Annotated in this window: 59 protein-coding genes and 5 tRNA genes (1 of these 64 running past the window's edge); 10 read left to right on the plus strand and 54 right to left on the minus strand. The window is 41.1% G+C overall.

Annotation, left to right across the window (positions count from 1 at the left end; genetic code table 11):
• Nucleotides 1–83: 83 nt before the first annotated feature.
• From ACFQ0V_RS09330 to acpS, 19 genes are all read right to left on the minus strand, one after another.
• Nucleotides 84–157: transfer RNA gene (locus tag ACFQ0V_RS09330), tRNA-Gly, on the minus strand.
• 6 nt (nucleotides 158–163) lie between these two features.
• A tRNA-Leu gene (locus ACFQ0V_RS09335) sits at nucleotides 164–250 on the minus strand.
• A gap of 76 nt (nucleotides 251–326) precedes the next feature.
• A tRNA-Lys gene (locus ACFQ0V_RS09340) sits at nucleotides 327–402 on the minus strand.
• Between the two features lies 1 nt (nucleotide 403).
• Nucleotides 404–478, minus strand: a tRNA-Gln gene (locus tag ACFQ0V_RS09345).
• Between the two features lie 18 nt (nucleotides 479–496).
• A tRNA-Glu gene (locus ACFQ0V_RS09350) sits at nucleotides 497–571 on the minus strand.
• Nucleotides 572–871: 300 nt separating this feature from the next.
• Nucleotides 872–1,327, minus strand: a complete 456-nt coding sequence (locus ACFQ0V_RS09355; RefSeq protein WP_381012627.1) for a SprT family protein — start codon at nucleotides 1,325–1,327, stop codon at nucleotides 872–874.
• On the minus strand, nucleotides 1,327–3,486 hold the full coding sequence (locus ACFQ0V_RS09360; protein WP_381012630.1) for a Tex family protein: 2,160 nt from the start codon (nucleotides 3,484–3,486) through the stop codon (nucleotides 1,327–1,329). The genes ACFQ0V_RS09355 and ACFQ0V_RS09360 overlap by 1 nt, the downstream gene beginning before the upstream one ends.
• Before the next feature lie 72 nt (nucleotides 3,487–3,558).
• On the minus strand, nucleotides 3,559–4,152 hold the full coding sequence (locus ACFQ0V_RS09365; protein WP_381012633.1) for a SpoIIE family protein phosphatase: 594 nt from the start codon (nucleotides 4,150–4,152) through the stop codon (nucleotides 3,559–3,561).
• Nucleotides 4,137–4,943, minus strand: a complete 807-nt coding sequence (gene sigB / locus ACFQ0V_RS09370) for an RNA polymerase sigma factor SigB (protein WP_381012635.1) — start codon at nucleotides 4,941–4,943, stop codon at nucleotides 4,137–4,139. Before sigB ends, ACFQ0V_RS09365 begins: the two co-directional genes overlap by 16 nt.
• The gene (rsbW, locus tag ACFQ0V_RS09375; RefSeq protein WP_381013214.1) at nucleotides 4,918–5,391 is read right to left on the minus strand and encodes an anti-sigma B factor RsbW; all 474 of its coding nucleotides are present in this window, start codon (nucleotides 5,389–5,391) and stop codon (nucleotides 4,918–4,920) included. Before rsbW ends, sigB begins: the two co-directional genes overlap by 26 nt.
• Complete coding sequence (locus tag ACFQ0V_RS09380; protein ID WP_381012638.1) at nucleotides 5,391–5,720, minus strand: STAS domain-containing protein; 330 nt, start codon at nucleotides 5,718–5,720, stop codon at nucleotides 5,391–5,393. The genes rsbW and ACFQ0V_RS09380 overlap by 1 nt, the downstream gene beginning before the upstream one ends.
• Before the next feature lie 83 nt (nucleotides 5,721–5,803).
• A complete protein-coding gene (locus ACFQ0V_RS09385) occupies nucleotides 5,804–6,802 on the minus strand; it encodes a PP2C family protein-serine/threonine phosphatase (RefSeq protein WP_381012640.1) in 999 nt (332 codons plus the stop codon).
• A 12-nt stretch (nucleotides 6,803–6,814) separates the two neighbouring features.
• On the minus strand, nucleotides 6,815–7,216 hold the full coding sequence (locus ACFQ0V_RS09390; protein WP_381012643.1) for an anti-sigma regulatory factor: 402 nt from the start codon (nucleotides 7,214–7,216) through the stop codon (nucleotides 6,815–6,817).
• Nucleotides 7,217–7,218: 2 nt separating this feature from the next.
• Nucleotides 7,219–7,581: an STAS domain-containing protein gene (locus ACFQ0V_RS09395; RefSeq protein ID WP_381012645.1), complete on the minus strand. Its 363-nt coding sequence runs from the start codon at nucleotides 7,579–7,581 to the stop codon at nucleotides 7,219–7,221.
• Between the two features lie 2 nt (nucleotides 7,582–7,583).
• Nucleotides 7,584–8,408, minus strand: coding sequence for an STAS domain-containing protein (locus tag ACFQ0V_RS09400; protein WP_381012646.1), 825 nt, complete (start codon nucleotides 8,406–8,408; stop codon nucleotides 7,584–7,586).
• A gap of 196 nt (nucleotides 8,409–8,604) precedes the next feature.
• Nucleotides 8,605–8,955: a type II toxin-antitoxin system PemK/MazF family toxin gene (locus ACFQ0V_RS09405; RefSeq protein ID WP_381012649.1), complete on the minus strand. Its 351-nt coding sequence runs from the start codon at nucleotides 8,953–8,955 to the stop codon at nucleotides 8,605–8,607.
• Nucleotides 8,956–8,959: 4 nt separating this feature from the next.
• Nucleotides 8,960–9,250: a transcriptional regulator gene (locus ACFQ0V_RS09410; protein ID WP_381012650.1), complete on the minus strand. Its 291-nt coding sequence runs from the start codon at nucleotides 9,248–9,250 to the stop codon at nucleotides 8,960–8,962.
• Between the two features lie 102 nt (nucleotides 9,251–9,352).
• Entirely contained in the window at nucleotides 9,353–10,465 is a 1,113-nt protein-coding gene (gene alr / locus ACFQ0V_RS09415) for an alanine racemase (protein WP_381012652.1), read from the minus strand.
• Nucleotides 10,462–10,824: a holo-ACP synthase gene (gene acpS / locus ACFQ0V_RS09420; protein WP_381012655.1), complete on the minus strand. Its 363-nt coding sequence runs from the start codon at nucleotides 10,822–10,824 to the stop codon at nucleotides 10,462–10,464. Before acpS ends, alr begins: the two co-directional genes overlap by 4 nt.
• Before the next feature lie 72 nt (nucleotides 10,825–10,896).
• Here acpS and ACFQ0V_RS09425 point away from each other — a divergent pair, with 72 nt between their 5' ends.
• Nucleotides 10,897–11,499, plus strand: coding sequence for a rhomboid family intramembrane serine protease (locus tag ACFQ0V_RS09425; RefSeq protein ID WP_381012657.1), 603 nt, complete (start codon nucleotides 10,897–10,899; stop codon nucleotides 11,497–11,499).
• Nucleotides 11,500–11,575: 76 nt separating this feature from the next.
• On the opposite strand, the gene ACFQ0V_RS09430 is transcribed toward ACFQ0V_RS09425, so the two are convergent.
• The 6 genes from ACFQ0V_RS09430 to ACFQ0V_RS09455 form a co-directional block, all read right to left on the minus strand.
• Entirely contained in the window at nucleotides 11,576–13,093 is a 1,518-nt protein-coding gene (locus ACFQ0V_RS09430; protein ID WP_381012660.1) for a PH domain-containing protein, read from the minus strand.
• A complete protein-coding gene (locus ACFQ0V_RS09435) occupies nucleotides 13,086–13,565 on the minus strand; it encodes a PH domain-containing protein (RefSeq protein ID WP_381012663.1) in 480 nt (159 codons plus the stop codon). Before ACFQ0V_RS09435 ends, ACFQ0V_RS09430 begins: the two co-directional genes overlap by 8 nt.
• 204 nt (nucleotides 13,566–13,769) lie before the next feature.
• Nucleotides 13,770–15,257, minus strand: coding sequence for a DEAD/DEAH box helicase (locus ACFQ0V_RS09440; protein WP_381012665.1), 1,488 nt, complete (start codon nucleotides 15,255–15,257; stop codon nucleotides 13,770–13,772).
• 401 nt (nucleotides 15,258–15,658) lie between these two features.
• Nucleotides 15,659–16,399 (minus strand): alpha/beta hydrolase, encoded by a 741-nt coding sequence (locus ACFQ0V_RS09445; protein ID WP_381012668.1) that lies wholly within the window; start codon nucleotides 16,397–16,399, stop codon nucleotides 15,659–15,661.
• Entirely contained in the window at nucleotides 16,396–17,742 is a 1,347-nt protein-coding gene (locus ACFQ0V_RS09450; protein WP_381012671.1) for a UDP-N-acetylmuramoyl-tripeptide--D-alanyl-D-alanine ligase, read from the minus strand. Before ACFQ0V_RS09450 ends, ACFQ0V_RS09445 begins: the two co-directional genes overlap by 4 nt.
• Nucleotides 17,743–17,752: 10 nt before the next feature.
• Nucleotides 17,753–18,814 (minus strand): D-alanine--D-alanine ligase, encoded by a 1,062-nt coding sequence (locus ACFQ0V_RS09455; protein WP_381012674.1) that lies wholly within the window; start codon nucleotides 18,812–18,814, stop codon nucleotides 17,753–17,755.
• A gap of 189 nt (nucleotides 18,815–19,003) precedes the next feature.
• Between ACFQ0V_RS09455 and ACFQ0V_RS09460 the strand changes: the two genes are divergently transcribed.
• Nucleotides 19,004–20,197 (plus strand): FtsW/RodA/SpoVE family cell cycle protein, encoded by a 1,194-nt coding sequence (locus ACFQ0V_RS09460; RefSeq protein ID WP_381012676.1) that lies wholly within the window; start codon nucleotides 19,004–19,006, stop codon nucleotides 20,195–20,197.
• 409 nt (nucleotides 20,198–20,606) lie between these two features.
• Here ACFQ0V_RS09460 and ACFQ0V_RS09465 read toward each other — a convergent pair whose 3' ends face one another.
• On the minus strand, nucleotides 20,607–20,825 hold the full coding sequence (locus ACFQ0V_RS09465) for an Lmo0850 family protein (protein ID WP_381012679.1): 219 nt from the start codon (nucleotides 20,823–20,825) through the stop codon (nucleotides 20,607–20,609).
• 151 nt (nucleotides 20,826–20,976) lie between these two features.
• Between ACFQ0V_RS09465 and ACFQ0V_RS09470 the strand changes: the two genes are divergently transcribed.
• From ACFQ0V_RS09470 to cls, 6 genes are all read left to right on the plus strand, one after another.
• Nucleotides 20,977–21,276 (plus strand): metal-sensitive transcriptional regulator, encoded by a 300-nt coding sequence (locus ACFQ0V_RS09470; RefSeq protein ID WP_381012681.1) that lies wholly within the window; start codon nucleotides 20,977–20,979, stop codon nucleotides 21,274–21,276.
• Between the two features lie 8 nt (nucleotides 21,277–21,284).
• Nucleotides 21,285–21,494, plus strand: a complete 210-nt coding sequence (locus tag ACFQ0V_RS09475; RefSeq protein WP_381012684.1) for a copper ion binding protein — start codon at nucleotides 21,285–21,287, stop codon at nucleotides 21,492–21,494.
• A gap of 73 nt (nucleotides 21,495–21,567) precedes the next feature.
• Entirely contained in the window at nucleotides 21,568–23,937 is a 2,370-nt protein-coding gene (locus ACFQ0V_RS09480) for a heavy metal translocating P-type ATPase (protein WP_381012686.1), read from the plus strand.
• Between the two features lie 167 nt (nucleotides 23,938–24,104).
• Nucleotides 24,105–25,433, plus strand: coding sequence for a sodium-dependent transporter (locus ACFQ0V_RS09485; protein ID WP_381012689.1), 1,329 nt, complete (start codon nucleotides 24,105–24,107; stop codon nucleotides 25,431–25,433).
• A 155-nt stretch (nucleotides 25,434–25,588) separates the two neighbouring features.
• Nucleotides 25,589–26,755, plus strand: a complete 1,167-nt coding sequence (locus ACFQ0V_RS09490) for an MFS transporter (RefSeq protein ID WP_381012692.1) — start codon at nucleotides 25,589–25,591, stop codon at nucleotides 26,753–26,755.
• Between the two features lie 133 nt (nucleotides 26,756–26,888).
• On the plus strand, nucleotides 26,889–28,340 hold the full coding sequence (gene cls, locus ACFQ0V_RS09495; RefSeq protein ID WP_381012695.1) for a cardiolipin synthase: 1,452 nt from the start codon (nucleotides 26,889–26,891) through the stop codon (nucleotides 28,338–28,340).
• 55 nt (nucleotides 28,341–28,395) lie between these two features.
• Here the strand turns inward: cls and ACFQ0V_RS09500 are convergent, their stop codons facing one another.
• Nucleotides 28,396–29,229 (minus strand): M15 family metallopeptidase, encoded by an 834-nt coding sequence (locus ACFQ0V_RS09500; protein ID WP_381012698.1) that lies wholly within the window; start codon nucleotides 29,227–29,229, stop codon nucleotides 28,396–28,398.
• A 183-nt stretch (nucleotides 29,230–29,412) separates the two neighbouring features.
• On the opposite strand from ACFQ0V_RS09500, the gene ACFQ0V_RS09505 reads away from it, so the two are divergent.
• Nucleotides 29,413–30,570 carry an MFS transporter gene (locus ACFQ0V_RS09505; protein ID WP_381012700.1) on the plus strand — a complete coding sequence of 386 codons (1,158 nt, stop codon included), beginning with the start codon at nucleotides 29,413–29,415 and terminating at the stop codon, nucleotides 30,568–30,570.
• Nucleotides 30,571–30,610: 40 nt separating this feature from the next.
• Here the strand turns inward: ACFQ0V_RS09505 and ACFQ0V_RS09510 are convergent, their stop codons facing one another.
• From ACFQ0V_RS09510 to murB, 21 genes are all read right to left on the minus strand, one after another.
• Nucleotides 30,611–31,198 (minus strand): TetR/AcrR family transcriptional regulator, encoded by a 588-nt coding sequence (locus ACFQ0V_RS09510; RefSeq protein ID WP_381012703.1) that lies wholly within the window; start codon nucleotides 31,196–31,198, stop codon nucleotides 30,611–30,613.
• 180 nt (nucleotides 31,199–31,378) lie between these two features.
• Nucleotides 31,379–32,215 (minus strand): 3-hydroxyacyl-CoA dehydrogenase family protein, encoded by an 837-nt coding sequence (locus tag ACFQ0V_RS09515; protein WP_381012706.1) that lies wholly within the window; start codon nucleotides 32,213–32,215, stop codon nucleotides 31,379–31,381.
• A 12-nt stretch (nucleotides 32,216–32,227) separates the two neighbouring features.
• Complete coding sequence (locus ACFQ0V_RS09520) at nucleotides 32,228–33,409, minus strand: acetyl-CoA C-acetyltransferase (RefSeq protein WP_381012709.1); 1,182 nt, start codon at nucleotides 33,407–33,409, stop codon at nucleotides 32,228–32,230.
• Nucleotides 33,406–33,912 (minus strand): TRAP transporter small permease, encoded by a 507-nt coding sequence (locus tag ACFQ0V_RS09525; protein WP_381012711.1) that lies wholly within the window; start codon nucleotides 33,910–33,912, stop codon nucleotides 33,406–33,408. The genes ACFQ0V_RS09520 and ACFQ0V_RS09525 overlap by 4 nt, the downstream gene beginning before the upstream one ends.
• Nucleotides 33,913–33,920: 8 nt before the next feature.
• On the minus strand, nucleotides 33,921–35,228 hold the full coding sequence (locus tag ACFQ0V_RS09530; RefSeq protein ID WP_381012713.1) for a TRAP transporter large permease: 1,308 nt from the start codon (nucleotides 35,226–35,228) through the stop codon (nucleotides 33,921–33,923).
• Between the two features lie 60 nt (nucleotides 35,229–35,288).
• Nucleotides 35,289–36,416: a TRAP transporter substrate-binding protein DctP gene (gene dctP, locus ACFQ0V_RS09535; RefSeq protein ID WP_381012716.1), complete on the minus strand. Its 1,128-nt coding sequence runs from the start codon at nucleotides 36,414–36,416 to the stop codon at nucleotides 35,289–35,291.
• A gap of 48 nt (nucleotides 36,417–36,464) precedes the next feature.
• On the minus strand, nucleotides 36,465–37,949 hold the full coding sequence (locus tag ACFQ0V_RS09540; protein ID WP_381012719.1) for a class I adenylate-forming enzyme family protein: 1,485 nt from the start codon (nucleotides 37,947–37,949) through the stop codon (nucleotides 36,465–36,467).
• Between the two features lie 35 nt (nucleotides 37,950–37,984).
• Nucleotides 37,985–39,133 carry an acyl-CoA dehydrogenase family protein gene (locus tag ACFQ0V_RS09545; protein WP_381012722.1) on the minus strand — a complete coding sequence of 383 codons (1,149 nt, stop codon included), beginning with the start codon at nucleotides 39,131–39,133 and terminating at the stop codon, nucleotides 37,985–37,987.
• Between the two features lie 274 nt (nucleotides 39,134–39,407).
• Nucleotides 39,408–40,196 carry a membrane protein insertase YidC gene (gene yidC, locus ACFQ0V_RS09550; RefSeq protein ID WP_381012724.1) on the minus strand — a complete coding sequence of 263 codons (789 nt, stop codon included), beginning with the start codon at nucleotides 40,194–40,196 and terminating at the stop codon, nucleotides 39,408–39,410.
• Between the two features lie 601 nt (nucleotides 40,197–40,797).
• Complete coding sequence (locus tag ACFQ0V_RS09555) at nucleotides 40,798–41,580, minus strand: helix-turn-helix domain-containing protein (protein ID WP_381012727.1); 783 nt, start codon at nucleotides 41,578–41,580, stop codon at nucleotides 40,798–40,800.
• 31 nt (nucleotides 41,581–41,611) lie between these two features.
• Nucleotides 41,612–41,977, minus strand: coding sequence for a hypothetical protein (locus ACFQ0V_RS09560; RefSeq protein ID WP_381012730.1), 366 nt, complete (start codon nucleotides 41,975–41,977; stop codon nucleotides 41,612–41,614).
• A 223-nt stretch (nucleotides 41,978–42,200) separates the two neighbouring features.
• Entirely contained in the window at nucleotides 42,201–42,692 is a 492-nt protein-coding gene (locus ACFQ0V_RS09565) for a DUF4064 domain-containing protein (RefSeq protein WP_381012733.1), read from the minus strand.
• A gap of 58 nt (nucleotides 42,693–42,750) precedes the next feature.
• On the minus strand, nucleotides 42,751–43,035 hold the full coding sequence (locus tag ACFQ0V_RS09570) for a GNAT family N-acetyltransferase (RefSeq protein WP_381012735.1): 285 nt from the start codon (nucleotides 43,033–43,035) through the stop codon (nucleotides 42,751–42,753).
• A gap of 18 nt (nucleotides 43,036–43,053) precedes the next feature.
• Complete coding sequence (locus ACFQ0V_RS09575) at nucleotides 43,054–43,947, minus strand: DUF1002 domain-containing protein (RefSeq protein ID WP_381012738.1); 894 nt, start codon at nucleotides 43,945–43,947, stop codon at nucleotides 43,054–43,056.
• Between the two features lie 60 nt (nucleotides 43,948–44,007).
• On the minus strand, nucleotides 44,008–44,865 hold the full coding sequence (locus ACFQ0V_RS09580) for a CvfB family protein (protein WP_381012741.1): 858 nt from the start codon (nucleotides 44,863–44,865) through the stop codon (nucleotides 44,008–44,010).
• Nucleotides 44,866–44,870: 5 nt separating this feature from the next.
• Nucleotides 44,871–45,287 (minus strand): transcriptional regulator MntR, encoded by a 417-nt coding sequence (gene mntR / locus ACFQ0V_RS09585; protein ID WP_381012744.1) that lies wholly within the window; start codon nucleotides 45,285–45,287, stop codon nucleotides 44,871–44,873.
• A 133-nt stretch (nucleotides 45,288–45,420) separates the two neighbouring features.
• On the minus strand, nucleotides 45,421–46,527 hold the full coding sequence (locus ACFQ0V_RS09590) for a GNAT family N-acetyltransferase (RefSeq protein ID WP_381012747.1): 1,107 nt from the start codon (nucleotides 46,525–46,527) through the stop codon (nucleotides 45,421–45,423).
• A 24-nt stretch (nucleotides 46,528–46,551) separates the two neighbouring features.
• On the minus strand, nucleotides 46,552–48,675 hold the full coding sequence (locus ACFQ0V_RS09595) for a heavy metal translocating P-type ATPase (protein ID WP_381012750.1): 2,124 nt from the start codon (nucleotides 48,673–48,675) through the stop codon (nucleotides 46,552–46,554).
• A 1-nt stretch (nucleotide 48,676) separates the two neighbouring features.
• Entirely contained in the window at nucleotides 48,677–49,027 is a 351-nt protein-coding gene (locus ACFQ0V_RS09600) for an ArsR/SmtB family transcription factor (RefSeq protein ID WP_381012753.1), read from the minus strand.
• A 166-nt stretch (nucleotides 49,028–49,193) separates the two neighbouring features.
• A complete protein-coding gene (locus tag ACFQ0V_RS09605) occupies nucleotides 49,194–50,666 on the minus strand; it encodes a potassium/proton antiporter (RefSeq protein WP_381012755.1) in 1,473 nt (490 codons plus the stop codon).
• Nucleotides 50,667–50,872: 206 nt separating this feature from the next.
• Nucleotides 50,873–51,781 (minus strand): UDP-N-acetylmuramate dehydrogenase, encoded by a 909-nt coding sequence (gene murB, locus ACFQ0V_RS09610; RefSeq protein WP_381012758.1) that lies wholly within the window; start codon nucleotides 51,779–51,781, stop codon nucleotides 50,873–50,875.
• Between the two features lie 257 nt (nucleotides 51,782–52,038).
• On the opposite strand from murB, the gene ACFQ0V_RS09615 reads away from it, so the two are divergent.
• Nucleotides 52,039–52,560, plus strand: coding sequence for a YceI family protein (locus ACFQ0V_RS09615; RefSeq protein ID WP_381012761.1), 522 nt, complete (start codon nucleotides 52,039–52,041; stop codon nucleotides 52,558–52,560).
• Nucleotides 52,561–52,850: 290 nt separating this feature from the next.
• Here ACFQ0V_RS09615 and ACFQ0V_RS09620 read toward each other — a convergent pair whose 3' ends face one another.
• The 6 genes from ACFQ0V_RS09620 to ACFQ0V_RS09645 form a co-directional block, all read right to left on the minus strand.
• Nucleotides 52,851–53,561 carry a DsbA family oxidoreductase gene (locus tag ACFQ0V_RS09620; RefSeq protein ID WP_381012762.1) on the minus strand — a complete coding sequence of 237 codons (711 nt, stop codon included), beginning with the start codon at nucleotides 53,559–53,561 and terminating at the stop codon, nucleotides 52,851–52,853.
• Between the two features lie 66 nt (nucleotides 53,562–53,627).
• Nucleotides 53,628–54,764, minus strand: coding sequence for a bifunctional cystathionine gamma-lyase/homocysteine desulfhydrase (locus ACFQ0V_RS09625; RefSeq protein WP_381012764.1), 1,137 nt, complete (start codon nucleotides 54,762–54,764; stop codon nucleotides 53,628–53,630).
• Between the two features lie 5 nt (nucleotides 54,765–54,769).
• On the minus strand, nucleotides 54,770–55,666 hold the full coding sequence (locus ACFQ0V_RS09630) for a PLP-dependent cysteine synthase family protein (protein ID WP_381012767.1): 897 nt from the start codon (nucleotides 55,664–55,666) through the stop codon (nucleotides 54,770–54,772).
• 16 nt (nucleotides 55,667–55,682) lie between these two features.
• Nucleotides 55,683–56,150 carry an S-ribosylhomocysteine lyase gene (locus tag ACFQ0V_RS09635; RefSeq protein WP_381012769.1) on the minus strand — a complete coding sequence of 156 codons (468 nt, stop codon included), beginning with the start codon at nucleotides 56,148–56,150 and terminating at the stop codon, nucleotides 55,683–55,685.
• Nucleotides 56,147–56,785, minus strand: coding sequence for a class I SAM-dependent methyltransferase (locus tag ACFQ0V_RS09640; protein WP_381012772.1), 639 nt, complete (start codon nucleotides 56,783–56,785; stop codon nucleotides 56,147–56,149). Before ACFQ0V_RS09640 ends, ACFQ0V_RS09635 begins: the two co-directional genes overlap by 4 nt.
• 121 nt (nucleotides 56,786–56,906) lie before the next feature.
• Nucleotides 56,907–57,671: the 3' portion of a manganese-dependent inorganic pyrophosphatase gene (locus ACFQ0V_RS09645; protein ID WP_381012774.1), read on the minus strand. Its footprint extends 165 nt past the window's final position; only the last 765 of its 930 coding nucleotides appear in the window; its start codon lies off the right edge, out of view; the stop codon is at nucleotides 56,907–56,909.

The raw sequence follows: 57,671 nt of genomic DNA on the forward strand, positions 1-57,671 counted from the left end.
TCCAACGGGGTTGAATAAAGAAACGGTTTATTTCATCAACAAGTTACTGTTCAGTTTTCAATGTTCATTCGTTTTAAAAATAATGGAGCGGGCGAAGGGAATCGAACCCTCATCATCAGCTTGGAAGGCTGAGGTTTTGCCACTAAACTACGCCCGCAGTGTTTGGTGCGGTAAAGAGGACTTGAACCTCCACGGGGTTAACCCCCACTAGGCCCTCAACCTAGCGCGTCTGCCATTCCGCCACTACCGCAAATATTCATTTCTTAAGGACAAGTTATATCTTATAATACTTTTTTGATATTGTCAACACTTTCTTCAAAAGAAAATGGTGAGCCATACAGGATTCGAACCTGTGACCCTCTGATTAAAAGTCAGATGCTCTACCGACTGAGCTAATGGCTCGTGGCTGGGGTAGCTGGATTCGAACCAACGAATGACGGAGTCAAAGTCCGTTGCCTTACCGCTTGGCTATACCCCAACGGAAATTGAATGAAAATGGTGACCCCTACGGGACTCGAACCCGTGTTACCGCCGTGAAAGGGCGGTGTCTTAACCGCTTGACCAAGGGGCCATTTCTTATTTCGTCATTCGACACGATTAATATCTTAACACTCAACGTTTTCGTTGTCAACAACTTTTTATCATTGTTTTTTAAGTGTTACGCATGTCTTTTTGACACGTTTATTATCTTAACGAATAACAAACAGTTTGGCAAGTCTTTTTTGAAAATAAATTTCAAGTTTATTTCTCTTCCTATATAATATCATTTTAAAAAACAATGATTCTTATGTTGCTTCATCACACATATTGAAAATAGGCATCGCAAAGAGTCTATATGTCATACTCTATTTTGCGATGCCTAACTGTTACTTTATTTGATTTCCAATAAAATAATTTCATTTCTACATAATCCACAACGATACTTTTTTGTGTCCATTCGCCGTTTTCTTTCGTACTGCTGGTGACATGCTGTACATTCATACACAAATCGTTTTCCACTTTTTCGTCTTTCTTGCAAAGGTCTACAATATCTTGGAGAATTCGTTGCTGCTAACAATTGTTTAAAATCTTGATCCCCGTGTCGATATCCTTTTCCTTCTTGATGTAAATGGTAATGACAAAGCTCATGTTGAATAACACCGACTGTTTCCTCTATTCCATATTTCTTATAAACGAGAGGATTCATCTCGATATGTCCTGTTTGCAACATGTACCGCCCCCCTGTCGTTCGCAATCGTTTATTAAAATAAGCGTGGTGTCGGAACGGCTTACAAAATACTTCTTCTGATATTTTTTCTACGAGCTTTTGTAACTCAAAATCTGTCATTATTCCTTACGCTTCGGCTGAATCATCGTCAAACCGATGCGTCCCTTCTTCTTATCGACAGAGTCTACCCATACTGTCACAATATCTCCGGATGCAACGACATCTAAAGGGTGCTTGACGAAACGATTCGTTAATTTTGAAATGTGCACGAGTCCATCTTCCGTCACTCCGATATCGACAAACGCTCCAAAATCTACAACGTTGCGTACTGTTCCTTGAAGTTCCATTCCTTCATGTAAGTCATCGATAGCGAGAACGTCTGACTTTAAAACAGGTTGCGGGAAGTCTTCACGTGGATCTCGATTCGGTCGTTTTAAAATTTGAATGATATCTTTTAACGTCTCTTCTCCGATACTTAACTTCTCTGTCATTTGCTCTAAATCTACTTCATCTAATAATGATACTGTTGCCGCTTGTCCTAATTGCTCTTTCGTAATGTTTAAAGTTTTCAATAAAAGCTCTGTTTCTTTATAGCTTTCTGGGTGAATGCCTGTCGCATCGAAAGGTTCTTTACCGTCCATAATGCGCAAAAATCCGATTGCCTGTTCATATGTTTTAGCACCGAGACGCGGAACTTTCTTTAACTCTGTTCGCTTTTCGTAAGGTCCGTTTTCTTCTCGATATTTCACGATATTATCGGCAACTGTTTTAGACAGCCCCGCTACGTGACGTAATAGAGATGAAGATGCTGTATTGACGTTGACACCGACTGTATTCACTGCTGTTTCTACGACGAATGCGAGAGAGGCTTCCAATTCTTTCTTCGACACGTCATGTTGATATTGGCCAACACCGATCGATGAAGGTTCGATTTTGACGAGTTCAGATAATGGGTCTTGTAAGCGACGTGCGATAGAAATCGCGCTACGCTGTTCAACTTGAAGCTCTGGGAATTCATGTCGTGCTTCTTCAGATGCCGAGTACACACTCGCTCCTGCTTCATTCACAATGACATAAGAAGCTTCAAAGACACCATCTCGTAAAGCGTTCGCGACGAACTGTTCCGTTTCTCGAGAGGCCGTCCCGTTGCCTATTGCGATCGTGCGCGCATCGTATTTTTCTACAAATTGCTTTAACGTTTTTAAAGAAGCTTCTACTTTTGGCTTCGGTGGGTGAGGGTAAATCGTATCGATCGCCAATACTTTCCCGTACTCATCAATGACCGCTAATTTACAACCTGTTCGGAAAGCAGGGTCGATACTTAATACTGTTCTTCCTTTCAATGGAGGCTGTAAAAGTAAGCTTTTTAAATTTTCACCGAAAACGCGAATCGCTTGTTGTTCAGCCACTTCTGTCAACTCCGCTCTTACTTCACGTTCAACAGATGGGAGGAGCAATCTTTTTAATCCGTCTTGAATGGCTTCTTCTACTTGCAAACGATGTTCATTCGGTAATTGCTTCGTATATAAGCGAACTAATTCCGCTTCAATTGCCGGTTCTGGAAACTGGATCGCAATTTTTAAAACATCTTCTTTCTCTCCTCGGTTTAATGCGAGTGTACGGTGAGGAACGATCGAACGAATCGGCTCGGCATATTCATAGTAATTCGCAAAGACGGAACGTTTATCTTCCGCGCCTTTTTTCAGTTGTGAAATAATTTGACCTTCTTTTTTCACATGTTTCCGTGCAGCATTGCGAGAACGGACATCATCCATCAACTGCTCGGCAATGATGTCACGCGCCCCTTGAAGTGCCTCTTCTTCATGTAAAGCATCTTCTTCTCTTTCGGCAAATTGTTGCAATAGCGCTCCATACTCTTCACCTTTTAATAAAGCGTCAGCAAGCGGTTGGAGTCCCCGTTCAATCGCAGTCGTCGCTCTCGTTCTTCGCTTCTGCTTATACGGACGATATAAATCTTCTACTTGCTGAAGTGTCGTTGCGCGTTCAATCGCTTGTTGTAATTCAGATGTTAATTTTTCTTGTTCTCCAATTAAACGAATGACTTCTTCTTGTCGCGTCATTAAAGACTTCACATAGTGATAGCTATCCTCGATTGTTTTGATTTGCACTTCATCTAAAGATCCTGTCGCTTCTTTTCGGTAGCGTGCGATGAACGGGACCGTATTCCCTTCATCTAGCAACTGTATTACCGCTTTTGTTTGCTTCGTTGGCAATTGCGCCCGTTGAGCTGTTCTCGTAATCGTTAATTCCATGTTCATTTCCTCCTCATATGAAAAAAGACAAGTACATCATCTGTACCTGTCTTTTAGCAGTCGATCATGCTTCATCAATTATAGCAACTGCACCGCTATAAAAGTAGCATCATCCGCTGAATCTATTTTACTTTCAATCTTTTTAGCTAAGTCATAAGCTGTCGGACTCTGTTGCAAACAAGCTTTCGGACTTTTCGCCAAAATGCCATCTGAATGCATATAAAATGTATCGCCACTTTCATAGGTATACGTTTGACAATTCATTTTTATTTTTCGCCCTGATAAGTATCCCATCACTGGTAAGGGATAAATCATTTGATCATGATTATGTAGCATGTACATTCGAATATTTCCGACTCCACAATATGTTAACTGTTTCGCTTGAAAATCAATTCGAACAATTCCTACCGCTGCTCCTCGTTTCGCAATCATTTGACGATTGCTTTCTGTAAACCAAAACTCGAGCGATTCGTCAGGATATTTCGCTACTGTTTCTTTCACTACTCTGGCAGATTCATTCGCTTCAGGGCCATTTCCTAGTCCGTCGGCGATGACGAGTATAGCAAACTCGTCTGTAAAGTGAGTATGCGCAACATCCCCACTAATATCATTTCCTACTTTGATTCGATTCATCGTATAACATTCTAAATGTTCGTCTATGTGTCGTTCCAATCACTAGCACCGCCTGATGATAATATCGCTTCTTGTAATTTTTTAATCGCTTTTCTTTGCAGGCGTGACACATGCATTTGTGAAATGCCGAGACGCTCTCCCGCTTCTTTTTGGCTCATTTGTTCAATGTACGTATATTGAATGATACTTCTTTCTCTTTCTGTCAATACAGAAAGTGCTTCAGCGACGAGTAGACGCTGATCTGTCTTTTCATAACCGTCGTCTTGTTTTCCAACTAAGTCGAACAACGTCATCGTGCCACCTTCAGCATCTGCGTCCGATTGATAGTCCATCGATAATGCATGGTAACTGCGACCCATCTCCATCGCTTCTAAAACCGCTTCTTCATCCACTTCTAAATGAGCAGCGATTTCGTCGACACGAGGCGAGCGCTGCAGTTCTGTCGTCAACGTCTCGACTGTTTTTTTAATTTTAGGACCGAGCTCTTTAATGCGTCTAGGTACGTGAACATCCCAAGTTTTATCTCGTAAGAAACGTTTAATTTCCCCTACAATTGTCGGAACAGCGAACGCTTCGAAACTACGTCCGACTTCTGGGTCATATCGGCGAATCGCACCTAATAAACCGAGCATTCCGACTTGGACTAAATCTTCATGATACGATTTACCATACGAATACTTTCGAGCGATCGCATGAACGAGTCGTTCATAATTTAAAACGAGGGCTGTTTGAGCTTCTTCATCCCCATCTTCTTGAAACTTTCGTATCCATTGGAGCACTTCATCCTTTGACGGCTTTGGCTCTTTACGAGAAGGCTGTTTGTTTGGCATCCTCTTCGCCTCGCTCTCTTTGAAGATACTTCGTCATGAAGACAGTGACACCCTCCTCTTGGTGGATACGTACTTCATCCATTAATGTTTCAATTAAATAAAGACCGAGGCCGCCTTCACGTAAAAATTGGGCTTCAATCTCTTCATCGTAAGGACCTGTACGTTGTTTCGCTTCTTCAAAATCAAAACTGACTCCGTGATCCGTAACCATAATTTCTAATCGATCATTATAAAGCGCACAACCGATAATCACTTCACCAGCTTCATTCGCTTCGTAAGCATGTTGGACAGCATTCGTCACCGCTTCACTCGCCGCAATCTTCAAATCTTCGATGTCATCATATGTAAAGCCGAGCCTGCTCGCAATGCCTGAAATAGCGAGACGCGCTACTCCAACATATTGAGCTTTAGCTGGAACTTTCATTTCAATGTAATCATATTGCCCCATCATTGTTCATCACCTTCTGCTTCTTCGACATCGATAATCGCATCTAAACCTGTAATTTCGAACAGACGGTACAAACGACGATTTAAACCTGTCACTTTTACATGGCCACCTTGCTCTTGTAATGTTTTATAAAAACCGACGAATACACCTAAACCTGTACTATCCATATATGCTACTTCTGATACATCTATCTCAGCTTGCACACCTTTTAAATGTGTAATGGTATTTAATTGTTCTTTCAATTTCGGTGCCGTAAAAGCGTCGACTTCTCCGATGACTTTAAATTGATACACATCTTTTAGCTCTTGTTGTTGTACATGTAAATCCATTTTACATCCACCCCTAACGTTGTAGTTATCGAAATTCTATCTATTTTTCTTCATATACCCTAATTTTCAAAGGTAAAACCTAATTAATTCTTTTTCATAATCGCTACGGTAAAATCATCATGTAAACGGAAATTTTGAAGTTGAGATAGCTCTTTGAAAAGATGGTCTGCCATTTGTTGAGCAGATTGATCACTCACTTCATAGAGAAGTTGCTCGATGATTGAACTGTCTAAAAAGCCATCCTCCGTCCGAATCTCTGTGACACCATCCGTCATGATTGCGACGAAGTCACCTGAATGTAATTGAACACGTTGCTCTTCATACTCCACTTCTCTTTTAACACCGAGCAATAAACCCCTCGCGTCCAATTGTTCGAATTTTTTCGTTTTTGCACAATATAAAAGCGCAGGTTCATGTCCTGCTGAAGCATAGGTGAAGTGTTGGTCTTCGACATTATACATTCCGTAATACATAGAAATAAACATAGAATTGTCCACACTTTTTTCCACGATTCGGTTAATGATTTTTAACACTTCGCTCGGAACGGACTCATTCTCGTCAATACTATCCATTCCAAATTTAATCATCGACATGCAGAGCGCCGCAGGAATACCTTTTCCTATAACATCTGCGACCGCGACGCTCAGTTTCTTTTGTCCATGTTCCGCAAAGTAAATGTAGTCACCACTCATCGTCTTTGCAGCTTCACTCACATAACCGATATCTAAACCATCCATGTTCGGTCTCGTTGCGTTCATTAACTTTTCTTGAACGTTCGCTGCCACTTCCATCTCCATGTGCAGCTCCTCACGCTTCTTAATTAAGCTTTGATGTTCACGAAGAGCTAAACCGTAATGAATCATCATTTCGATTAAGAAATCATGTGTCGTTGCTACTTCTTCACGCAACTCTGGAAATATGTGCATTACCGCGTCTTTATGAAGGCTAACTACATCTTCCGGCGCAATTTCTTGTTCGATAAATTTACGACTAAATTGTTGAGCGAAGTATAAGTTTTTCTCATCGAGGTTTTCTAAATATTTCTCTAACAATTCTTGATACTGCTTTTGTAAATCCATCATCATTTCACTTCCTTAACGCAGCCATTTAATAGCTGTTATCGTCGTGCCTACCCCTACTTCTGTTTCAATCTTAAATTCATCGACAAGTCGTTGAACTCCCGGCATCCCTGCCCCAAGTCCCCCGGACGTCGTAAAGCCGTCTTCCATCACTTTACGAACATCTGGAATTCCCGGTCCATTGTCGGATGAAATGATCATCATTCCTTTTTTAGTTCCATCATGCAAGCGTCTAATCTCTATTTTTCCCGTGCCCGCATATAAATAAATATTTCGTGCTAATTCACTAATTGCAGTCGTAATACGCGCTTGGTCGACCGTTCCGAAGCCGATTGACTTCGCTTCGTCCCTTCCTAATTGACGCGCTGCCACGACGTCCCACTCTGTATATATTTCTACAGAAGACCGTTCATTCATAACTAGTCCTCCAATTCTTTGTGAAGTTTATCCAATCCGTTTTCTAAATCTAATGCTGTTAACACTCCTTCGAGTCTAATTCCGAGTTCGATTAACGTAATTGCGACAGCTGGTTGGATTCCAGTGATGACAACTTTCGCTCCCATTAGACCCGACATTTGAATGACATCGCCCAATACTTTAGCGATGAAAGAATCGATAAAATCAATTGCCGTTAAATCAATAAGTACGCCAACCGCTGCCGTTTCATGCAATTTCTCCATCAAATCTTCTTGAAACTGCAAAGCTGTGCGATCGTCAAGCTCCCATTGAATCGATACGATTAACGTATCGTACAGTTTTAAAATTGGGATGCGCATATTCATCTTTATTCAACCTCCTTAATTTCACGATTCGTTAAACGAAGCGCCTTTTCCATTCCTTTTTGTAATGTACTTGTTGTTAAAAACTCAGTCAAATCGATGCCTAATGTCACAATCGTTTGTGCAATTTCAGGACGGATTCCAACGAGTAAACATTTCGAGCCAACAAGACGTACCGCATCGGCTGCTTGAATTAAATGATGTGCTACCATCGTATCGACAACTGGCACACCTGTAATATCGAGCAAGACAACTTCTGCACGTTGCTCAACGACACCTTCTAATAAATTCTCCATAATTAATTTCGCTCGTTCCGTATCGATCGTTCCAACGAGAGGCATGACGGATATTTTTTCGAAAATCGGAATAAGTGATGCTGATAGTTCTTGGAGTGCGATTTTTTGTAAATTAAATGTACGCTCCCATTCTAATGAATAAGATTGAATGATACTGCGTCTTAAAGGTTCAATCCACTTTAAATGTAAATTGAAAAATTGACTATAATTTTCTCCGTTAATAATTTTTTCTTTTTCTAAATGTTTAAACACTACTTTAGAAAAGCGATCAATCGCTGTGTTAATAAATGAAATAGACCAACCGAATCGAACGATTTTTGTCGCAAATTCCATCGACTCTTCATCCGATACATCTTCACCCTCTTCTATGTTCGACAACATTAACGTCGTAAACTCTCGACTCGTCTTTTCTACGAGATGTTCAGGCATATATTGAAAAAACTTTTCACCTTTCTCATTTTTCATCTCATCGATCCAAGCGTGCATTACTTCCTCTTTGTATTTTTGTAAATTTTTAATCATTTGTTCATTCATCCTAATAGACTCCTTCCAAACAGTTATTCATCTATACTTCTCTTTATTGTAACGAAAATAGTGCAGAAAGACACTTAACTTTTAAAAAATCCTTCTTTTACCACTTTCGCTCTAAAAAATTACATACTAAAAACGAGCAACGGACCTTTCGTTCAATCCATTACTCGCTCTTAATCTCTCATATTCTTTATATGTACTATATTTTAATTAAACCGAAACTAATTTCCAGTGCTTTATCAACTTGTGCCATAACATCAGCATCAAGATGTGTAATTTTATCTGTGAGCCTCGACTTGTCGATCGTGCGAATCTGTTCGAGCAAGATGACTGAATCTCGCTCGAATTTATATGTTTTCGCATCGATTTCAACATGTGTTGGCAATTTTGCTTTTTGAATTTGCGCTGTAATAGCTGCGATGATGACTGTGGGACTGAATCGGTTCCCGATATCGTTTTGAATGATCAAGACAGGACGCATGCCCCCTTGTTCCGAACCGACTACTGGTGACAAATCTGCAAAAAATACGTCTCCACGTTTGATTGCCAACTTTTTAACCTCCGCTTACGAGCCGTTCCATCGTATGCTGAGCTTCATACTCTACATGTAAACATTCCGTCGCGATTTTTAAATTAATTTGCGACATTTCAACATAACCTTTCATCATCATTTCTCTTAGTTCTTTCATTTCGTCATGTTCAGAACGATTTGCTGAAATGTAAACAAAGTTTTTATGTGAAGCTTCTCGATGGTTGACTACTTGTTCTTTTTCATTCAACATGTTCGTCGGAATTTCAACAATGACTTTTCGCAAATTTCGTTCGCGGTTGTCTCTTTCACGCAAGTTAAGCACCTCCAGAAAACCGTTTCAATGAGTATTCTATACCTCTCCATCGTATCATCGTTAAGATGGAAAGAAAAGGTCTTTCGTCGGGTGAAAAAAACATTATTGTGACAATTCTCGACTTATTCTCGCACTGAATGATGTGCATACTTCATAATTAATCGTGTTTAAACTGTTAGACCAATCATTTACACTAATTTCTTCTCCTTTGTCAATTCCGATTAATGTAACAATTTCTCCTACTGAAATATTTTCATTTACAAGAATCATACACTGGTCCATACAAATCGTACCTATAATTGGATATTTACTTCCTTTAATTATTACTTGCTGTCCTGTTAACTGTCTTCTTAAACCGTCCGCATAACCGATCGGTAATGTTGCAACATACTCTAACTTTTTCGTTTCATATGTGCCACCGTAACTAATTTGAGATTGTGACGGGACTTTTGTTATCTTCGCCACTTCCGTTGTAAGTGTCATCGCTTTTATTAAACGTATCGGTAAAATCGTTTCTACGTAAGGCGATGGGGGCAACCCATACAAACTAATGCCGTAACGCACCCCGTCATATACATATTCCGGGAACCTTAACGTTGCCGCGCTATTGGATACGTGAACAATTGATGGACGTTCTGGAAAATATTGAAGTAATTCTTCAAATATTCGAACTTGTTCATCAGTCCAAGAGCGTTCCTCTTCATCCGCTCGCGCAAAATGTGTAAAAACTCCTTCTATTTCATACGCTGTATTTCTTAACAATTGAAAAGCTCGTTCAATTTCTTCTCCAGTTTGTAAACCGATTCGGTTCATCCCTGTATTTAATTTCATATGTAGAATTAAAGGCTCCCGCGGATACTGATTCTCCGCTTCAACAAGCCACTCTACCGAAGGGACAGTGAGTGTAATTTGATGAGTGACAGCTTCTGGAATAGACTCAACAGGAGAAGGTCCTAAAACGAGGATCGGCAACTTCGTCATTTTGCGCAATCGCAATGCCTCATCAACCGTCGCGACCGCAAAATAATTCACTTCACTTTCTGACGCTCGCACCACTTCTTCCATTCCATGACCATAACCGTTCGCCTTCACTACCGCAAAGAAATGACGTATCGGGCGATTTTGTTCCTCATAATAACGTTTAATGTTTTGGATATTTTGGACGATAGCTGAGCGACTAATTGACATACGAGTCGGGCGATAAGATGTCATCATGCTTCACCTTCTTGTAAAATCACTTGCGCAGCCGCTACATGCTTCGTATGCGTAATAGAGACAAACCCATTCACAAGCGTATTTTGAAAATATAAAATAGGTTTTCCTAACGAATCATTTAACACTTCAATTTGTTGAAATGTGCAATTTTCTCCGATTCCTGTACCTAAAGCTTTCGCAAAAGCCTCTTTCGCCGCAAAACGTCCCGCTAAATATTCTAATTTTCGCCCGTCGCTCAACATTTGAAACTTCTGTCGTTCTCGCACAGATAAAATACGTTCTGCAAATCGAGCGTTTCGCTCATAAATCGTTTGAATTCGGTCTAATTCAACGAGATCTAAACCTATTCCAGAAATCATTTGACCACTTCTTCCTTTTCATTCATGTGTAGACAAAGTATACTTATAGACAATGTTAATCGAGGTGAAATTATGTTTATTCGAAATGAAAAATTAAATGAGTATATGCGCTTGTACCCTGTAGTGACAACATTAATCATTCTCAATATCGTCCTACATCTCATTAAAATTATCCCTGGGATTGGACCGATTATGTACTTGATGGGGATTGGCTCTAATGAAATGGTCGCTTACGGACAGTGGTGGCGCTTAATTACCCCTATATTTCTCCATGCGGACTTCATGCATTTATTGATGAATATGTTCTCTCTCTATATCTTCGGTCCCGATTTAGAAAAATTAATCGGTAAGATGAGATTCATTACTCTTTTCCTATTGAGTGGTGTTTTCGCAAACGTCGCAACTTACTTTTTACAACCACTCTCTTACATCCACGTCGGAGCGAGCGGTGCGATTTTCGGTATTTTCGGTGCATTTTTAGCACTCGTCTACTATACAAGAGATAATATTCCACAACTGAAACAAATCATTTTACCAATCGTTGGTATTAGTGTTGTTCTCACTTTCTTAGGGTCTAACATTAACCAAACTGCTCATATCGGTGGACTCATCGTCGGGTTCATTATCGGACTAAGCTACTTCCATCCGAAACGCATTATGAGTTGGAAAAAATAATGATTTAGACTTCATCATTATATCATAATTCTATAAAAACTCCTGTCTTCGCCTTTTGACGAATGACAGGAGTTTTTCATTTATGTTCATACCATTTCATCACTTGTCTCGCTTCTTTTTCATCCATAAATGGAATTTTAGCCACCGTATGCGTCATTCCCGATTTAATATAACAAAGAATCGTACCTACTTGACGTCTCTGATGAAAATAACTTTGTCTCAAAGTGAGGGATTGAATGCGCGGGCGCAAAACGTAAACCGTTCGCTTCGTAATTTGGCGATACATCGTTGTCAATTGTTGTTTTTCATACGCATAACGCGCTGTTTTAAACTTCCAACGGCCGTGCAAAACGATGACAGGTAATAGCAATAAAACGAATAACCCATAAGGGAAAAAGCTGTAGCTAATGCCCGCTATGAACGGAATCGCCCAGAAATATTGAATGCGATGAAAAAAGTGCTTCCCCCGTTCTGGCACTTTTTTCAAAGGTGTCGAAAAATGAAGCTCTGGAAAAATTTCAGTGAGCGGTTCATAAGCAGCGTTCTTTTTCACAAGTGGAAAAATCGCAATGCGTGAACTTTCTCCCGCTCCACCTGCACTATGCAAAACGATCGTACAGTAGCCGAATAGTTGACGAAATGGGTTTTCTAATATTTCAACACTTTGCACACGGCTTAACGGAACGGTCACTTTTTTCTTCTCGATTAATCCGCGCGTCATAAATAAGTTGTTACGATCTCGGGTTACTCTAAATTGATGGTACGAAATAAAGGTGAGCGCAATCGACAGCAACCACGTGACGAATAGTGCCCCGAAAATGACGAGTAAAACCATCGTTAAACCTGAACGGATAAACGTAAAGACTTGTGTATATAAAAACTCAAATGGAATTAAATCGATAAACTGTGTCATAAAAATTAAAATACCCGACAAAATAACACCGACACCGCTTGAAGTCACCGCTAAAATGACGAGATCTTTCCGCGTCATCGTATACACTTCACGCAAACCATCTTGCGGCAATGCTTCCGTTTCGACTTCTACTTCCAAAACGAATGGGTGGAGCGGTTCTCCTTGCTCATTGAAGCGTAACGGTAACGGTCCAATAATTCTTCGCTTCTTCGTCTCTTGAATAAAATATTCGATCGCTTCAGCGGCACCTTTTGATACTGCTGGCAATGCCGCTTCTGCTTCTCCTGAGCCACTCGCTGTCTCAATTTCCACTTTCACGAGTCCAAATATCCGGTGCGCTAGTGGCTCTGTATAATTCAAACTTTGAATTCTTTCAAATGGAATGTAACGTTTGTTTCGAACGAACACACCGCTCTCAATTCTAAGTTCATCCTCTTCAAACCAATACGTAAAACGACTCCAACGAATAAAATTAACGAGCACAGATGCGATGAATAAAACGGAAAAGCTCGCGAACCCAATCCCTGCCATTATTAAAAAGCCACGCCCATCAAGACCATCTTTAAAAGCATTTAAAGCGATCAACACGACAATCGGTAAAATCATTTCACGCAATAAGCGGAGACTCGAAACGAAAATCGTCGCCCAATGTAATTGATAACGTTCGTTCGAATTATACATCGTCTTTCGCCATCCTCGCTAATGTGGAAATACGTCTTCTTAACTCATCTGCCTCGTTCAATGCAATCGCAGGAATAATATGAACCGTCGCTGCTGTTGAAATCGTCAAATCTGCTACACCATACATGCGTAGTAAAGGACCTTGTGTCGTATCAACATGCTGCACACGCGCCATCGGAATGAGTGTACGTTTCACAATGAATAACCCTCTTTGAATTTCTATTTCTGCTTCTCTCACTTCATATCCCCAACGTTTCCATCGAATATAAGGGAAAACGACCACAAAAAACAGAAGATGGAGGACGATTATTCCAACTCCAATCCATACATAGTTCATATTGAAATCATTCGTCTTTAATATTACAAATAATACAATGGTCGCGATGATTAAAAACAATGTAGACAAACCGTTATGAATGCGCCAAACAGTCAATCCTTTGCGATTAATCTTTTGCGATAATTGATCTGACATTTTCACACCTACTTTGAAATTGTGAACTAAACATAGAGGAGTATTATTTCAAAACATCTATCGTTCCTCCAAATATGCTTGACTTATCTATCATAACCTATCAGACAGATATTTTTTAGTATTTCCTTCATTCGAGCAATAACAAATGCTAAATAAAAAATACACCGCCATTCACTTTCATGAATGACGGTGTATCCATTTTATTTATTGTTGTTTTGTTGAACGGTTACCGCGACTACCTTCGCGACGACGTGATCCGCCACCACCGCCACCTGAACGACGGTTACGTTCTCCGCCACGGAAGTTGTTGTTGCGACGGCGTCCGCCACCTCCGCGATTACGATCATTGCCACGTCCTCCTGTGCGACGTGATGGTAATGGGCGCTCTTCTGTAATTTTAACCGGTGTATCGTTCGGTTCGCGCGTTAAGTTTTTCAATGCAGCTGCGATTAAATCTACCGCATCATGTTGTTGCATTAATTTCTCAGCCATTTCACGGTAGTCGTTTAATTCGTTCTTCTCAACGATTTCAACGAGTTGTTCTACCGCTAATTTTTGTTGACCGACTAACGCTTCGTCTTCTGTCGGTGGACGAAGTGGTGTCATACGTTTTTTCGTCGTTTCCTCTACGACACGTAAGTATCCCATTTCACGTGGTGTTACGAACGTTACCGCCACTCCACTTTTACCAGCACGACCTGTACGTCCGATACGGTGTACGTAGCTTTCTGGATCTTGCGGAATATCGAAGTTGTATACGTGTGTAACGCCTGAAATATCAAGTCCACGCGCTGCAACGTCTGTTGCGACGAGAACGTCGATTTTATTTTCTTTAAATTGACGTAATACTGACATACGTTTTGATTGCGTTAAGTCACCGTGAATACCTTCCGCAAGGTAACCACGTAAGCTTAATGCTTCTGCTAATTCGTCAACACGGCGTTTCGTGCGTCCGAAAACGATTGCGAGCTCTGGTTGGTGAACGTTTAATAAACGTGATAACACTTCGAACTTCTCGCGCTCTTGTGCTTTTACGAAATATTGGTCGATGTTTTCGACTGTCATTTCTTTCGATTTAATTTTCACCATTTGTGGGTTTTTCATAAATGTTTCCGCAATTTTGCGAATCGGTCCTGGCATTGTCGCCGAGAACAATAATGTTTGGCGCGTATCTGGAACGTTAGATAAAATCGCATTAATATCTTCGATGAAGCCCATGTTTAACATTTCATCCGCTTCGTCGAGAACTAACGTCTCAACTCCGTCTAATTTCAATGTTTTACGTTTAATATGGTCTAAAATTCGTCCTGGTGTTCCGACAACAATTTGTGGGTTGTTGCGGAGTGCGCGAATTTGGCGTCCGATATCTTGTCCACCGTATACTGAAAGTACACGAGCACGTTTTCCGTGACCGATACGATAAATTTCTTCTGAAACTTGAATCGCAAGTTCACGAGTCGGCGCAATGATTAACGCTTGTACTGCTTTGTTCGAAGTATCCACTTTCTCGATAATTGGAATACCGAACGCTGCTGTTTTCCCTGTACCTGTTTGTGCTTGTCCAATGACATCTTCTCCTGCGAGACCGTATTTAATCGTTCCTTCTTGGATCGGTGTCGCTTCTTCAAAACCCATTCTTTTTAATGAGTCTTGTGTTGATTCGCTAATATTCAGTTCTGAAAATTTCGTCAAACTTCTCAATCTCCTTTTGTTTCTTTCATTTGATCATTGGTTACATTTCAAATGAAAACGCGGCAAAATTCGAGCCTTTTACTCATTTTAGTTTTCTAAAATGCTTCGAATCGGGATGGTGAATGAGTGAGTGAACGAAATGATCAGTTGTGTGCTTCGTTCACATTTTAATTCCGATTTGTAGTTTCTCTGACGTGGGGAGTTATGTTGCTTCCAAGCATTACAGAGGCTGTTAGAAAAGCTCGGGTCTTACCGAGCGAGACGTTAGACATCTCGTTTTATTCAAAAAAAAGTACTCTTCATCAAATAGGCTGAAGAGTCTCTCGTGTAAATGTATCCAATCCTAGTTGTCAGTGTACCATGCGAGAATGGACTATGCAATCATTGTGAATTAATCATAATTATCTGTTAATAATGACACTATTCGACAAATGGAGGTGACGTTCAATAAAACGAAGAAGCTCGTGAAACCAACCTTCCGCATCCGCACTGTAACAAATATGATGCTTCCCTTGTTCTGAAATGATGACCTGCTTATGCTCGCTTTTCACCCGTCGATATAAATATAAACTCGATGAAAACGGGACGATGCCATCACGCTTTCCATGTACGAAACAGACAGGGGTATGAACGAATTTTGCACAATACTTTCCGTAGCGTAACACGTCTAAAAAGTGAAATGCCGCTCGAATCGGGGTGTTGCGTAATTTGTAGTCGTACAGATGATAAAACGTTTGTCTCGGCAATGGGCGCTTCAACAAGTCCGCTCCGAGCTTCGTCCAAATATCCCCTACTAAATGACGCCATTCGCCATACTTCGCTGCGGGACTTAATAAAATGAGCGCGTCGACTCTTCTTTGCGCCGCTAACTGCAGGGCTAATAAGCCACCCATTGAAAAACCGACGACGACAATTTTGTTCACTCGCTCCGCTAACTGATCATATGCGCGGTTCACTTCAAAAATCCATGTCGAAGCATTCGCATACGGGTGAGACAATTGAAGAGGGATGCCATGCCCTGTTAATGTCGGAGAATGGAGAACCCAATTCGTTCGCGCATTCAAATAGTTGTAAAGGGGACGCGTTTCGATCGGTCCCCCTGTAAAGCCGTGTAAAAATAATACCCCTACTTCTTTTTTCATGGAAGTAATTTCTCCAATGCCATACCGCGCGATCCTTTTAATAAAATGACATGTTCACGCGTACTGTCTGCAAATATATTTTTGAAAGAATCGCGTTCCAATGTGTGCACAATTTCAGCGTCGCAATGAGTATGTAGTGCATCTGCTAAAGCTTTCATGCGCTCGCCTACTAAATAAATACGCTCCGGTTTCACCATCTTCACCGCTTCTTGCAAGTCAGCGTGATACGTAAGTTCATCTTCTCCAAGCTCTAACATATCTCCAAGAACGAGCCATTTCTTTTCGCGATGTTCATAGTTCGCCAAGAAATTTAATGCTGCTTTCATCGATGTCGGTGCTGCATTGTACGCATCGTTAAGCACGAGCGCTCCCGTTTCTAAATAAACTGGTTCCATGCGCATCGCCGTTAATTTCGCCGTTTTTAATGCCTCTTGCATCTGTTCAACCGATAAGCCTAACGCATGTCCAATCGCTAAAGCAGGAAGGGCATTTTTCGCTTGATATTCACCGTAAATACTCATCTCAAAGTCACCATAAACCGTACCTTCCACTCGGAAAGCGGTCCCTCCTTCAAGCTGCTCAACCGCTACGAGGTGGTGACGGTTACGTTCTCTATAGCCGAAAGACTCTGTACGAGTGCTCGTCTGTTCAACGAGCGGCTGTAAAAGTGGCTCATCTCCATCATAAAAGAGCACGCCGTCTTGTAAGCCATCGATAATTTCAAATTTCGCACAGGCAATTCCTTCACGCGACCCGAGCGCTTCCATATGTGCTTCTCCGATATTCGTAATGACCGCAAAACGCGGTTTTGCCATTTTCGATAAAAATGAAATTTCACCGAAATCGCTCATCCCCATTTCGAGTACTGCCACTTCGACATCTTCATCTAAATTTAAAATCGTTAAAGGTAACCCTAACTCGTTATTGAAGTTCCCTTCTGTTTTTTGCACTTTGAAATACGGTTCGAGTGTCGCGGTAATGAGGTCTTTCGTCGACGTCTTACCATTCGAACCCGTCACCCCGATGACGACAGGGTGAATTTCTTCTCGGTAAGCGCGCGCTAACTGCTGTAGCGCGAGTTCGCTATCTTCCACAAAAATTAAAGGTAAGTCCGTTGGCGGATTCGGTTCGTCTGTCAACCATAAAGAAGCGACCGCTCCATCTTCAATCGCTTGGCGAACGTATTGATGCCCATTCGAGTGCTCTCCGCGAAACGGAATGAACAAATCTCCTGTTTGCACGATGCGCGAATCGATGACGACTCGTTGTACGAATTGATCATCTTGTAAGTTTTGAGCCTCTGCTTGTAACCATTGTTGTAATTGTGTCGTTGTACGTTTCATCTATTATCACTCAATCCATCGTATATTGAATTTTTTGTTTTGCTGTATGACGTTCCATCGCTAATTCGATTAGTCGTTCGATAATTTCAGGGTATGTCATTCCAGTATTTTGCCATAGTAATGGGAACATCGATGTTTTCGTAAAGCCTGGCATCGTGTTCACTTCATTAATGTAAACCTCATCGTTTGCTGTGACAAAAAAGTCAGCGCGCACGAGTCCTGCACAGTCGAGAACACGGTAAGCACCGCGAGCCATTTCTGTCATTTTCGATTTCACTTCTTCCGAAACTTCGGCTGGAATGACGAGCTCTGTCGAATCGTCTTGATATTTCGCTTCATAATCATAAAAAGCAGCGATCGGTTTAATTTCTCCTGGAACCGAAAATTCAGGGTAGTCATTTCCGAGTACGCCCATCTCGATTTCACGAGCTGTTACTCCTTCTTCGATGACAATTTTGCGGTCGAAGCGAAGGGCGAGTTCAATAGCCTCTTCTAATTGCGCACGGTCATCTGCTTTACTAATTCCTACACTAGACCCTAAGTTCGCTGGTTTGACAAACATCGGATACGGCAATTCTTTTTCTGCTTTTTCTATCACTTCAGCACGATTTTGTTCCCAATCCGGTCGGACGAAATGGACGTACGGAACTTGAGCTAATCCCGCAATTTCAAATAGTTGCTTCATCGATACTTTATCCATTCCAGCAGATGAAGCGAGAACGCCATTTCCGACGTACGGAATGTTTAACACTTCAAACAACCCTTGTACAGTCCCATCTTCACCATTCGTTCCATGAAGAACAGGGAACGCAAGATCGAACGCTAATCCGTTGGCGATAATTTGTTGAATCGAATCTGCTTTTCCTTTGCTGTCGAAGCGTAAAGACTCTTTATGTTCAAAAGGAGTTGTACGCTTTTCACCTTGGCACCATTCGCCTTGAATCGTAATATAGATCGGTAACACGTCAAATTTTGCATAATCAATCGCTTGCATCACTTCATAAGCAGTCGACAACGACACCTCGTGCTCTGCTGACTTTCCACCATATATTAAACCGATGATTGTTTTCATCTCGTTCCCTCACATTCTATTAAAATCATTCTTTTTAGTTTACCATGAATAGAGACGTAACGAAAAGTGAATTGCGAGAAGCAACTTTAATTGTCCGAACAACGTCATTGAAAAGTATGCACATTTAAAACATATCCGTTATAATTTAGAAATGGATATCGAATTTATGAAAAAGAAAAGGTGGATGTTGTGAGCCTACAAGATAAAAAAGATTCATTTTTCAAACGGTTTGATTGGAAATTAGCCCTCATCATTATCGCTCTCGCTATCGTCAGTGTCATCGCGATTTCGTCCGCTCAAACGTCCGGTCAATATTTAAGAAACTTTGCTTTAAACCAAGTTGTATGGTTCGTCGTCGGTTTCATTTTAATCGGAATGACACTCGTTTTAGAACCGGAACAATATAAAAAAATTGCATGGTTCTCTTTACTTTTCGGACTTGTTTTATTAGCGCTCGTCAAATGGGGCCCTGGTGGACCAGGTACGGGACTCGCTCCAATTTACAATGGTGCGAAACGGTGGTTAAACTTACCTGTGATCGGACGAATTCAACCATCTGAATTCGTGAAGATTTTTTATATTTTAGTCATCGCTCGTGTCGTCAGTAAACACCATGAAAATACGAGCATTAAAACGATTCAAACAGACTTTATTTTACTCTTAAAAATTTTAGGAACACTCACTTTGCCATTGTTTTTCATCATTAGTCAAGACTTAGGAACATCGCTCGTCTTCTTAGCGATTACTCTCGGCGTCATCGTCGTTTCAGGAATTTCTTGGAAATTACTTACGCCTCTCTTCGTCGGCGGGGCTGCGCTTGGTGCGACCGTCCTATGGATGAGTGTGTACGCTCAAGATTTTTTACGCGAAAAAGTCGGACTCGATGAATTCCGAATGAAACGTGTGTATTCATGGTTAGATCCTTACTCGTACCCGAGTAACGAAGGGTTCAACTTAATTCAGACGATGACCGGAATCGGCTCTGGTGAATTGTTCGGTAAAGGATATAAAGGACGGGAAGTATACGTACCTGAAAACCATACCGACTTTATCTTCAGCATTATCGGAGAAGAGTATGGTTTCATCGGTTCAAGCTTCGTCATCATTTTATTCTTTATTTTAATTTATCATTTGACCCGAATCTCACTCAGTCTAACGGATCCTTTCAGCATCTACATTACAACGGGTGTCATTTCGATGATCGCCTTCCACGTCATTGAAAATATCGGGATGAACATTCAATTATTACCGATTACCGGTATCCCGCTTCCTTTCATCAGTTTCGGAGGAAGTTCTATCTTTAGTATGTCAATCGCAGTCGGTCTTGTATTTAGCATACGTTATCACCAACGCTCGTATATGTTTTCAGACGAAGAACATTAAAAAAGCACATCGCACTTGCGTACCTTCTGTTTAAGGTAGAGCAAATGCGACGTGCTTTTCATTTTAACGACTTTCCGAAAGAAGTCTCCCATCCTCAAGGAGTGTGAAGGTGCGAATAGCACCAATGAGTAGGTGGGAGATGAATTTCGGTTGGCTTTAGCCAAAGAATTTGGTAAAATATAGACATAATGTTCTTTGACAACTGGATATATGGAGTTGCATACGGAAATAAGAGCGAAAACCAAGCCCCTCGTATGCGTAAAATATCCAAGGTACTAAAAACATTGCGTATCAGTAGGGTTGGAATGCCCCGAATTCACGCTCGTGGAGAACACATAAGACTTGCTTGCAAGCTATGTTCGTGGAAGCGAGAAGCCCCCACTTCAAACGAAGTTAAGTGGTGGGTAGTTCACTTACAGCTATTCGGTTCAGGTGTTGTCGATAGTTCTTGTGCAGGAGGGGCAATTGCTTTCAACATTTCTAATCGAGATTTCGTCAAAGATGCAGACACACCTAAATTAGCTAATTGTAACAAAATCGTTTTTAAATTATTTTTCTCTTTCATCTCTTTGCCACGACCTTCCTTCTGTTTGTAAATGAGAGAAATTTCTCTATTCACTCCGTACATTTTAGTAGCACTCTTATCATACCACGATTTCAGTCGTTCAAACGTTTCATTTCTGTTACAATATTGTTTTTCTGTAAATAAACTTTCTCTTTGACATACCCTAACAGGGTACATTATACTGAACGTAAATCATGAAAGGGGCGTTTACGATATGGCTGAAGCTGAAACTTGTCGAAAAAGTCACCACCCTGAACATGTAAAGACGAACTTAACACATCGACTGAACCGCATCGAAGGACAAATTCGAGGCATTAAGCGCATGGTCGATGAAGACGTCTATTGCGATGATATTATTACGCAATTATCGGCGACGCAATCTGCTTTAAATAGTGTCGCTGCTATTTTACTCGACGGCCATTTAAAAGGCTGTGTCAAAAATCGACTCGCTGAAGGCGATGAAACGATTTTAGACGAACTCGTTACGACGATGACAAAATTAATGAGAAAGTAGGGATACAAATGGAACATATTCAATTTCAAGTAGAAGGTATGTCTTGTGGACATTGCGTCAATGCTATTGAAACAGCTCTTTCAAAAGAAGTCGGTGTACAGTCTGTACAAGTGAATTTAGATGAAGGTACGGTTATGATTGATTACAACGCTGATCAAGTTTCTGAATCAACACTCTCACTAACGATTGAAAATCAAGGATTCGACGTCGTTGAATAACGTTACTGCGGTATTACCCGCAGTTTCTTTCTCATAAAAATATACCCCCTGAGGGTACATAGGAAGTGATACAATGATTCAACAATTTCAAGTGAAAGGGATGACGTGCGCTGCCTGTTCGAACCGTGTCGAAAAAGGATTAAATGACTTAGCCGATGTGAAGGCGACCGTCAACTTTGCGACAGAAAAAGCACATGTAGAGTATGACCCGAAAAAAGTGTCATTCGAAGAAATTGAACAAAAAATTCAATCACTCGGCTATGACATCATTTTAGAAGAAGCACAATTAGATATTATCGGCATGACGTGTGCAGCTTGTTCGGGACGAATCGAGCGCGTATTAAATCGAGACCCACGCATCGAATCTGCCACAGTCAACTTAGCGCTCGAAACAGGAACGATCCGCTACAATCCGGAAGAGATTTCAATCGAGGATATTACAGAAAAAATTCGCAATATCGGGTTTGATGCTGTATCGAAAGAAACGAATGCTCCTCGTGAAAAAGATGATGAAACAGAGAAGAAGAAACGACAACTGCTATTGTCCATCATTTTAACATTCCCTTTATTGTGGACGATGTTTAGCCACTTCTCTTTCACTTCATTCATCTACGTACCGCCCATTTTATTAAATCCATATGTCCAATGGGCGCTTGCGACACCCGTTCAATTTATAATCGGAGCGAATTTTTATAAAGGTGCGTACTATTCACTAAAAAATAAAAGTGCCAATATGGATGTGCTCGTCGCACTCGGTACGTCCGCTGCTTATTTTTATTCCGTATATCTCGTATTTCAAGATCCACATCACGGACTATACTTCGAAACGAGCGCGATGTTAATTACGCTCATCTTACTAGGGAAATATTTTGAAGCGAAAGCGAAAGGTCGTTCATCAGATGCCATTCGTTCGCTCATTCAAATGCAACCGACAACTGCGACACTCATTCGGGACGGTGAACATATCGAAGTGCCAATTCAAGAAGTCGTACTCGATGATATTTTACTCATTCGTGCAGGAGAAGCGATTCCTGTCGACGGAGTCATCGTCGAAGGAGAAACGACGATCGATGAATCGATGTTGACGGGAGAAAGTATGCCTGTGCATAAGTCTAGTGGTGCAGAAACATTCACTGCGACGATTAATACAGGAAATCCGATTCGCATACGCGCGAACAAAGTCGGCAAAGATACGATGCTTTCTCAAATTATTAAAATCGTCGAAGAAGCACAAGGCTCGAAAGCGCCTATTCAACGTTTAGCGGACCAAATTTCAAATTTTTTTGTCCCGATTGTCGTCGGAATTGCATTGCTTACATTCGTCATTTGGTATATCATAGTCAGTCCTGGCGATTTTGCCACAGCGTTAAAAAGTACGATTGCCGTTCTCGTCATCGCTTGCCCTTGTGCACTCGGACTCGCGACCCCGACTTCCATTATGGCAGGCTCTGGACGCGCCGCGGAATACGGCATTTTGTTTAAAACAGCTGAAGCGATGGAACGTGCAAAAGACGTCGATACGATCGTCTTTGATAAAACAGGAACGATTACAGAAGGTCGTCCAACAGTCACTCATTTCGAGACGACCCGCGATCAAGCGAAACTTCTTTCCGCTATCGTCTCCATTGAACGAGAATCTGAACACCCTTTAGCGACCGCTATCGTGCGTTACGGAGAAGAACAAAACATTCCGTTCGTTCCAATCGAGCAATTTCAAACGATTATGGGGAAAGGTGTTTCTGCCATTATCGATGAAGAAACTATCCACATCGGAAATAAAACATTAATGGATGAACATCATGTCGCATTGCCTAACGACTTATCCACTGTGGATAAGTATCGAACAGAAGGCGAAACCGTCATGTATATCGCCGTAGACGGGAAATATTGTGGTTTCCTCACGGTTGCAGACCCGATTAAAGAAGGAGCAATCGAAGCGATTCAACAATTGCATGAAGCGGGTTATTCAACGATGATGCTCACTGGAGATAATGAAATGACCGCTCAAGCAATCGCCCAAAAAGTCGGCATTAAAGAAGTGATTGCCGACGTTCTTCCGACAAATAAAGCCGAAACGATCGACTTATTAGAATCGAGTGGACTGCGCGTCGCAATGGTCGGAGATGGGATTAATGACGCCCCCGCGCTCGCTCGTGCTTCCATCGGGATCGCGATGGGAACAGGAACAGACATCGCCATTGAAGCGGCGGATATTACGTTAATGCAAGGAAACATTTCACTCGTTCCGAAAACATTCCGTATGAGCGCAGCAAGTGTGCGCAACATTAAACAAAACTTATTTTGGGCACTCGCTTACAACTCGCTCGGCATTCCGATTGCCGCAATGGGCTTACTCGCTCCTTGGGTCGCTGGTGCTGCGATGGCATTCAGTTCGGTATCCGTCGTATTGAACGCTTTACGGCTCCAAAAAATTAAGTTGTAAACATGTGCATAACTTTATATTAAAAAACAGCATGCGTGAAACGATCGCATGCTGTTTTGCATCTTTATACATTTTTACACTTTCCGAAATTTTCGTACTTTTCCGTTTCAATTTTGTTATAATATTCAACGCGTCAAAATTTATTCAAAAATGAAAGGAGAATTCTTTTGGCACAACGTGAACACTTTTCCAATAAGCTCGGATTTATGCTCGCTGCAGCAGGTAGCGCAGTCGGACTCGGTGCCATTTGGAAGTTTCCTTACATGGCAGGCAGTAATGGAGGCAGTGCTTTTATTATTTTATTCATTCTTTGTATGCTCCTCATTAGCTTACCTGTCTTAATCGCAGAATTTATGATCGGCCGTCGTGGACAAGCCGATGCGATTACATCATTTAAACGACAGGCACCTGGTACCCCTTGGTACCTCGTCGGTTATTTAGGAACGATTACATCCGCTCTCATCTTATCTTTCTACAGTGTCGTCGGCGGATGGATTTTAAGCTATTTAGTTCGAGCTTTACTGTTTCAACTAAATTCAACAGAAGGCACTTCATACGATACATTGTTTCAATCGGTCATTCAAAACCCTTGGGAAATGATCATCGCACAAGGTGCATTTTTCCTCATTACGATTTTTATCGTGCAAGCAGGAATTAAAAGTGGTATTGAAAAAGCGAGTAAAATTATTATGCCCGCTCTTTTCATTTTCTTCGTCATTTTAGCGATTCGTTCTTTAACATTGCCTGGAGCAATGGAAGGTGTCCGCTTCATGTTCGTCCCTGATTTTTCAAAAATTACTGGTGAAACCGTCTTACTTGCATTAGGACAAGCCTTTTTCACTTTAAGTGTCGGGATTTCGATCATGATTACATACGCTTCTTATTTAGGGAAAAATGAAAATATTGCAGGAACTGGAGTGAACGTCGCTTTAATGAACGTCTTCATTTCCATATTGGCAGGACTCGTCATCTTTCCTGCAGTATTTGCTTTAGGATTTAAAACAGATGAAGGGCCTGGGCTCGTCTTCGTCATTTTGCCAGCGGTATTCGAACAAATCCCATTCGGCAATTTCTTTTTAATCATTTTCTTTATTTTATTATTGTTCGCGACATTAACGTCCGCGATGTCATTACTCGAAATGGTCGTCTCTGTCGTCGTGAAAGACCGCCCAAAACGTCGTGTGCGTGTCACATGGTTGCTCGGATTGTTCATCTTTATGATCGGAATTCCGAGCGCCTTGTCGGAAGGGGTGCTTTCTCATATTCGAATCGGCTCCCAATCAATTTTCGGATTTATGGAATTTTTAACGAACAATATCGGAATGCCAATCGGCGCTTTACTCATTTCTTTATTCGTCGGCTATTACTACACGACGAACGAATCGAAAACAGAACTACAGACGAAACCATTCTTCTATACGATGTGGATTGTTTCTGTCCGCTTTTTAGCCCCGATTGCGATACTCATTATTTTTATCGCCGGAATTTTCTTTTAATTCAAGGAATATTTGATAGAATGACATACAGTATGGAATTATTTCCGTCTGTATGTCATTTTTTGTTATTTTCACTTCATGTAATGAGCGTATGTTTATAAGAAATAGGGTATTCCACTTATAATGATTTATTTTGAAAGAAAGTAGGAGATTATATGAAAAAATCAATTTTACTTCTTATGTCTGTTCAATTTTTCGTGTATCTCGGCTTCGGCATCATCATTCCAATATTACCTGAAGTCGTCGTCGCAGAAAATTATTCTGAAGTACATGTCGGAGGCTTGTTGACGATTTACGCAATCGCTTCCTTCTTCACTGCCCCATTATGGGGGAAATTGTCCGATAATACGGGACGTAAAAAGCTTATTTTAACCGGACTCGTCGGATTTAGTGCGAGCTTCTTTTTATTCGCACTCTTCATGGACAATTTAACATTGCTTTACGTCTCGCGCATCGTCGGCGGCGTATTCTCTGGAGCACTCTACACAGCTGTTACAGGGTTCGTGGCGGATTTAACGGATGAGGAGAACCGAAATAAATATATGGGCTTGCTCGGAATGTCGATCGGACTCGGGTTCATCTTCGGGCCTGCAATCGGTGGCGTGCTCGGCGATTACAGCTTCCAACTTCCGTTTATCGCATCAGGTATTTTGACACTCGTTTTATTCGTGTACGCTTCAATCGTCTTAAAAGAACCAGTACGACGTGGAGACGCAACGAAACGTGCCATCGTTCCAGAAGGCGCAAGCAAGCTTTGGAAATACCGCATTCGCTATTTATTTGTACTTTCTTTCTTCATCACATTTTTACTCGCTGGCATCGAAGCGACATTCCAATTATTCCAAATGTCTAAAATCGACATTACACCGAAACAAGTCGGTTACTTATTTATGGCGAGTGGATTCGTCGATGCGTTCATTCAAGGTGGCGTCGTACGTCGCGTGAAAAACGGAACCGAAACGAAATGGATTTTTGGCGCTCAAATTATTACAGGGATCGGGCTATTGCTCATTCCATTTACGAACAGCCTATTCTTCGCAGGTTTTGCGTTAAGTGTGTTCACTGCAGGTAACGCGCTCGGACGTACTGTGCTCGTCTCTCTCACTTCTAAAGAGTCTGGTGGACGCTATGGTACAGCAGCAGGTATGGCATATTCGATGGATAATATGGGACGTATTTTCGGACCGTTACTATTCGTCTTCTTATTCACAAAATTAGAGGGACAAATTTATTACATTTCCGCAACGATTGCTATATTATCGCTCCTCTTGCTCATCTTGTTCAATCGCTCTTCTCATTCATTAAAAGAAATAGCAAAATAATAATGACACAAGCAAAGAAACCGTCCTTTTCGGATGGTTTCTTTCGGTTCATTCAGTAAAAACTACTTTTTCCCATGAATTTCGCTATACTAAGAAGAAGGGATTGAAGTTTTGAAGGAGGAATAGCATTCAAATGACTAGCTTAATTAGTTTGACCGTCGCAAGTGTTTTAATTATTAACATCTTTTTAGCGATTGCTCTCATTTTTTTAGAACGACGAGACCCTGCTGCGACATGGGCTTGGTTACTCGTGTTATTTTTCATCCCTATTTTAGGGTTCGTCATTTATTTATTGCTCGGGCGTCGATTACGCAAAAAGCATTTATTCCGTTGGGAAGGACAAAGTAAAATCGGTATTGAAAAACTGATTGACTATCAAATGGATGCGATTGAGAAAGGTTCTTTTGAATTTCGTAATCCTGAGACCAAATATTATGATGATATGATTTTCATGCATTTGCGTAATAATCACGCTGTCTTGACGCAAGATAATGCGATCGACATTTTTGACGATGGGAAAGAAAAGTTCGAAAAACTTTTAGAAGATATGGAACAAGCGAAAGACCATATCCACGTTCAATATTATATTTTCCGTTTGGATGATCTCGGCAAGCGCATTGTGGATGTTTTAATTCGCAAAGCGAAACAAGGCGTGAAAGTGCGCGTTTTATATGACGATATCGGTTCACGTGGCGTGCGCAAAAAAGATTTTCAAGAGTTGCTCGATTTAGGTGGAGATGTCGGGGTCTTTTTCCCTTCGATTTTGCCTTTAATCAACCCTCGACTCAACTATCGAAACCACCGCAAGATTGTCATTATCGACGGTCGCATCGGATATATCGGAGGATTTAACGTTGGGGATGAGTACTTAGGATTAGCGAAAAAGTTTGGCTATTGGCGCGATACTCATCTTCGCATCGAAGGAAGTGCCGTTCACCCGCTCCAAACTCGTTTTATTTTAGACTGGACGCAAGCTTCTGAAGCACATGAAATTCAATATGCGGATCGTTATTTCCCTGTCATTCCACAAAAAGGCGATGTCGCTGTTCAAATCGTCTCCAGTGGTCCAGACTCTGAATGGGAACAAATTAAAGACGGCTATTTAAAAATGATTTATCAAGCACGAGATTATATTTACATTCAAACACCGTACTTCATTCCAGATGCGAGCTTTATCGATGCTGTACGAATCGCTTGTCTTTCAGGTGTAGACGTACGTATTATGATTCCGAACAAGCCTGACCATATGTTCGTTTACTGGGCGACGTATTCTAACATTGGGAAATTATTAAAAGCAGGGGCTCGCGTATATATTTATGAAAAAGGATTTATCCACGCGAAACAAATCGTCGTCGATGATCGAGTTTCAACAGTCGGTACTGCGAATATTGACATGCGCAGCTTTAAATTAAATTTTGAAGTGAACGCCTTTATTTACGATAAAACTGACTCACATCGACTCGCTGAATTATTTGAAAAAGATATACTCGACAGTTCAGAATTGACCTACGAAATGTACTTACAACGCTCAAATACGATTAAAATTAAAGAATCGATTTCTCGTCTCATTTCACCGATTTTATAAAAAAGCTGTGTCTACTTGAATGTTTTTACAACATTGTGTAGACACAGCTTTTTTTCTACTCGATTAATCCTAAATATTGTTCTAATGTAATTCCTCGTTTATAAATGTCCGATGCGATCGTTTCGCCTACGTAACGGAAATGCCACGATTCATACATATACCCTGTAATATGTTCTTTCCCCTCAGGATAACGCATAATGAAGCCGTAACGATGTGCATTGTCTCGCACCCAAATGCCCGCTTTCGTCGTAGCGAAACTGTTGCGTGCATAATGTCCTTCTTCTCCTACCGCACCGATATCAAAAGCGAGGCCCGTCTGGTGTTCTGAGTATCCTGGACGCGCACTATATGTGTCGGCTGCCGCTTGCCCATCACGCTTCACGTAACGATCATATAAGCCGACTTGATAGTCATATGAGCGGAAAGTGCTGAACGCATGAAGTGGAATTCCTTCTTTTTTTGCGTCGGCTGCCATTCGTTCAAATGCAGCACGTGCTTCTTTGCTTTCTCCTGGGTTATACGTTTTAGGTAAAGGAAATACTTTACTTGCGATGAGCACGCCGTCAATGACTGTCGGTTCTTCTGGAAGCCCGTTATCCACAAGTGGATAACCGTTCGAGTCAACTTCTACCGTTTCTAAAAAATAAGGCTCTTCTTCGATTTCCTCTTCTTCTGTCTCAACAACTTCTTCTTCCTCTTCTACAACTTCTGGTTCAGGTGTTTCTTGTTGTTGTTCGTCTTCATTTACGACTTCTACATCCTCTTGTACTTCTTCTTGGTCATCTTCTTTTAAAGAACAAGCATAAAATGTTAATGTGATCGTAAGGAGGGCTAAAATAAGCAATACTAGCTTTTTCGTAAAATTCGATTTCACTCGTCTTCTCGCCATATCATTGTCTCACTTTCTCTTATTCATTTTTATTCCGCCAGTCAATATAATAAACAGTCAAACCTAAACAATTGAAGATTTCTTTCATTTTAACATGCTTTTTTCCTATTTGTGCTATTTACACGAACTATTGTATCTAAATAAACGTTTTTCCGTTATACTAAAATTAATTTTTATGAAAGGGTGACGCTTTTGAATAGCCAGCGTTGGTTATCATTTGGATTCTTTTTCTTCTTTATTACGTGGGGGATTTTTCTCCCTTTTTGGACAGGCTGGTTAACGACTGACAAAGGCTTAACCGTTACCGCAGCAAGTGTCGTCATGGGAGTAGGGATGATTCTTCGGTCCTTCTCTACCTTTTTATTTTTCCCGATGATGACGAGAAAAGCACCGCTCGTTTCGGTCATTCGATGGATGGGAATCGCTTCGATTGTCGCGCTCCTTTTATACATTCCCGCTTCATCCTTTACTGCCCTACTTATTATTACTGCACTGTTCAGTATGTTCTATCCGACATTACTTCCCGCAATAGAAAGTAGTGCGACTGTATTAATGCAACGCGAGCATATCCATTATGGGAAAAGTCGCTCATATGGATCGATCGGTTATACGGTGTCTGTTTTCATTATTGGCGCATTGATTGGATTTTGGGGAGAAGGGGTCATTTTATATGGAATGATTGCCGGACTCGGAATTTTAGTTTTCTATTTCTTCCAACGAGCACCTGTTGCGATTACTTCTTTTGACACGTCTCAAGAACATAAAAAAACTTCCCTTAAACAATTATTCCAATCGAAAACATTTATCGTGATTGGAGTTTTAGCAGTGTTATTACAAGGGGCACATACCGCTTACTATAACTATGGGTTTATTTATTTAAATGATTTACAAGTGAATGGTGTTTACATCGGACTCATTTTAAATATTGCGGTTTTGTTTGAAATTGTTTTCTTTACACAAGCGGATCGTTATTTTGCGAACGTGAAAATTTCTACATTGTACATTATCGCAAGTGCGGGTTCTTCTTTACGTTGGTTGCTCATTTTCATTTTCCCGACGGCTCCTGTTTTTATACTCTCTCAAGGACTGCACGCACTCTCTTTCGGTTTTGCCCATTATGCATTCATTCAATACATTTCAAAACATTTGGATGAGTCATTAATTGCGCCAGCCCAAGGGTTTTATGCAGCGTTTGCGATGAGTTTAAGCATTGCGATTTTAACATTCCCTGCAGGATTTTTATACGACCTTCAGCCGTCTTATGCGTTTGCGAGCATGATGATTTGCTCAGTTCCTGCTTTACTTCTCGTTTTAACGACTCGAAAAAAATTGCAATTTTAAAAACGAAGCCATCTCCTATTTAAAGGAGAAAGGCTTCGTTTTACTTTTTCAACAATTTCAAAACGTAATTCGCATACTCTTCAATTAGCGTTTCTTGATCGAAACGTCCATTCTCATTAAACCATTGTTGCACCCAGTTCATCGCACCTAAAATAAACATTCGTACGAGTACAACTTCACTCCGCTCAAATTGTTGTGCCGCAATCCCTCGACGAATTACTTCATCGAATAGACCAGCATATTTTGTTCTTAGTAACAAGACTGATTCTAATTGTCCGTCATCAAACGTTCGTTTCGGATCAATCATCATATTAAAGATTTCACGCTCATTAATCGCAAAATTAATATGTGTGCCAACCATTTTGCGCAACAATTGTTCTGAGGATAAATTTTCAAGTAAATGACTTTCATGCTCCGCAATCGCTCGTGAAAGGACGAGGTGATGGCATTGATAAAGCAAGTCATTTTTATTTTTAAAATAATAATAGAGCGAGCCTTTCGTCATTTGAAGCTCTGCAGCAATATCTTCCATCGTCGCTCTTTCATAGCCTCGTTCATTGACGATTTTAATCGCTGACATTAAAATTTGGTCTTTTTTACGTCGAACTTTTTTATTCGTGACTGTCACATGAACTCCTCTCCTTCTACCTCATGCATTATAGCATAATTTCTCTTCGTCACGACGAGAAAAAGACTGAGGAGCGGTTGGGTACCCGCACTCAGTCTTTTGTATACATTGGGGTAATTCTCACGAAATCTTAATTTGGGGAAAGCAGATTTCGATAAGAATGCGTATATGACAAACTATTTAATACTGATAAAACCCACGGCCTGTTTTACGTCCATAATGGCCTGCTCGGACGAGTTTTTTCAAAATGAACGGAATGCGGTATTTCGAGTCGCCCGTTTCATCCAGTAATGATTGTTGAACTGCTAACAGCGTATCTAAACCAATCATATCTGCTAAACGAAGCGGTCCGATCGGTTGATTCGTCCCGAGCTTCATCCCTTGATCGATATCTTCCGCAGAAGCGATTCCTTCTTCATACACGAACATCGCTTCACTTAACATCGGAATTAAAATACGATTGACGACGAACAGTGGCGCATCGTTTACGAGAATGCTTTGTTTATTCATCGCTTCTGTTAAACGTTGTAAAACAGCTACTGTCTCGTCTGACGTGTCAGCACCTTTCACTAATTCAACGAGCTCCATGACAGGAACCGGGTTGAAGAAATGCATGCCCGCTACTTTATCTGGACGCTTCGTCGCCGCGGCCATTTCCGTCACTGATAAACTAGACGTGTTCGATGCGAAAATCGTTTTCGGTTCGCACACTTCATCCAATTGTTGAAGAAGTGTTTTTTTCGCTTCCATCTTTTCTACAATCGCTTCCACGACGACTTCTGCGTTTGAAACATGTTGAATGTCTGTTGTCAATTGCACACGTTGCATCACTTCTTCTACAGTCGTCTCTAACCCTTGTTTCTCAATGACGCGACCGATATTTTTTTCCATCGTCGTTTTAGCACGATCGAGCGCTTCTTGTTGAACGTCGACGAGGACTGTTTCATATCCCGCCATCGCCATCACTTGTGCGATTCCATTGCCCATTATTCCTGAGCCGATAACAGCTACTTTCATCTTCGTTCCTCCTTACACTTTCTCGATGACGACCGCAATTCCTTGTCCGCCACCGATACATAAACTTGCGACTGCATATTGTAAATTTTCACGTTGTAATTCCATCGCAGCACTCAATAAAATACGTGCTCCACTTGCGCCAACCGGGTGACCAAGCGCGATCGCTCCACCGTGAACATTCGTTTTTTCTCGGTCTAATCCGAGCTCTTTTTCTACCGCTAAATACTGAGAAGCGAACGCTTCGTTTATTTCAACGCGATCCATATCTTCAATCGTCAACTGTGCACGCTCTAACGCTTGACGAATCGCAGGTACGGGACCGATGCCCATAACTGTTGGATCGACTCCAACGGTACCGGATGAAACGATGCGAGCGATCGGTTTTAAACTGTATTTCTGTACCGCTTCTTCGCTTGCGATGATGAGAGAAGCTGCCCCATCATTGATACCTGATGCGTTGCCCGCTGTGACAGAACCGTCTTGTTTGAAAGCTGGACGCAATTTCGCAAGCCCTTCTACTGTTGCTTCTGGTTTAATATGTTCGTCTTCTGAAACGACGACTGTATCGCGACGTTTTTTCACTTCGACTGGCACGATTTCTTCCGCGTAAATGCCAGCTTCACGCGCTTTCGCTGCACGTTGATTCGATAAGACAGCGAACTCATCTTGTTCTTCACGCGAAATATCGTACTGATCGGCTAACTTCTCCGCTGTCATGCCCATGCCGCTTCCTGTATATTGGTCAGTCAATGTCGCCTGAAGCATATCTTCAAATTGCAAGTTGCCCATTTTCGAACCGCCAAAGCGTTGTTCAAAATTCGAGTACGGCGCTTGCGACATATTTTCTGCTCCTCCTGCTAATACGATGTCTGCTTCACCGAGCATGATCATATGAGCCCCTGATACGACCGACTGCATGCCTGAACCGCAAAGACGATTCACTGTCAATGCCGGTACTTCGACAGGAACTCCAGCGTGTAAAGCGATATGACGCGCTAAATAAGATGCGTTCACCCCTGTATGGATGACACCGCCGTAAATGACATGGTCAATTTGCTCTGGTTGAACGTTCGCACGTTTCATCGCTTCTACCGCAGTGGCTGTTCCTAAAGCGTCCGCTGATACATTCGCAAATGAACCACCGAAGCTCGTAAATGCTGTACGAGCACCTGCGACAATATATACATTTTTCATACATTAACCTCTCCTTTTGCAGTTGATTGTTTCAACAATCTAAAAATAACTTCTACTAAAACAAAGAAAAATCCAATCGGTACTAAAAAGTATACGGGCCAAACGAGGAGTAATTTTCCTCCTACAGGAATCGCCATACTTTCTTGTAAACCAGATATAGCGAATAAAAACCCGTAATACGTCATGAGTGTAAAAATTAGTAATTCAATTAATAAAATGAGCCAGCGGTGAAAACGTTGAACGCTTTCTGGCAATTTTGAAATTAATTCTGACAATCTCGGCAATACTCCAGACCAATAAGCAAAAGCGAGCGCTGGAAAAATCGCTAAAGGCATTAAATAATATTGAACAATTTCATACGTGCCGACAAGTGGCTTATTAAATATATTTCTCATAAAGACATCGACCACGATAATCCACATCATCGCAAAAATCGCTAGTCCGCTAATGTAAACGCCAAATGTTCGGAAAAAGTCATTCACTTTTATAATGGTTTTCATCATACTCACCTCTACTTCATTTGATTAGGAAGCCACGTTACAAGTTCGGGATAAACAATCAATAGCCCGATCACAACAACCGAAGCACCGAGTGCAAAGACTGTTGAAGTACGGAACAATGATTCAATTGAAATGTTCGATACACTTCCTACTGCATAGACACTAATACCGACCGGTGGTGTAATCATGCCGATTGTACAAACGACGGTTAACATAATTCCAAACCATAACGGATCTGCATGAATCGTATCAAGAATAGGAGTGATGATCGGTACCGTCATTAAAATAACAGCTACTCCTTCGATGAACATAAATAAGAAGAAATAGAAAATCATAATAATTAAAATGACGAGTGTTGGTGTATCGAGTAACGGTCCTAATAAATCGATAATTTTTCGAGGAACGAGTGACAAGGAAATAAAACGTCCAAACAGTGAAGCTCCAATGACGATGAACATAGCCATCACTGTAATTTTTGTCGTTTCGACTAATGATGATTTAATAAATTCCAAATTTACTTTTTTCAATAATAATGCAATTAACAATGCGATAAATGCACCGACTGCTCCTGCTTCTGTCGGTGAAAATACACCTGTGTAAATCCCACCAAAAATCGAAATCCCCATCGCTGAACCTAAAATCGTCACGATTAAATAACGAGAAACAGGCACATTATCTGGCACAAATTCTTTTGATACTTCTTTCATTTCATGACGATTTAAATGTAAATAAATCAACGTCATAATAGAGAAGCTTACCATTAATAAAATCCCTGGAATTAAAGCTGCTGTGAATAACTTCCCGATAGAAATTTGCGCAACGACACCGTATAAAATTAAAACGACACTCGGTGGAATGATTGCAGATAAAGAACCTGCTGAGGCCGCAATTGTTCCTGCTAAATGATCCGGATATCCTCGCTTTTTTAATTCCGGTACAGCGATTTGACCGAGGGCAGCCGATGTGGCAGTTCCTGATCCAGAAACTCCCCCAAGCAAACCTCCTAATAAGATTGTCATAATGCCGAGAGCGCCTGGTCGCCCTCTTGAAAGCGTATACATAAGACTATACAAGTCTTTTACAATTCCTGCTTGCATAATGAATTGAGCCATTAAAATATAGAGCGGAATCGTCGTTAAAGAGTAACTCGCAGTTCTCGTGAAAGCTTCACTGCGTAAAAAGCCATTTAATAAATCCATACCACCGATCCAAAAAATACCGATGATCCCTACGAATAACATTGCTGAACTAATATATTGCCCCATGACGAGAAAGTACAAAAAAACAATTAAAGAGACGATAATAATTATATTTTCCATCTGTCCCACACCCCTATTATAGAAACTTTTTTAGAAAAAATGGAGCGTAAATGCTCCATTTTAATTTAACTCTAAAATTTCTGTCGGCAATTGTGCCCCCGCTTCAACGAGTAAGTCTCTCCACAATAGAGCGATTTCTTTTCCAGCATGGCCTTGTGATTCTAAATCATCAATCCATACTTTCCACACGTTGACAATTGCTGTTTCTAAATGTTTTTGTACTTCTGGGTCCAGTTGGTCAAAAGGTAACATTTCTCCACCTTTTGCTTCATTTGCCGCAATATTTTCTGCTGTTTCGCTATTCGTTAATTGTGATCCTGTCATTAAATATTCATCTGCTTTTTCTGTGAATATTTTTTGTTGTTCTTCCGTCATCTTATTCCACGTCGATTCTTTCATCGCCGTTGCCCCAGCAAAATGTCCGAAGTTTACACCTGTAATCGAATATTTGATTAACTCATCCAAACCGAACGCGATCCAATCAGGCGAGTTGTAAATAATACCATCCAAGGCGTTTCGACTTAACGCATCATAAGCATCCGTAATCGGCATCGATTGTCCTGTAATCCCTAACTCTTTCGCAAGCATTTCGTGTACACGCGATGCGGTACGTACGCGAATTGCTTTGTTAAATTCCCCTACGTTATCGAATTTATGTTTCGTTGTTGAAAATAAATATGGTTCTGTAACAGGCGTCGAAAAAGCGACGAGCCCTTTATCCGTGTATTCTAATTCGTAATACGTCTTCCCATCTTTAATTTCTTGATCACTTTTCATTAACTTCCCCATCGCTTCCGCTGCAATAATCGCATCTGATTCAAGAAGTGGTAACATTACGACTTCTGAATATGGAAAACGTTGTGGATCATACGGTGGCATTAATGTTAATGCGACATCAATCGATCCGGAAGTTAATGCATCCATCTCATTGCCCAAACTGACGAGCTCCCCTGCTGTAAATACTTCGAATTGCACTTGTCCATCCGTCTCTTCTGAAACCGTCGTCGTTAATGGTTCAAATAGGCCGCGATGCCAGAAATGTTTATCTGGTACACCAGAAGAAGCTCGAAGTTTTAATGCTTTGCCATCATTCCCGCTTGCGGAACCCCCAGATTCACTTTCCCCTCCACAAGCAGCTAACATGAACAAACTAGCGAGCAATAACGCAATCCAACGAAAACCTTTCATAACATATCCCCCTTTATAATGTCCCTTTGTATTTGAATATTTCACACGTTAGCTTCTCAATGTATGTTTCAATACTTTACCGGAAGCGTTACGCGGTAATTCCTCCATAAACTCGACTTCTGCTGGAATTTTATATTTGGCAAGTTGTTCACCGCAATAATTTAAAATTGCTTCTTCTGTCGATTGTTTGCCTTCTTTCAATACGACGAACGCTTTCGGTACTTCTCCGTATACGGGATGTGGCACACCGACTACTGCAGCTTCCAACACTTCTGGAATTTGATACAATACTTCTTCTACTTCAATCGGATAAACATTTTCGCCCCCACGAATTAACATGTCTTTTTTCCGATCGACGATGTAAAGGAAGCCCTCTTCATCAAATCTCCCTAAATCCCCCGAATAGAGCCATCCGTCTCGAATTGCCATATTTGTTTCGCGCTCATTGCGCAAGTACCCTTTCATAATTTGCGGGCCTCGTACGACAATTTCTCCGACGAGTCCTGGCGGTAATGATTCACCGTGTTCACCGACGACACGCACTTCTGTCTGTGGTAAAGCTTGTCCGACGGAACCGATTTTATCGAGCGCGTACTCGTCTTTTAACGTTGTGGCAGCAGGTGAGTTTTCCGTCTGGCCGTACATATTTTGCACGCGCACTTTCGGGAACGTTCGCTTCAATTGTTTTAACACTTCGTAAGGCATCGGTGCTGCACCGTATGCGAACAGACGCAATGTCGATAAATCGAGCTTTTCGATATTTGGCATATTTAAAATAATCGTATACATCGCAGGTACGCCGAAGAAAATGGTCGGTTCCATGCGTTGTAATAAATCGATCGTAGACGTTTTTGAAAAACCTTCTTCTACAATCGTCGTTCCACCTTTATAAATGACAGGTGCGACGAATACGTGACTCGCTGCACAATGGAAGAGAGGTGTTGAAATTAATAAACGGTCTTCTTTTACGATGTCCATCGCTTCTGCCCAAATTTCAGAAACCGATAAAATGTTTTGATTCGTCAACATGACGCCTTTCGGTTTCCCTGTCGTCCCTGACGTATACATGACGACTGCTACGTCGTCTCCTTGTAAATCGACAGGTTCGAGCTTCAACGATTCATCTTCCATCACGCGACCGAGCTCATCGCTTCCACCGATGTACAACGTATCACGAAATTCGTTCGGTAATGATGCGATCGTCTCTTTAATTTTGTCGTCACAAATGAGCGCAACTGCTTCTGAATGATCAAAAATGTACTGTACTTCTGGAGCAGCTAACTTCGTATTGATCGGCATGACTGTAAATCCTGCGAGCTGTAAACCGTAATACGTCGCTAAGAAAAAGTCTGAATTTAACGCATATAAAGCGATAATATCCCCTTTTTTATATCCCTTTTGTTGAAAGTAAGCCCCGACTCTTTCCATTCTCTTATAAAAAGAAGCGTAATCCCAATCTCTTTCGTCGCACCAAGTTGCTGGATGCGTCGGCTGTTCTTGCGCATGTTTTCCAATTAACTGTGGCATATACATACTCATTTCCCCCTTATGATTCATTCCCTTTTGTTTTAAGCGAGTATTTCTTTTGCGATAATCATCTTCATCACTTCTGTCGTTCCAGCGTAAATCGCTGGTACTGGAATGTCTCGGTAACGGCGTGCAATTTCATACTCTTCCATATAGCCGTATCCCCCATGAAGTTGGAGACATTCGCCTGCGACACGTTTCGCCATTTCACTAATCCACCATTTCGCCATCGATACTTCTTTCACAATCGCTTCCCCATTTAAATGACGTTCGATAACACGATCTAAATAAACGCGTCCCATATCGATTTCAGTCGCCATTTCTGCTAATTTAAATTGTGTATTTTGGAAGTCCGCAATACGACTACCGAACGCTTTACGCTCTTTTACGTAGTCAATCGTTAACTCAAGCATCACTTCAGCTTCTACTTGTACTTCTAATGCGACGACGAGTCGCTCTTGTTGAAGTTTTTCCATCAAGTAGTAAAAGCCTCTACCTTCTTCCCCTAATAAGTTTTCCACAGGTACTTTCACATCTTCAAAAATGAGTTCCGCTGTATCCGCAGAATGCATGCCAATTTTGTTTAATTTTTTCCCGCGTTTAAATCCTGGCATTCCTTCTTCCACAACGAGCAAACTGATCCCTCGATATGCTGGCTCTGCTTGTGGATCTGTTTTACAAACGACGACGACATAGTCTGCATGAAGTCCGTTCGTAATGAATGTCTTTTCTCCATTTAAAATGTAATGATCCCCTTCACGTCGAGCTGTCGTACGAACTGCCGCTAGGTCGGACCCTGTTCCTGGCTCCGTCATCGCCACAGCTGAAATCATTTCGCCCGTAACACTTTTCGGCAACCAACGCTGTTTTTGTTCTTCTGTTCCGTAAGTCGCAATGTAAGGGCTTACAATATCAGAGTGTAAACTAATACCACTCGCAAGACCTGCCCCTACACGCTCCAATTCTTCCGTTAAAATAACAGAATATGAAAAATCAAGACCTAATCCTCCGTACTGTTCTTCCACCCAAGGGAGTAAAAAACCATTCTCCCCTAACTTTAACCAAAACTCTCTCGGAATATCACGGTCCGCTTCCCATTGTTCAAAGTACGGATAAGCTTCTTTCTCTAACATTTTGCGCAATGCATCTCGGAACATTTCATGTTCATCTGTTAAATAACTTGCTCTCATTTACTCCAACCCCTTTTCATCACTTGTTCAAAATTGAATTGTTCTCATTTTAGCAAACGCTTACATAGAAATCAACAAAATTTGAACGTTGTTTAAATTTAATTTAATCATATATTATATTTAAAACTTAATTTTTACGCCTTTAAACATCAGAAATGACGCCTTTAAACTTATTTCTCAATATTTCTATATTTCTTACGATAACTTTTTGACTCTCGTTTAAAAAATAAACATAAAAAAACTTGCATAAATTTTATGCAAGTTTTAAAATCATTTACTTTTGAATACTTGTTGCATCTGCATTTTCTTCTACTACTTCTTTGTAATAAAATTTACGGCCTAAATACGTTTGGAAAATAAGGATAATACCACCGATTGTCCAGTATAAAGGAAGTGCAGCCATCACTTGACTTGAAATGACCATGATCATAATAGGCGACATATATACCATGAACTTCATCTGTTGTTTCTGCTGTTCTGGCATCGTCCATAAAGACACACGCGCTTGTACGAAGTATACGAGACCTGCAAGCACCATCATGATGTAGTCAACATCTCCAAGTGTGAACCATAAAAACTCATGCGATTGAACGTCTTTTGAGTACAAAATTGCGAAATAAAGCCCCATGATGATTGGCATTTGAATAAGTAATGGTAAACATCCCATATTGAGTGGGTTGACACCATGTTTCGAATATAAGCCCATCATTTCTTGTTGAAGCTTCATCATCTCTTCTTGATTGCCTTCTGCTTTCGCTTCCTTTAATTTCTTCTGAATCTCTTCCATCTCAGGACGAAGCTTATCCATCTTCACTTTCATCTCTTGCTGTGACTTGTAGTTTTTCAACATGAGTGGCATGAGGAGGAAACGGATAATCAATGTAATGACGATGATCGCTAATCCGTAATCGTTAAACTGTGTACCGAAAAATGTGAGCAAACCTTCCATCGGTTTAACAAACACTTTGTAGAAAAATCCTGTCTTTTGCTCGACGCTCTGACACCCTGCGAGGACAAATGTCAGCATAGACAACATAAATAACAAATTAATTTTTTTCTTCAATCAATTCACCTTCATCATTTTGAACTACTGAAAAGTATACCTTATGTTGAACACCAATTACAAACGTTCTCTTTCATTCCGGTGATTTTCTTTAACGACTTTCCGAAAGAAGTCTCCCATCCTCAAGGAGTGTGAAGGTGCGAATAGCACCAATGAGTAGGTGGGAGATGAATTTCGGTTGGCTTTAGCCAAAGAATTTGGTAAAATATAGACATAATGTTCTTTGACAACTGGATATATGGAGTTGCATACGGAAATAAGAGCGAAAACCAAGCCCCTCGTATGCGTAAAATATCCAAGGTACTAAAAACATTGCGTATCAGTAGGGTTGGAATGCCCCGAATTCACGCTCGTGGAGAACACATAAGACTTGCTTGCAAGCTATGTTCGTGGAAGCGAGAAGCCCCCACTTCAAACGAAGTTAAGTGGTGGGTAGTTCACATCTTTTATATTTTTGTCTATGCTCAATATTTTATTTTTACGTCGACATACTTCATTATTAATTCACAATCTCATTCTATTATGTTTGCATGAAGTTTTATTTTAGTTTTTTCTCCTATAAAGAAAAAACTGAGTAGTCTTAGACTCTCAGTTTGACTCATTAAATAACTTGTGGCGTTATTTCATATTTAAAGAAATTTCGACTTAAACTATTTCTGAAACGTCTTGGTGTTTCACCTGTATATTTTTTAAAAATACGTGTGAAATAGCTTTGGTTGCAGAAATGAAATTCTTCCGAGATTTCTGAAATGCGTTTCGTAGAAAAACGTAAATAATATTGCGCTTCTTCTACTTTACGAATATTAATATATTCAACAAGTGTCACACCAGTATGTTCACGGAAAATACGAGATAAATGACTCGTGCTCACTTTAAAACGGTCAGCGATTCCTTCGACTGTTAAAAACTCTAATAAATGACTATCAATGTAATCGATGACTGCATTTACTGTTTCGTGCATCAATTGAGCCGGTTCGCGTTCGCGCAATACATACATGTAAAATTCAATTAGTTCACCTGCGATTTCATAAGCATTATCTTCAGCTAGTTTTTGTTCAATAATGGAATCACATACTACATTGAAAGAAAATGCTTCAGAAGGATCTAGACGCTTATGTACAAGTCTACGTGTTACAAGACCTGACATTGATATTAAATAGTTTTTAACACAAAGCTCTCCTTCTTGATTGTTTTGGATGAAATCAATTAATTGACCTAATTGATCATGCGCTAAACGCTCATTAAAACGTTCTAAGTCTGAAATAAACGCTTCTTCTACACGATAAAATTGTTGCCAGTTCATAAAAGTATTCATATTTTCATAAGATGGAGTTGACGGTAATATCTCCATCCATTTTACATCTCTCTCTACACGTTCATTCATTATGTTCACCCCTCAACCTCTTACAATTCAATTAGCTTTCTTCTTTTAAATGTTTGTGGTACAGACCGTCAGCATTAGCATCCGCATCGTCTTCTACTTCTTGACCGTAGTATTGAACACTCGTTTGAGCACCTTCACTTACCATTTCATTATCTGCTGTGTCATAAGGATCTGGGTTGCCCGCTTTCTTTTCCAAATCTTCATGATGTGATGATGTCTGTTCCACTTCCGAGCCATTCGTATACTCTGTTTTTTTCTGTTCGATAAATGACTCTACTTTTTCTTTCGTATCTTGTACAAATTGTTGTGCTTTTTCACGATTCGCCGGATCTTTAAAGTACGCATATGCTCCTGCCGCAATCGCTGTAACTGCTAAACCTTTTAACTTCTTACCCATATATATCGACCTCCGATAATTTTTGTACAGTATGTATTGCCTTTTTTTTCGTTTTCAAACCTTTTTTGATGATTTTCTTTTATTTTTTTCAAAATTTAGACATAAGATGAACAATATTTAAAAACAATAGCAGAAAATAATGAAGTTAATCTTAACAATATACTAATTAAAACGCATATAAAAAACACTTTTCCTCAATGGTTGGAAAAGTGTTTTTTCATTATTATTTTTGTTCAGGAGGTTGATTGCTTAAATCTCCTTGCACGTCGTGTAACGGGCGAAATGTTTGGTCAGGTACAAGTGGCTTTCGAATAAACGCCATTCCTGCAGCAATGTAAAGTAAAATAGAAGGTAAAGTGATAACACCTGCCATAATACCACCTAAAATAAACATCACTCCTGCTGCTTTCACCTTTGCTGGATTCCCTACTTGTACGGCTCCTACAATCGCTAAGACGAGTGCGATCGCCCCGATAATAACGAAAACCCAACCGAATGAAATAAAACTTTCAAATAACTGAAGAACAGCGACTACTTCATCTTCTGTCAATGTGAGTTGTGGATCTTCCATTAAATCTTGTACTAATTCTGCTTTAAATTCGTCCATTTTAAACAGTGCACCCATGCCTACGGTTAAGAAAACTATTATTAAAATGCCGAGTCCAATTAAAATTGCACTAATGATCGCTAATACTCTTTCTACTGTACGTTTCATCTTTTTCACCTCTCATAGAAAAAGCTACAAGCTAAAAAATAGGCTTGTAGCTTTTCATTTATGATGTTTTTACATCATCGTATTCTGAATAACGCTCGAATGCTGTAACGACGTAAGAACAAACAGGTTCCATCTTATACTCTTGCTCACGTGCGTACTCTGCTGCGCGGTCTAACAATTGTTTCGCAACCCCTTGACCACGAAGTTTTTCTGAAACGAATGTATGGTCCATCGCCATGACATCACCTAACATCGTCCACGTAATTTTTGCCAGTTCTTCGCCGTCTTGTTCATTAACGAAAGCGTAAGATTCCCCACCTAAATCAACAAATTCAAATTCCATTTCTGCCACCCTCTCTAGTTAAGATTTAAACCATGATTTTATTTTATCAAAAATATCTGCAAAAAACTGCTTTACACTCTCCCAAAATCCAGGATCGATGCTTCCAATTTTATCTTTTAACTTATTCGCAAGGTCTGTCATTTGGTCTGAAAGCTTTGAAAAGTCGATATCGAGACTACGAATACGATCCATTAAATCAATGAGTAATTGACGATCTTCTTCGCTCAATTCAATTTTGAACTTGCTCAACTGTTCATTGACGATTCGTTCGACATCTTCTTTCGTCGCTGGCGCTTGTTCAGCAATTTGTTTTTTAATTTCTGTTAACAGTTGCGCTACTTCATCTTTATTAACGTTCGATTGTTCTGCAAGCTTTGTCGCTACCGACAGTTCATCGTTCGCTACATTTGTACGTTCGATATCGAGCGTACCTCCTGCGTCTTCATACGCTTTGTAAATGCCGACGAGCGCTGAATGACCTGTTACAGCTTTCGGTGCTGCGACTTCTACTTTCGCATCTTCCACGCCTGCCGTTAAAATCGCTGTCGCATACATATCGCGCGTCACTTGTGTAATGTTTTCAGGTGTGACGATTTCAACCGTCAACCCTTTCCCTTCATCGAGACGTGTAATTTTTGCTGATGAGAACATACGCGCATTGCCATTCCCGTTCGGAATGTATTTAATTAAGTCTTGACCTGTCACCGTCACTTGTTCATAATCATCGCCCGCTGATACGTTGAGCTTGTTTAATACATTCGCTTTTTCATCTTCTGACAAGTTCGCTCCGAGTGCAACGATCGGCACTCCTAATTTCTCATCGATTGGCTCCACTGCCTGTGCGGTTTGAGGTAGCCAAATCGATAAGAGCAATATAGATATAAAACTGAGTAAAACGAATTTTTTATTCATTATTTTCTTCCTCCTCGTTATCGTTAAAACGTTTGTCCGATAAGAAAAGTTGCAAATTCGTTATTTTTTCTTCGTCCAACCATCCGATTGTTCGATTAAACCTTTTTTCATAAGACGACCGAGCGCTCGTTTAAACGCACCTTTACTCATGTCGAAACGATCTTGAATTTCTTCAGGTGCTGAGCGGTCGGTAAATGGCATTTCGCCACCTACACTCGTTAAATACATATAAATTTGATCAGCATCATCATCTAAGCGCTCTTCTTTACGTGGAAGCAATGAGCCGTTCATCGTGCCGTCTTCCTTTACTTTAATGATACGTACGTCGACGAGTTCTCCGAGACGCGGTTCTTTTTCGCGCTCTGTTTCGTGCACGAAAATACGGTACATCGGATCTTCTGTGAGAAGAAATGTTCCGACAGGTAGTAAGCGATAAGGACGCGCTTTTAAATCCGCATTGAACAATTCTTCAGGAGCTAACTCAATCTGTTCTTGAACGCGGTCTTCCGTCGCCAAACGTCCATAAATCGTACCACCCTTATCCGTACGTAAAGTCATGTATAGCTGATCGCCTTTTTTCGGCCATAATGCTTCAAACTTCGGTAAGTCTGTACGGTCGACGAGCACTTCAATCGTTGAACCGATATCGACGAATACACCTTCTGAACGTTCTGAGCGTAAAACGGTCGCATAGCCATATGTACCGATTGACATATTCGGTAAAATCGTCGTCGCAATCAATTGTTCTCGGCGGTTTAAATAAACGAATACGTCCACTTCTTGCCCGACTTCTACAGGTTCTAAAGCATCCGATTCGTTCATTAAAATTTCTTCATTATTCACTTCGATAACCCATCGTGAACCTTCTTGTGCACTGACTGTCCCTGTAACGATTGTACCTGCTTGTATTGTTGTCATACTTCTCATCCTTCTTCTGCTCGAATTTGTTCGAGTTTATCTGTAAAACTTGGTGTCTCTTCAATCGCACGTACTAAATCTGTAATACGGTCGATTGCGTTCCAGCTCAAATGATGTTCAATTCCTTCAACATCATTGTAAATGTATTCTTCATTGACCCCGATAATTCGTAAAAATTGTTCGAGTAATTCATGACGCTTCACTAATTTTTTTCCGAACACTTTTCCCTTTTCAGTCAATTCCAATCCACGATAACGTTCGTAAATGACATAGCCTTCTTTATCTAATCGTTGCGCCATCTTCGTCACAGAAGACGGGAGCACGTCTAGCGCGTCAGCTACATCTGAAACACGAGCTTCTCCACGCATTTCCAACTGCAAATAAATTTGTTCGAGGTAATCTTCCATACCTGGTGTTGCCATCTGTCGTCCACCTCCAGTATGTCTATCGTTCGACACTATTCTTTTATTATGCCAACTATCTCGTCAATTGACAACTTGCAATTACCGAATAGAAAGCGCTCATGGGAGTAGGAACTCGCATGAGCGCTTCAATTCATTCAACCTTAGCATAAATGCACGTATTTCGTAAATGTGTGCCGTCCGCCGTTAAATCATCTTGTTTTAAAACACCTTCTAATTCAAAATCGAGACGTTCTGCAATTTTGCGGCTCGGGCTATTATTTTCATCACAGCGAATTTCTACACGTCGTGCGTACAATTTCTCGAATGCAAAACGTGTAATGCGTTCAACCGCTTCTGTCATGTAACCGAAACCTTGGAATCTTTGATCAAGCCAATAGCCGATTTCAAAGCGTGGAATGTCCCAACGAATGCGATGTAAGCCAGAACTTCCAATGAACTCTCCCGTTTCTTTCAAGAAAATATGAAGGCGTAAATCTTCACGCGTCGTAAATTTCGCGATCGCTTGGCGAATACTGTCCTCTGTACTTTCTCGAGTAGGACGGGTTTGCGCCCACGGCATCCATTGCTTCAAATCATCATATGATGAAAATGTCGATTCGAATACTGCGTCAATATCTTCTAAACGAGGGGCACGAATAATTAATCGTTCCGATTCAAATTGTTCTGGAATACAGAGGGGGATGCCTGTCTTCCCCGTCTTTTGATTGTCTGAACCCCAAATGACTGCGGGTGTTTGATTCGATTTGTAATCTTCGCGCGTCATTCCGTAAGTGACCGCATCGTAATAACGATTTTCTTTCGGTGAAAACCACGAGTTACGCAAGTGCGCTTCTTTGACAAAACCTGCTCGTTCAAATGTTTTACGCATCGCTAAATTATCTTGGCGCGTATGACCTTCTAAACGGATTTTTTTCGTCGGTAATTCAAAAACATATTTCGTCAAGAGGCGCAGCGCTTCAGGACCGTATCCTTTACGACGATGTTCGTCTGCAATACGTAAATCGAAAAATGGCATATCATCTAACAAGTCGTAAAGCTTCACGATTCCGACTTTTTGTTCATCATCATTGACGACCCAAAACGTTTTCACATCATCCGATTCATAGCCACCCTCTTGTACAGTCTTTTCAATCAACTTACGTTCAGGATCACTCTCCGCATGATATGGCCACGTATTCGTCGTCATAAAGTGTATTAATTGTTCTACTTCTTCTATTGTCCATTCGTCCAAACGCATACGAACACTCCTTTTGCGCTTCAGTTAATCTTGCACTTTTAACAATCGTAACGAATTTAGAACGACAAGTAAAGTAGCACCCATGTCTGCGAAAATGGCGATCCATAACGTCAACCAACCTGGGATAACGAGCAATAAAGCGATGATTTTTAAGCCGAGTGCGAAACCGATATTTTCTTTAATGATGCGTAATGTTTTACGGCTTAGCTTCATTGTATACGGTAGTTTTTCAAGGTCATCAGCCATGAGTGCGACGTCCGCTGTTTCAAGAGCAGTATCTGTTCCTGCTCCTCCCATTGCGATTCCGACGTCTGCAGTCGCAAGTGCTGGCGCATCGTTAATGCCGTCACCGATCATCGCGACTTTTCCGTACTTTTGTTGAAGCTCTTTGATCGCTGTCAGTTTATCTTCTGGCATTAAGCTCGCACGCACGTCCGTCATTCCGATATTAGAAGCAATCGCTTGTGCTGTCACTTCATGATCCCCTGTTAACATGACCGTATGAGCGACACCAATGTCTTTCAATTTACGAATGACTTCAGCACTTTCTTCACGTACTGGATCCGCTACTGCGATCAATCCTTTAAATACGTCATCGATGACAATTGCCATCACTGATTTTCCTTCTGCTTGAAGCATTGTAGCACGCTCTAAATAGTCAGTTGGAACATCCGCTAATTCTGTCGCCCATTGAATACTTCCGATCGCAACATTTGCTCCTTTATATGTCGCATAAGCGCCTTTTCCTGTGACCGATTGGAAATTTTGAGCTTCTTCACGATGCACTTCACGCTCTCCACCGTACGTGACGATTGCACGAGCTAACGGGTGCTGCGACATTCCTTCTACTGCAACGACCGCTTCTAAAACAGGTAATGCTTCATCTTCTTCCACAACGACGAAATCCGTCACTTCCGGATACCCTTTCGTGAGCGTCCCTGTTTTATCAAATGCAATCGCTTGAATATGTCCTGTTTCTTCTAAATGTACGCCACCTTTAATTAAAACGCCTTGACGTGCTGCGTTACCAATTGCTGTCACAATCGCCACAGGGGTTGAAATGACGAGAGCACAAGGACAACCGACGACGAGAACTGCTAATCCAAGATAAATCCATTCCACCCATGGTGCACCTGTCACTAATGGTGGTACAACCATCACAAGTAAAGCGATAATAATAATGGCTGGCGTATAATATTTAGCGAAACGGTCGACGAACTTCTGACTCGGAGCTTTTTCAGCTTGTGCTTCTTCGACGAGGTGGACAATTTTAGCGATTGTCGTATCATTGACGAGTTTCGTTACCGTCACTTCCAGTGCGCCTTCTTCGTTCAATGTTCCTGCGAATACTTCAGAACCTTGTCCTTTCATCGCTGGAACTGATTCTCCTGTAATTGCGGATTCATTCACTGTCGATGCCCCTTTTAAGACGACACCATCCATCGCTATCTTTTGACCTGGTTTCACAATCAATATATCACCGACAACGATATCTTCTGTATCTAGTTCAACGAATTCAGTACCGCGACGCACGACTGCTGTAGCAGGTGCGATATCCATTAACTGTTGAATCGATTGGCGAGATTTATTCATCGAATAAGCTTCGAGCGCCTCACTAATTGCGAACAGTACGACGACGACCGCTGCTTCTTTCCACTCTTGAATGATTGCAGCACCGATTACTGCAATCGTCATCAATGTTTTAATATCAAATTCAAAACGCGCTAAATTTTTAAATCCAACTTTAAAAATACTCCAACCACCGATGAGAATAGCAGCTGCAAATAAACCTACTGCGACAGGTGCTGTTTGTGATTGTTGACTGGAAACAATCCAACCTACTGCCACTAAAATAGCTGAAATCATCGTAATGATATTTTCTTTTCTTTTATACCAAGGCGTTGGAGGAGTGAATACTCGCTTTTCAGATGCTTTACGCACTTTGATTCCATCAAACGCTCCTGCTTCTTCTAATTCTTCAATTGTCACATCGCCCTCGATAGACAATTTGGAAGCTCCGAAGTTCACTTGAACATCTTTGACATTCGGCAAGTTTTTAACATTTTCTTCGAATTGAATCGCACAACTCGCACAGTTTAAATTTTCAAGTCGAAACTCTTCTTTTTTTCCTTCTTTTGCGACGACCATGTTATTCCTCCTCTATTGAGTGTTCATATGCTATTTTCACTAAATCGTGAATGTGATCATCCGCTAATGTGTAGTACACCATCTTTCCTTTTTTCTCTGACTTCGCGAGTGATTTATCTCGCAAGTAGCGCAAGTGATGAGATGCTGTCGCATTTGATGCCCCGATGACAGCCGCTAAATCACAGACACACATTTCTTCTGTAATCGTTAACGCATACGCAATTTTCAAACGCGTTTCGTCCGCAAGTGCTTTAAAAATCTCGACCATACCGAGCATATTTTCGGGTAATTGTTGCTGAACGTCACGAACTGCTTCTTCGTGAACGATCGTAATATCACACGTATCTTTCATCTATATTCTCCCTTTCATTCAAACGTTCATTTGATTGTATTGTATCGATTTTTTATAGAAATAGCAATACATTCAAACAATCATTTGAATAAGAGTTCTTTCCTCCTAATATTTCACATTTTCTACACAAAAAAATCGATTACTCCGAAAAGTAATCGATTTTGTATTAAGCATACACTTCTTCGCCCATCGCTTCTTTTAACGCTTTCACTTGTTTTTTATCCGTTAAAATGTAGAGGACATCACGTTCTAACAACTCTGTTTGCCCTGTCGGCATGACGAGTTCTCCATCTCGAATAATCGCCGAAATGACGGTGTCATCCGGTAAGTCCATATCTTGAACGAGACTGTTTAAATACGGTGAATCGTTTGAAATTTCAACTTCCAACATTTCCGCATTCGCCTTATCCATCGAAACGAGTTCTAATTGGTGAATACGTTTCGGTGATGGCGGTGCTTCAAGTCCGAGCCAACGTGCGACGTTCGAAATCGTTGAACCTTGTAGTAAGGCGGATGTAATGACGATAAAGAAGACCATATTGAAGTAAAGGTATGCATTTTCTACCCCTGCAAGTAATGGGAATGTCGCGAGTACGATCGGTACCGCTCCGCGTAAACCTGCCCAGGAAAGAAAGAGCTTCTCTTTAAATGTGTAATCGAAGAAAATAGTACCGACGAAAACAGCAATCGGTCTTGCGATAAACATTAAAATAAATGATAAAATTAAACCTTTTGAAATTAAGTCCCAATTCGCTAATTCGCTCGGGAAGACGAGCAAACCTAAAATGACGAACATGACGAGTTGCATGAGCCATGCAAAGCCTTCGTGGAAACGTAAAATGGAGTGGCTATGATTCAGTTCACGATTACCGATCATAATTCCCGCAACATATACCGCTAAAATTCCACTCCCACCAACGAGAGCTGTCAAACTAAATATTGCCATCGCAAACCCGATCGACAATACCGCATATAGACCACTCGCATCGAGTTTTATTTTGTTCATCCATTGAGACGTGAGCCAGCCGAAGAGAAGTCCAAGTAATAAGCCAAGGCCCATTTGTAAGAAGAAACTAATAATTAAATTGCCGAATGCAAAATCATCTAACGTTAACCATTGAATGAAAGCGACGGTTAAAAACATCGCCATCGGGTCGTTGGATCCGGATTCCATTTCAAGTGTCGCGGACATTTTCGGTTTAATGTTTTGACCGCTCATGACAGAAAATACTGCCGCGGCGTCAGTCGATCCGACAATCGAACCTAATAAAAATGATTCAATCCAACCGAGTCCTAAAACGTAATGAATCGCGACTGCTAAAACGGCTGTCGTTAAGACGACCCCTAATGTCGCTAAAACAGCCGCTCCTTTAATAACAGGCCTGACATTACGCCACTCGGTTTGGAGACCCCCTTCAAATAAAATGACGACGAGAGCGAACATCCCGATCGTTTGAGCTAATCCAGCGTCCGAGAAGTAAATTAACCCCGATATGTCACTCCCGAGCACCATCCCTAAAATCATAAAAAGTACGAGGGCAGGAACACCTGCCTTCGATGTGAGCTTCGTCATTAAGACGCCACTTAATAAGAAAAAACCAATTAATAAAACTACTACTTCTACCGTAAATTCATTCATCTTGTTTCGCAATGACATTCGTTGATTTAGAGCTGATGGACACGATCTGCAAATTGTAAAACACCAGTAAATCAAACAAATTCATCACTCCCTCCTTCGTCTAGTTTTTTTGAGAAAACAGGTTGTCTTCTCTACCTATTCGTGAGGTTACACTCGTGATGAAATCGCGGTCATCCCGCGTATTCTATCTCTTTGTCCATCAGAGCCTACTCTTCACCAACAATTCTTACTTCTAATTCTAATTCAATACCGTAGCGACGCTTCACCTCTTCGCGCACCATGCGAATCGTGTTGACATAATCTGTCGCTGTCGCATTGTTTTTATTGACGATAAATCCAGCATGTTTCGTCGATACTTCAGCACCGCCAAACCCTTTTCCTTGCAAACCACTATCTTGAATAAGTTTCCCTGCGAAGTGACCAGGTGGGCGCTTAAACACACTTCCTGCAGACGGATATTCCAGCGGTTGTTTCGATTCACGTTGATGTGTTAAATCCGCTACTTTCTCATCAATTTCTGCTTGAACGCCAACTTCTAATGAAAAGAGTGCCGACATGACGTAGTAACCTTCTGTCTGGATAATGCTCGTACGGTAGCCGAGCTGTAGCTCATCTTTCGTCAAAGTGAGCAATTCACCAGATTTCGTCAGTACTTGGACAGAAACGACGATATCTTTCATCTCTCCTCCGTAAGCACCAGCATTCATCATCATGCCTCCACCGATCGACCCTGGGATACCACAAGCAAATTCAAACCCTGTTAAACTGTGAGTCGCTGCCATTTTAGAAACATCGATCAAATGCGCTCCTGCTTCTGCATAAATGTCTGTCCCTTTCACCTCAATCGCATTGAGCTTTGCAAGATGTAAAACGATGCCCCGCACGCCTCCATCGCGAACGACCATATTCGAACCATTTCCTAGTAGCAATAAAGGAATGTCATTTTCAAAAGCATATTTGACAACGGCTTGACATTCTTCAATCGTTTGGGGCATGACAAATAAATCCGCCGCTCCTCCGAGGGCAGTTTTCGTATATTTATGTAAGTGCTCATCTTGTAAAACCGTTCCTTTAGAAATGAGCCCTCTCAATTCTTCTACTTTACTTTGATACATAGTTAGCCAAATCCTTTCACCTTCAATAACTTTTGTTTATGCGCGCGCAAAAAAAGAAACAGTAATCCGTGAAAAAAGCGTGCTGTTTCTTCATGAGGCGTAAGTGCAATATGATTCATCCTATTCTTAATTATGGATTGTCGGCAAACTTTTTACAAGAAATATTCATCGGAATTCGAGAGATATTTTTGTTTAATCTTTTGCGATAAAGGGTAATTGTTATATAGAAAGAAATTTTCAAAATGGGAGGAATCACAATGACAAAATGGGTAATCGATCCGGCGCATACGTCAGTAGACTTTTCAGTACGACATTTAATGATTTCGAAAGTGAGAGGTCAGTTCAACGAGTTTCAAGGGGAAATTGATGGGGACGTTGAAGATTTCGAAAATGCAACGATTCATTTTACAATCGAAACGAACTCGATTAATACGAACCAAGAACAACGAGATGGTCACTTAAAAAGCGCAGATTTCTTCGATGTCGAAAAGTATCCACAAATTACGTTCAAATCAACGACAATCGAGCAAACAAAGGCAAATCACTTTAACATTATCGGAGAAATGACGATAAAAGATGTGACAGGGAAAGTTACTTTCCACGCAGTACGCGAAGGTGTAGCACAAGGTGAAAATGGCCGAATTGCAGGCTTCCATGCATCGACTGAAATCAATCGTCAAGATTACGGTTTAACATGGCAACAAGCACTTGAAACAGGTGGTGTCATGGTCGGCAATACCGTTTCCATCTCTGTTGACTTCGAAGCACAAGAACAATAATGCAAACGCCGAATCATCGTAAACTTTGAATGACTAAACGCTCTAGTGAATAGACATTCTACAATTCGATTCATTCTAGCGAATGCAAACGTAAGCTTACGTAACTTTAAATGGAGGTTCGGATAAAACCACCTCTACAAAGTCGATTCACTTTTATTTACTTTAAAAGTGAATCGACTTTATTTAGTTTACAGCTAAATGAAGATAGAAAACGCACGGAATCAAAAATGACTTTTGACTCCGTGCGTTTTTTGAGTTTGTTTAAGAGTTAATCTTAGCCTTTTGTCGTTTTAAATTTCACATTTTCCGTCTGCACACATACCGCCTGCATCTTCATCTCCTAAAACTTGGAGAGTTGGTTGAAGACCTGCTTCTTGTGCTACTTTTTCGATTGCTTGTGCGAATACTTCCGCTGGTTGTCCGCCTGACATCGCATATTTGCGATCCATGACGAAGAAAGGAACACCGCGCACACCTACTTGAGCTGCTTCTGCAATATCCGTACGCACTTCTTCTTCGAATGCGTTTGAGCTTAATACTTCTTTCACTTCCGCTTCGTCGAGACCGACTTCTGTCGCAAGTGGAATGAGTACTTCATCGAGACCAATTTTTTGACCTTCGATGAAATATGCACGAAGTACGCGCTCTGTAAATTCGATATCGAGCCCTTTCGTTTTCGCGAATTTCGCTAAACGATGTGCTTTAAATGTATTCGCTGGCGTTAGAGCGTCTAAGTTGTAGTCAAGCCCAACTGTTTTCGCTTGCGCTGCCATATTTTCCATCATGCCGAGCGCTTCTTCTTCACTTTTCCCGTATTTACGCGCTAAGCTTTCATGATATTTCTCATCTGTGCTCGCTGGCGCTGTCGGGTCAAGCTCATACGCTTTATATTCGACCGTTACTTGATCGCCATAAGGTGACATTTTTAACGCTTCTTCAAGACGTCGCTTCCCAATATAGCAAAATGGGCATACGAAATCTGACCATACTTCAATTTTCATAAAAAAACACTTCCTCTCTATTGTCCATCATAAAGAGGAAGTTTTTAAGAAACAACTTTTCTGCTTTTATGCAAATTGCAGCGCATGTGCTAAGTCTTCAAGCAAGTCTTCCACATCTTCTAGACCGACAGAAAGACGCACTAAACCATCTGCAATTCCGATTTCATGACGGCGCTCTTTCGGAATAGAAGCGTGAGTCATTTTTGCGGGTACTGAAATTAAACTTTCAACCGCTCCTAAACTTTCCGCTAATGTAAAATAACGAACGTTTTCAACGACTGCTTTCGCTTCTTCTTCTCCTTTAACAACGAAAGAAATCATTCCGCCATATCCTGAAGCTTGTGCTTGATGAGTTAAATGCCCAGGATGCGTCGAAAATCCAGGATAGTACACTTTTTCCACTCGCTCGTGATGATGTAAGTATTGCGCAATTTTTTGAGCGGAGCGTTCAATCTCTTCCATACGAACGCCGAGCGTTTTCATACCGCGGATGAGTAACCAACTGTCGTGAGGAGCGAGAACGCCTCCTGTCGCATTTTGAATGTAATGCAATCTTTCCCCTAGCGCACGTCCTTTCGTGACGACTAAACCTGCTACGACGTCGCTATGCCCTCCTAAATATTTCGTCGCACTATGTACGACAATGTCCGCACCATGCTCGATTGGGTTTTGGAAATAAGGTGTGCTAAACGTATTATCGACGATTAGTAATAGATTAGCCTTTTTCGCAATTTCTGCAATCGTCGGTAACGATGTAATTTTCAATAAAGGATTCGTCGGCGTTTCAATGAAGATCGCCTTCGTGTTCTCTTGAATAGCACGTTCCACTTCTTCTTTATTTGTCGTATCGACAAAAGTTATATCGATTTGATGACGGCTTAAAATTTGAGTCATCAGACGATACGTCCCGCCGTAAACATCTTCAGAAAGCAATAAATGGTCTCCTGCTTCAAACAGATCCATCACCGCTGTAATAGCTGCCATCCCTGAAGCGAAAGCGAAACCTCTATCCCCCTGTTCAAGTTCGGCAATTAATAACTCCACTCCCTCACGCGTCGGATTCCCTGTACGTGCATATTCATATTCAAAATCACCGATGGAACGTTGACGAAATGTGCTCGCTTGAACGATTGGTAATGATAAGGCACCTGTCGCTTCATCGACTGCACGTCCCCCGTGAATTAAAGCTGTCTTTTTTCTCATATTGTTCACTCCAATACATTTGATTGTAAATAACGTTCGATTCGGTCTGGAAAAATCGTGACGATATTCTGATTGCGCTCTGCTTGTTCAGCTTCTCTTTGCATCGCGACATAGGCGGCTCCTGATGAACTGCCGAGCAATAAACTGTGATGACGCGCAAGATAACGAGTCGCTTGAAAAGCTTCTTCGTCGCTTACCCAACTTATCTTATTAATTTCATCGGGATTGATAAATGTAGAATAGCAAGACATGCCAATCCCTTCGATAGCGTAAGGAGCTTCCGGATGCCCTTCTAATGTCGCTCCGACCGGTTGCACGAGTACTGTTTTAAGATTCGGGTTATATTCTCTCAAGCGACGAGCTACTCCGACGAGTGTACCACCTGAACCGCCCCCCGCAATGAGGACATCAATATTGCCATTAATATCACGCATGAGTTCATCCGCTAATCCAACGTAAGCTTCTGGATTCCATTCATTATCAAATTGATTCGGCATATATTGTGCGATTCCTTTTGAGACGAGTTTCTCTGCTCTTGTAATCGCCCCGTCCATTCCTTCATCTTCGCTCGTTTCAATTACTTTAGCACCGAGTGCGCGCATGAGCTGTTGTTTTTCAATGCTGAATTTCGCTGGCACTGTCACGATTAATTCCACTCCGAAATGTTGCGCTGCGATTGCCAGCCCAATTCCTGTATTTCCTGCAGTTGGCTCTACAACCGTATCTCCTTGTTGAATAAGGCCTTCTTGTAAAGCACGTTCAATTAAGTGATACCCGAGGCGATCTTTCACGCTTCCTCCGATGTTTTGATTTTCTAACTTCGCATAAAGTTGAACATTCGGATGCTTAAATTGATAGAGTGGCGTATCGCCGATTAATTGTATCGCTGATTGATAAATCATACAGTCATCCCTCTACTTAAAATATTTCATGCCACTCGTCGCGATGTGCTAACATGTCTTCCGCTAACTCTTTCGCTCCTTCTAAACTATGGCTCGCTGCCCATCCGCACTGCACTTCATTACAAGCGGGCACTTCTGTCGCGTTTAACACATCTTGCAAGACGTTTTCGACAAGTTGAAACACTGCTTCTTCATCCGATTCATTCAAAACGGATAAATAATAACCCGTTTGACATCCCATCGGACTTAAGTCAACAATTTGTTCACTATAATTACGGCTCAATTCCGCCATTAAATGTTCGAGTGAATGGACGGCAGGCATGTCCATATGTTCTTTATTTGGCTGTTTAAAACGCAAGTCATATTTATAAATGACGTCACCATGCGTGCCATCAATAACACTCGCTAATCGAATATATGGAGCTTTCACTTTCGTATGATCCAAATTAAAACTTTCGACATTCATCTTTTTCGTCATATTCATTCTCCTTTTGTCGCTTCTACTACCCAAACATAATGATTCATTTGTGTAAATCGTGTCGTAAATCCGCCTTTTTCGAATAATGATTGAAGGACGGGAATCGTTGGATAAAACTCGCTTTTCAAATCTGCGGCGAGACGGTCATAGCCACGTTGTTCTGCGCGTTCAATCGTTTTCGCGAACGCCTCATCAGCTACGAACATCGTATCTGCAAAAATCACTTTCCCACCTGGACGCAAGTTGCGTGCAAATTTATAAATTGCGCGCTCTTTCTCCTCATCTGTTAAATGGTGAAAGGCGTACGTACTTACTATTGAATCTACTCGTTCAGACAATTCATAGTTTAAAAAATGTCCGTCTTGTATCGTTAAATTGGGCAATTTTCGTTCGGCAATCGCTCGCATTTCTTGAGATGGTTCAATTCCTACTATTAATTGACCAGATTGTTGTAAGCGATCGGACAAGTTTCCCGTTCCGACACCAAATTCCACAATTTTGCCAAAGGCGCGCTCCGCAACAAAATCTAAAATTTCTTCGTATCGTTCAAACACTTCTCGATACTGTTCATCTTCTCCAAAAACTGTCGCGTCATAATGAGCAGACCACTCGTCAAAAAGTGTTGTAAAATCAACTTCCATTCTTTATCCCTCTATTCCTACTTGTTTAATATGAATTAAACTATAACATGCCTTTTTCAAAAAGACAATGAAAAGAAAAAACCTACCATCCTTGATAGGACAGTAGGTTCGATTTTAAATTTTATGCTTTCATCGCATCTGTTAATTGTGGGATGATTTGTTTTTTACGTGATACGACACCTTCTAAGAGTGCGCGATTGTTTTCAAGTGTGACATTGAAAGCACGCTCTACAGCTGAAGCTTGTTCGCCAACTGCAATTGCGACAGAGTTACTATTTAAAATATCTGTCGTTACGAAAACGAATAAATCGAGCTGTTTATTTTCTAAAACGGCACGCATCGCTTCTTCGATTTCAGATTGACGCGTTAACATATCGTTTAAGTCAACAGCGTTTACTTGCGCAACTTCTACTTTGTAATCGCCCATGCCAAATTCTTTCGAATCAAGTCCGACGAGTTGAGCTGCTGTTTTGTCGCTTAAGTCCGCTCCTGCTTTCAACATTTCTAAACCGTACGCTTCGATATCCACACCTGCAATCTCCGCAAGTTCCATCGCTGCTGTACGATCTTCTTCTGTAAATGTCGGTGATTTAAACAATAAAGAATCTGAAACGATTGCCGAAACCATTAACCCCGCAATATCTTTCGGAATGTCTACATTGTTTTCAGCGTAAATTTTTTTAATGATTGTCGCTGAACAGCCGACTGGCTCTGCACGATAGTAAAGTGGGCCCGCTGTTTCAAAGTTCGCGATTCGGTGATGGTCAATCACTTCAATAATTTGAACGTCATCGATATCATCGACTGACTGTTGACGTTCGTTATGATCTACTAAAATAACTTTCTCTACTTCTGGCTTCGCCTTTTCAATGAGACGTGGCGCCTC

Origin of the sequence: Savagea faecisuis (assembly GCF_042675605.1) — a bacterium.
Lineage (GTDB): Bacteria > Bacillota > Bacilli > Bacillales_A > Planococcaceae > Savagea > Savagea faecisuis.

Coding starts and splice junctions, on each gene's coding strand:
- ACFQ0V_RS09595 (WP_381012750.1), bottom strand. CDS start 48,675: ATGGTCGTCGCAAAAGAAGGAAAAAAAGAAGAGTTTCGACTTGAAAAT.
- ACFQ0V_RS09575 (WP_381012738.1), bottom strand. CDS start 43,947: ATGAATAAAAAATTCGTTTTACTCAGTTTTATATCTATATTGCTCTTA.
- murB (WP_381012758.1), bottom strand. CDS start 51,781: ATGTATCAAAGTAAAGTAGAAGAATTGAGAGGGCTCATTTCTAAAGGA.
- ACFQ0V_RS09570 (WP_381012735.1), bottom strand. CDS start 43,035: ATGGAATTTGAATTTGTTGATTTAGGTGGGGAATCTTACGCTTTCGTT.
- ACFQ0V_RS09390 (WP_381012643.1), bottom strand. CDS start 7,216: ATGAATGAACGGTCTTCTGTAGAAATATATACAGAGTGGGACGTCGTG.
- ACFQ0V_RS09490 (WP_381012692.1), top strand. CDS start 25,589: ATGAAAAAATCAATTTTACTTCTTATGTCTGTTCAATTTTTCGTGTAT.
- ACFQ0V_RS09500 (WP_381012698.1), bottom strand. CDS start 29,229: ATGGCGAGAAGACGAGTGAAATCGAATTTTACGAAAAAGCTAGTATTG.
- mntR (WP_381012744.1), bottom strand. CDS start 45,287: ATGGCAACACCAGGTATGGAAGATTACCTCGAACAAATTTATTTGCAG.
- ACFQ0V_RS09625 (WP_381012764.1), bottom strand. CDS start 54,764: ATGAGAAAAAAGACAGCTTTAATTCACGGGGGACGTGCAGTCGATGAA.
- ACFQ0V_RS09430 (WP_381012660.1), bottom strand. CDS start 13,093: ATGTATAATTCGAACGAACGTTATCAATTACATTGGGCGACGATTTTC.
- ACFQ0V_RS09395 (WP_381012645.1), bottom strand. CDS start 7,581: ATGAATATGCGCATCCCAATTTTAAAACTGTACGATACGTTAATCGTA.
- ACFQ0V_RS09555 (WP_381012727.1), bottom strand. CDS start 41,580: ATGAATGAACGTGTAGAGAGAGATGTAAAATGGATGGAGATATTACCG.
- ACFQ0V_RS09470 (WP_381012681.1), top strand. CDS start 20,977: ATGGCTGAAGCTGAAACTTGTCGAAAAAGTCACCACCCTGAACATGTA.
- ACFQ0V_RS09565 (WP_381012733.1), bottom strand. CDS start 42,692: ATGAAACGTACAGTAGAAAGAGTATTAGCGATCATTAGTGCAATTTTA.
- ACFQ0V_RS09475 (WP_381012684.1), top strand. CDS start 21,285: ATGGAACATATTCAATTTCAAGTAGAAGGTATGTCTTGTGGACATTGC.
- ACFQ0V_RS09540 (WP_381012719.1), bottom strand. CDS start 37,949: ATGTATATGCCACAGTTAATTGGAAAACATGCGCAAGAACAGCCGACG.
- ACFQ0V_RS09635 (WP_381012769.1), bottom strand. CDS start 56,150: ATGAATATGACGAAAAAGATGAATGTCGAAAGTTTTAATTTGGATCAT.
- ACFQ0V_RS09480 (WP_381012686.1), top strand. CDS start 21,568: ATGATTCAACAATTTCAAGTGAAAGGGATGACGTGCGCTGCCTGTTCG.
- ACFQ0V_RS09450 (WP_381012671.1), bottom strand. CDS start 17,742: ATGAAACGTACAACGACACAATTACAACAATGGTTACAAGCAGAGGCT.
- sigB (WP_381012635.1), bottom strand. CDS start 4,943: ATGCCAAACAAACAGCCTTCTCGTAAAGAGCCAAAGCCGTCAAAGGAT.
- acpS (WP_381012655.1), bottom strand. CDS start 10,824: ATGATTTCTGGAATAGGTTTAGATCTCGTTGAATTAGACCGAATTCAA.
- ACFQ0V_RS09640 (WP_381012772.1), bottom strand. CDS start 56,785: ATGGAAGTTGATTTTACAACACTTTTTGACGAGTGGTCTGCTCATTAT.
- ACFQ0V_RS09530 (WP_381012713.1), bottom strand. CDS start 35,228: ATGGAAAATATAATTATTATCGTCTCTTTAATTGTTTTTTTGTACTTT.
- ACFQ0V_RS09515 (WP_381012706.1), bottom strand. CDS start 32,215: ATGAAAGTAGCTGTTATCGGCTCAGGAATAATGGGCAATGGAATCGCA.
- ACFQ0V_RS09445 (WP_381012668.1), bottom strand. CDS start 16,399: ATGAAAAAAGAAGTAGGGGTATTATTTTTACACGGCTTTACAGGGGGA.
- rsbW (WP_381013214.1), bottom strand. CDS start 5,391: ATGGGGCAATATGATTACATTGAAATGAAAGTTCCAGCTAAAGCTCAA.
- ACFQ0V_RS09615 (WP_381012761.1), top strand. CDS start 52,039: ATGACAAAATGGGTAATCGATCCGGCGCATACGTCAGTAGACTTTTCA.
- ACFQ0V_RS09355 (WP_381012627.1), bottom strand. CDS start 1,327: ATGACAGATTTTGAGTTACAAAAGCTCGTAGAAAAAATATCAGAAGAA.
- ACFQ0V_RS09385 (WP_381012640.1), bottom strand. CDS start 6,802: ATGATGGATTTACAAAAGCAGTATCAAGAATTGTTAGAGAAATATTTA.
- ACFQ0V_RS09380 (WP_381012638.1), bottom strand. CDS start 5,720: ATGGATTTACATGTACAACAACAAGAGCTAAAAGATGTGTATCAATTT.
- ACFQ0V_RS09630 (WP_381012767.1), bottom strand. CDS start 55,666: ATGATTTATCAATCAGCGATACAATTAATCGGCGATACGCCACTCTAT.
- alr (WP_381012652.1), bottom strand. CDS start 10,465: ATGATGACATCTTATCGCCCGACTCGTATGTCAATTAGTCGCTCAGCT.
- ACFQ0V_RS09560 (WP_381012730.1), bottom strand. CDS start 41,977: ATGGGTAAGAAGTTAAAAGGTTTAGCAGTTACAGCGATTGCGGCAGGA.
- ACFQ0V_RS09400 (WP_381012646.1), bottom strand. CDS start 8,408: ATGAATGAACAAATGATTAAAAATTTACAAAAATACAAAGAGGAAGTA.
- ACFQ0V_RS09605 (WP_381012755.1), bottom strand. CDS start 50,666: ATGAATGAATTTACGGTAGAAGTAGTAGTTTTATTAATTGGTTTTTTC.
- ACFQ0V_RS09590 (WP_381012747.1), bottom strand. CDS start 46,527: ATGCGTTTGGACGAATGGACAATAGAAGAAGTAGAACAATTAATACAC.
- ACFQ0V_RS09360 (WP_381012630.1), bottom strand. CDS start 3,486: ATGAACATGGAATTAACGATTACGAGAACAGCTCAACGGGCGCAATTG.
- ACFQ0V_RS09620 (WP_381012762.1), bottom strand. CDS start 53,561: ATGAAAATTGAAGTATGGTCAGATTTCGTATGCCCATTTTGCTATATT.
- ACFQ0V_RS09600 (WP_381012753.1), bottom strand. CDS start 49,027: ATGAAAGATACGTGTGATATTACGATCGTTCACGAAGAAGCAGTTCGT.
- cls (WP_381012695.1), top strand. CDS start 26,889: ATGACTAGCTTAATTAGTTTGACCGTCGCAAGTGTTTTAATTATTAAC.
- ACFQ0V_RS09580 (WP_381012741.1), bottom strand. CDS start 44,865: ATGACAACAATACAAGCAGGTACAATCGTTACAGGGACAGTCAGTGCA.
- ACFQ0V_RS09545 (WP_381012722.1), bottom strand. CDS start 39,133: ATGAGAGCAAGTTATTTAACAGATGAACATGAAATGTTCCGAGATGCA.
- ACFQ0V_RS09525 (WP_381012711.1), bottom strand. CDS start 33,912: ATGATGAAAACCATTATAAAAGTGAATGACTTTTTCCGAACATTTGGC.
- ACFQ0V_RS09435 (WP_381012663.1), bottom strand. CDS start 13,565: ATGTCAGATCAATTATCGCAAAAGATTAATCGCAAAGGATTGACTGTT.
- dctP (WP_381012716.1), bottom strand. CDS start 36,416: ATGAAAGGTTTTCGTTGGATTGCGTTATTGCTCGCTAGTTTGTTCATG.
- ACFQ0V_RS09425 (WP_381012657.1), top strand. CDS start 10,897: ATGTTTATTCGAAATGAAAAATTAAATGAGTATATGCGCTTGTACCCT.
- ACFQ0V_RS09520 (WP_381012709.1), bottom strand. CDS start 33,409: ATGAAAAATGTATATATTGTCGCAGGTGCTCGTACAGCATTTACGAGC.
- ACFQ0V_RS09455 (WP_381012674.1), bottom strand. CDS start 18,814: ATGAAAACAATCATCGGTTTAATATATGGTGGAAAGTCAGCAGAGCAC.
- ACFQ0V_RS09465 (WP_381012679.1), bottom strand. CDS start 20,825: ATGTACGGAGTGAATAGAGAAATTTCTCTCATTTACAAACAGAAGGAA.